Raw genomic sequence first — 57,671 nt, forward strand, 5'->3', positions numbered from 1 at the left:
GGCATCACACAAACGAACGTCACCCAGACCTACGCAGCTTCGGAACATGCTTTCAAACATTCCCCAGATCAGGTGTGGTCGATGTTCCATTCGTACTCGTTCGATGTGTCGGTGTGGGAGATGTGGGGCGCTCTGCTGCACGGCGGCCGCTTGGTGATCATCCCTGAGCATGCCGCCCGCTCCGCAACGGACTTTCACCGAATCCTGGTAGACGAGCAGGTCACCACCGTCAACCAGACCCCGTCCGCACTCGAGATGCTCTCGCCCGAGGGAATAGATCAAGTAAGGACCATTTTTGTGGGGGGTGAGGCATGCTCGCCCGAACTTGTCGATCGGTGGGCTTCAGGCCGAGAAATGATCAATGGCTACGGGGAGACAGAGACGTTCTACGCCTCTATGAGTGCGCCCATGAAGCCTGGTCATGGAGCTCCTATCGGTACGCCGGTGCCGGGTGATGCGTTGTTTGTGTTGGATTCCGGTTTGCGGCGGGTTCCGATCGGTGTGGTTGGTGAGTTGTATGTCGCGGGGCGGGGTGTGGCACGCGGTTATGTGCGACGGCCGGGCTTGACGGCATCGCGATTCGTCGCGTGTCCGCTCGGCCCTTTGGGTTCGCGGATGTATCGCACCGGCGATCTGGTTCGTTGGAATCACGACGGCGAGCTGGAGTATGTGGGTCGCTCTGACGATCAGGTGAAGATTCGTGGTTACCGCATCGAAATCGGTGAAGTGGAAGCAACACTCGCTGCCTTGACCGGAGTGGAGCGTGCGGCAGTGGTGGCCCGTGATACCGATACCGGCAAGCAGTTGATTGGCTACGTCGTACCTACCGAGGTGTCTGCGGGAATCGATGGTGGGGCGCTGCGCGAACGAGTTGCCGCGCGATTGCCTGCGTACATGGTTCCGGCCGTGGTGATGGTCATCGACGAGTTGCCGTTAACTGTCAACGGCAAGCTGGACAAATGGGCGTTGCCCGAGCCGCAATTCGCCAGCGGCGTTCACAGAGCGCCGTCATCTCCGGTTGAAGAAATTATCTCCGGCATTTTCACGAAGGTTCTCGACCTGCCGCGAGTCAGCGTGGACGACTCCTTCTTCGACCTGGGCGGCAACTCGCTCTCTGCGATGCGTGTCGTAGCCGCCGTGCAGGAAACCTTCGACTGTGAAATCAGCGTCCGTGCACTCATGGAAGCCCCCACCGTAGCGGGCCTGAGCAAACAACTCTTCAACTGGTCCAGTTCCGACGAGATACCTCAGGTCGTGAAGTTGTGCCGAGGGCCAGGGCGTCCACTTTTCTGCATACACCCTGGTGGGGGCGTCAGCTGGGCGTACCGCGCCTTGGGAAGCATCGTGCAGCGCCCAATATTCGCTATTCAGCAAACCGTCGACGGCGAACGTCCGCGTACGGTCCGCGAAATGGCCGGCGAGTATGCCGACCTCGTCCAGTCAGTCCAGCCCGATGGGCCCTACGACCTGCTGGGATGGTCCTTCGGTGGTGTCGTCGCCCACCAGATGGCTACCGTGCTGGAACGGAGAGGGGCGCACGTACGTCGGCTAATACTGTTGGACGCAGCTCTAGTAGAACCCGGTACGACACGCTCGCCAGACGCGGATTTCAATGAGACCGACGTCCTGCGGCATTTCGTGTCCAAGAACGTCGACCTGCCCGATCTGAAAGAATTGACCTCTTACGAGCAGGCCACGGAATGGCTGGAAACTCATTCGTCACTCGGCGCAGCTATTCCGCCAGCTTGGATGATCAGCCACGTCGTTCGCAATCTCCGATTCAATTCTGACCTCTGGCACGGCCACACACCGGACCTATTCGGGGGCGGCGCTGTGGTGTTCCAGGGAAGCGATCACGAACGCGATCCAGGTTATTCAAGAGACTGGACACGTTTTATCGCTCGTCCAGTCACGGAGATCGCAGTGGAGTGCGAACACAACGACATGTTGAGTCCCGATGCGTTGGACGCCTACGGCGACCGGCTGCGTGCAGAACTGGAAGGCGACGATTATGAGTAAACCAGGCGAGTTTCCTTATGAGGCAGGTATTCATCCCAAGGGCTATGTGTCTAGGCCATGGACGATCAGGCAATTGGCTGGGCTTGGCGACGGCGTAGACACCAATAGGCGGTTCCATTATCTCCTCGACCAAGGCGAGACAGGTCTTTCGTTGGCTTTCGACCTGCCCACCCAGCTCGGACTCGACCCGGACGATCCAACGGCTGCCGGTGAGGTCGGTCGCGCCGGGGTCTCGGTGTCCACCGTCGACGACTTGGCCGCAGTGTTCGACGGAATACCGCTGGATCAGGTGTCAGTCTCTTTCACCATCAATGCGACCGCACCGATGATCTTGGCCCTATGGATCGTGGTTGCCGAAGAATCAGGCGTCAACCCTGCGCTATTACGTGGCACTTTGCAGAACGAAATGCTGAAAGAGCACGCGGCTCGCAAGGCGTTCGTGTTCGACTTGGACGACAGCTTCCGCTTCTCGTTAGACGTTATCGAGTACTGCATACGCAACTTGCCCAAGGTCAATCCGGTATCGATCTCGGGTGGACACGCCCGTGAAGCCGGTGCGAGCCGAGCAATGGAAGTGGCGCTCGGCATCGCTGATGCGGAGACGTACTTGCAAGGGATGCTGGAGCGGGGGTTTACCGTCGACGAGGTCGCACCCCGGCTCAGCTTCATCTTTGGGACCCATATGGAGGTTCTTGCCGAGGCGGCCAAGTTCCGTGTCCTACGCAGGATGTATGCCCGCCGCATGGTGGACCTCTTCGGCGCTGCTGACGCGAAGTCGAGCCGCATGCGTGTTCAGGTCAATACTTTCGGCTCCGCTCTCGCCGCCTCCGAACCGCTCAACAACATCGCGCGTACGACCATTCAGGCCGTAGCGGCCGTCCTCGGCGGGGTGCAGTCTCTGCATGTGTGCGGCTTCGACGAGGCCGAACAAACGCCTGGGCAGCTATCGGCACGCATTGCGCTGAGGATTCAGCAGATCATCTTGAAGGAAACCGATCTAGCCAGATACGTCGACCCCCTCGGCGGGTCCGAGGCAATAGCTCGCATCGCCGATGAAATCGAAGCAGAGGCTACGGGGTGGCTAGATGACATCGCTGCCCATGGTGGCTTGTTGGACTGTCTGCGCAGTGGCTGGCTGGAATCGCGCATTGACGACATGGCCTACGCCACCCGCGGCCCCGTCGTCGGCGTCGTCGAAGCCGAGAGTTCCGAAGAAGAGGAGTGGCTCACTGAAAGGCAACTGCGTTCGGGTGTCGTACCGGGCCGCCGCCGTCCCTTCGAGCGCGGGGTTTGTAGCGCAGAACTACGTGCTGTGACCGATGACGTGGCCGCGGGCCGCAATGTCATGAATTCGATGATCGCAGCAGCACGGGCTCGGGCCAGCATCGGCCAAATGCAACGGGCGGTGGCAGAAGGGCTCGAATCGAAATGACCGCATCTAACCGGAGCAGCAGCAGTCCGGGTCAATCCCGTACCCAAACACACTCAAGGGTGCAGCCAACTGACCACTCGGATGGGGAGCAGAGAAATATGAGCAAACAACGGATGGCTACCACTATTACGAGTTTCTGGGAACGGGCTCTCGGCGAAGAAAATCTCACGCTCGATGACAATTTCTTCGATTTGGGCGGTGATTCGCTCACGGCCGCGAAAATCCTTGCCCTTATCCAGCGGGAGTATGGGCTGCAAGCGGAATTGCATCTAATTTTTAACAACCCCACCATCGAAGAATTCGTGGAGGCCGTTGATGAAGAACTAGCAGGGGTAGCGCCGCGGGGAGAAGATGCATGACCGCCCCAAAATTCAAGTCACTGTGGGGAGGTCCGGCGACACCCGATTGTCACTTAACTGGATTTGTTCGCCGTGTCACCCACGATCCGGGGCGTACGGCTGTAGTCGACGCCGATCGTTCGTACACCTACGGAGAACTGGCAGCTTGGGCGCAAACGGTGTCGTCCAACTTGACGCTGGCCGGCGTGAACGTAGGAGACCGGGTTGCGGTATCGCTTCCGCGAGGCGCGGGTGCAGTCGCTGCATTACTCGGGGTGCTGCTGCATGGAGCGACGTACGTCCCGTTGGACCCCGAGTACCCCGTGGAACGGATTCAGTTCATGGTGGATGACTGCGCACCTCGCGCCCTAATCGCCACCACGCGATCACGTGTGAACCACCACGCCCCGCTGGTCGACATCGGGCTGCCCCCCGGAGTAACCCAACCGATCGACCTGCGCGCCGTCGCGTGCGATGCCGCACTTCCGGTCTACATCATCTACACATCCGGATCGACCGGCTGGCCGAAGGGCGTAGCGCTGAACCATCTCTGCATCGACACAATGGTCGATTGGCAAACATCCCACTCACCCCACCCCGAACTACGCACCGCACAGTTCGCCCCGCTAAATTTCGACGTCTCGTTCCAGGAGATATTGGGCACGCTGTGCGGCGGCGGCACGCTTGCGATCATGCCGGAGAAGCTACGCCGTGAACCAGCCCAATTGCTTCGATGGCTCTCCGATCAACGAATCGAGCGGCTGTTCGTCCCATTCGTTGCGTTGCAGATGCTGGCAGTGACGGCCCAGCGGGACATGCTGGCGCAACTGTGCTTGGTCGAGGTAAATACCGCCGGTGAGCAAGTAGTGTGCTCGGAAGATATTCGCGCAATGTTCGCATGTATGCCCGGCTGCCGGCTGGTCAACCACTACGGACAAAGCGAATCCGCCATGGTGACCTCGCACATCCTGGGGCCCGATCCGTATGCCTGGCCCAATCTGCCACCAATCGGCGAACCCCTGCCGGGATGCGAACTACTCATCGCGCCGGAAGTTCCAGAAACTCCGAACATCGGAGAGCTTCTCGTATCCGGAAATCCATTGTCGGATGGATATCTGGGGCGTCCCGAGCTGACAGTGGAGCGCTACGTCAGCATCCTTCCCTCACCAGCCGGTAACACCCGAGCCTTCCGTACCGGTGACCTGGTGGAGCTGACAGACAGCGGCTTGCGCTTCCTATCCCGAATGGACAGCCAGATCAAAGTGCGGGGAATCCGCGTTGATCTCCTAGAAATCGATGCGCAGTTGCTAACAGCTCCCGACTTCGCTGCAGCGGCGACGGTCATGGTGGTGACTAAGTCCGGCCATGCCAGCCTGCGCGCCGCAGTAGTCCTTCGTGAGGGCTGCACCGGCCCAGTCGAGGCCAACGCTCTTAAGCGACTACGCAAGGTACTGCCCGAGGTTTCGGTCCCTGTTTCGGTGACGGAACTGCCCGAACTGCCCAGGACCCCCAGCGGGAAGGTTAATCGTGAGAGAGTCGCTGAGCTCATCGCAGATGACTGCCGGCGGCGTCGCCGACACAGTCAGGGCGGTGACGAATGACCACAATCCTGCACGATAGGCCCGCCGATGCGGGCCAATACGCACTCTGGGCCGAAGCCACGATTGATCCCTCGATTAGTGGCGGCGGATATTTCGTGGCGACCTTTCGCGGTGTACTTGACGAGCATCACCTCGAGGCCGCTGCGCGCGCCGTGCTTGAACGACACGAGCCGCTGCGGTCGGTGCTGCGGCTTGTGCGGGGACAGTTGCGCCAGTGCGTCCTGCCGGCACTTGAGGCATGTTCTTTCGAGCGCGCCACTATCCCATGCGAAGACGGCTCCGAGTCGGCGGCGGTCCGAGAATGGTGCAAGCAGCGCGAACAGGACAAGCGCTGGGACCTAGCCACCGAGGCACCAATTCGTTTCCAACTTCTAACCCATGCTCCCAACCGCTGCTCGATGGTCTTCGAGGCTCATCACGCCGGCTTTGACGGGCGCAGCAAGTTTATTGTCGCCCGCGATTTCTCGAACTATCTGGGGAAACTGAGAATCGGCCATCAAGTGAATCCGACGCCGCTGGCCGCGCCCAGTACGCCCGTTGCCACGGAGGCAGTCACCGCGGAGGCCATCGAATTTTGGCGTACTGCTATCGACAAACGGATGCCCTTGACACTTCCCGAGGGCGGCCGTCTGGGGCAGCGGTCCATTGCTGCCTCGCCGACAATCGAACTGGAGCCCTCAGCGGTTGCCGCCCTTCGCGCGATCGCTCAAAACCTGCAGGTGAGCACATTCACGATGCTTTTCGCAGCGCTCACTCGACAAATGACGGCTTACGACAACATTGATCCGGTGTTGTCTGTGGCTTCGGACGTCAGTGACGAACACACCGGACATGTCGCCGGCTTGCAAACCAACGTGGTCCCCGTATCCATCGAAACCTCCCGCCAGATGGCGACGGAAAAATCCGTTGCCTCGGCCCGCCGGGCGCTCACACACTTGGCTCGCTATCGCCGCGTCCCGTTCGTGGACCTGGTGTCCGGTGTGCCCGGCAGACCCCTCGCTCGGCTCAGTACTGAGCTCGGCCTGTCATTTCCCCGTCCGCCAGCCCAACTTGACCTGGAAATCCCCGGCCTACGTTCGGAGTGGGAGTTTTTCACGCCAAACACAAACGCTGCTTTGGCCAGAACGCTGCAGATCCGTGCGCACTGGCCGCAGTGCCGGGTGCGGCTCGACTATCGCCAGGATCTGATGGGTGCAGCGGAAGCAGAAATATTTCTTGCCGATTTTCGCACTGCTGTCACAGATCTCGCTTCAGACCGAGAAACATCCTTGGTCAGCTCTACGAGCAAAGTCCGGCCCCGAGCAGCCGGCGCGGGGACCCCGTACATCTGTGCTGGCGTCCGCGCGGGGACACTATGTAACGACGACGCTCCCCACCCTCCGCGCTTGATGCCATCGGACGGTGTGAGATTCACCGTGCGTGGCCGGTCGGAACAGTTACTGCCCTGTTGTATAGCGGGCACGATCTGGGTTCATCTCGCCGACGGCCGCGAGGTTTGCACCGACGACTGTGGGTACGTCGCGGCAGACGGCGAGATGCGACACCTAGGACCTCGGGAGGGTCGGTGGATCCGCACCCGAAGCCTCATTGATGCCTCCGCAGTCGCCCGCGTCGCCCGAACCCACACTTGGGTACGAGAGGCGGAAGTGCAGCTGGTGAGGGGCCGTACCGACACCGCGGTGCTCAGTGTGTCTGGACCAACTCGCAATGTCCCGAGCGCACGAGAAATCCGAGCACATCTGCGGACTTTTCTGCACGCCAGTGATCTGCCTGGACGTATCAAAATCACCTGTACCGACACCCTACCGACGAACAAGGATGACAATGAACGAACTCTCTGAAGCTGTAATCGCGGGTGCCTCTCCGGACGTACTTGAGAGCCTTCCCGTCCCACCTGAATACAACGCCGCCTACCTAGATGTAGAAGACATCCAGATTTTCGCCGGCGTCGAGGACAAAGACGTTCGAAAGTCGATTCACCTCGGCAGTGTGCCCATGCCGGAACTTGCTCCTGATGAGGTGTTGGTCGCTGTTATGGCAGCGGCGATGAACTACAACACAATCTGGTCCGCTACCTTCGAGCCGATCCCCACTTTCAACTTCCTGCGGCACTACGCAAAACAGGGCGGCTGGGCCTCTCGTCACGACCAGCCGTACCACGTACTGGGGTCGGACGCAGCCGGGGTGATCGTGCGCGTCGGGGCCGGTGTGCGCAAGTGGAAGGTCGGGGACCATGTCGCCGTAGGGACGGCTCATGTCGATGACCAGGAACCGCTCACCCATCACGACGGCATGCTCGGCCACGAGCAGCGAGCATGGGGGTTTGAGACAAACTTCGGAGGCCTCGCTGACTATGCGGTCGTCCGCGCGAGTCAATTACTACCCAAGGCAGCGCACCTCACCTGGGAAGAGGCTGCCAGCAACCCATTGTGCGCGGGAACGGCCTACCGGATGCTCGTCAGCGAGCGCGGTGCCAACATGCGTCAAGGCGATGTAGTCCTCATTTGGGGCGCGGCGGGTGGCCTCGGTGGCTACGCCGTGCAATTCGTCCGCAACGGCGGCGGCATACCAATCGGCATAGTCAGCTCGGACGCAAAAGCCGAGGTCGCCCGCAAGCTTGGCTGTGAGCTGGTCATCGATCGGCGCGAGATCGGTGAGATTTCCGCTGACCCGGACGCCACCGTCGCGGCAGGAAAACTGCTGGGCAAGATCATCAGGCGAGAGATCGGAGAGGATCCGAACATCGTCTTCGAGCACGTTGGCCGCGAGACCTTCGGCCTCTCGGTATTCGTGGCCCGCCGCGGCGGCACAATCGTCACCTGTGGATCGAGCACGGGTTACCAACACACGTTCGACAACCGCTACTTGTGGATGCGCCTGAAAAGAATAGTAGGCAGCCACGGGGCGAATTTGTACGAGCAGTGGCAGACGAACCGCCTCATCCAGCGCGGCCAAGTGCAACCTATGTTGTCTGAAGTGCACCCGTTTCAAGAGACACCAGAAGCCGCACGCAGGATTCAACTAAACGAGCACCTCGGCAAAGTTGGCATACTTTGCCTAGCACCCTCGAGTGGGCTCGGTGTCACCGACGTCGACCTGCGTTCCCGGATCGGCGAGGCGCGGATCACACCGCTGGTGACGGCATGACAGCTCCGAACCCGAGCTTCGACGCAGGAAAGGCCGAAGGCCGCGTGCATCGTGTCCGAGTGGTGGTTGCCAAACCTGGGCTGGATGGCCACGATCGCGGTGCCAAAGTGGTGGCGCGCGCACTTCGTGATGCCGGCATGGAAGTTATCTACACCGGATTGCGTCAGACACCCGAGCAAATCGTCCGCACCACTTTGGAAGAGGGTGCCGACGCTGTCGGTCTGTCACTGCTATCGGGCGCTCACATGGAACTGGTACCCCGCGTAATCGAGCTGTTGGCCGAGAATAACGCGATGGAGATACCCATCTTCTGTGGCGGCGTCATTCCACCTGGAGACGCACGCAAGCTCGCTGAAATGGGAGTGCTCCGGGTCTTTACCTCTCGGGATTCCCTTCAGGAGATCACCCGTTGGGCACAAACGAACCTACATCCGCTCAAGGAGACGGAGTGACGAGGCACCAGAACTGTCAGACCTTGGAGTCTGCACGGCAAGGCAATATCAGGGCGCTGGCGCAACTAATGACTCGCGCGGAGAACTACGCCATCACTGAGGTTGACGTCATCTCTCCGGCTGCACCGGACCACCCCCGAACCGCCTGTACGGTGATTGGCTTGACAGGTCCTCCTGGTGTCGGAAAGTCGACGTTGATTTCATGTCTTATCGCCGAGTACCGCAAGCGGGGTCAGCGCGTGGCAGTGCTCTGCTTTGATCCGTCATCGCCGATAACCGGCGGTGCGCTCCTCGGTGACCGCATCCGTATGCAGGAGCACTCAGATGATCCCGGAGTTTTCATTCGGTCAGTGTCCAGTCGTGGCCATCTCGGAGGACTTTCGGCCACGGCCAGGACAATGATCGCGATCCTGTCTGAGATCGAATTTGACAGGATCTTGATCGAGACGGTCGGAACCGGGCAGTCAGAGGTGGAAATCGCATCAATCGCGGACGACACCATCGTTGTTCTAGCGCCTGGAGCAGGTGACGGCATCCAAATGGCCAAGGCTGGTGTTCTGGAAATCGCCGACCTCTACGTCGTAAACAAGGCAGATCAGAACGGAGTCCACGCAGTACTTCGCGAACTCCAGGCCGTGATCGAGCTTGGTCAACGCGACGTCCCCATTGTGACGACTACCGCCAGCCGTCAAGAAGGGGCCGCCGAGGTAGTTAGAGCCCTTGAGGCCAAGCGAAAATCTCCTATGACGTAGAGCTGGAGCAGATCGTTCCTCCAGTCATTACCTCTGCCGCGCTTTGCAAAGCAGCGAAGCTTTGGGCCACCGTTAGGTGATCGAAGTCTGCGACATCGACGGGGACACCTGCATGGCACGAAATCACCTGCGCAGCGGCTTGAACTGGGCCCGAGTCAAGGGTTGGGCTGAATTTGACGACCTAGGCAACCAAGCAAAGTAGGGACTGTTGGCAGAGTTCAGATTGACTGATCTTGTAAATATCAGTCAGACAAGCGGATTCGGTCATGTCAGCATGTTGCATAGCGAGCAGTTATGCGGTGGACTGTAGGCATGCTGACTCGAATTGACCATATCGGGATTGTTTGTTTCGACCTCGACAAAACCGTCGAATTCTACAGTGCCACCTATGGATTCGAGGTTACTCACCTGGAATCGAACGAGGAGGAGGGTATCCGTGAAGCGATGTTGAAGATCAACGAGACCCCGGACGGTTACGCCTCGTACCTCCAGCTGCTGGGCTCGACCCGGGACGACTCAGTAGTAGGCAAGTGGCTGGCCAAGAACGGAGAAGGCGTCCACCACATCGCATTCGGCACGAACGACGTGAGTGGCGAAACAGAAGCCATACGGAGTAAGGGCGTCCGGGCACTCTACGACGAGCCGAGACAAGGTTCAATGGGGTCCCGAATCAACTTCCTGCACCCAAAGGATTGCCACGGGGTCTTGACTGAACTCGTCACCGCCGCAACACCAGACTCCGAATGACAACTGCCAGTTAATGTTGCGATGGTCCATATCGTCAGAGTGTTGATGCGGATTTGTGCCATGGAGTGGTAGACGAGGGGGCGGGATGGGAAAATTGGCGCGGCGTTCGGATAGAAGAGGGCAGAAGCCTCGGAATGCGAAGGGCACTCGGGTTCGCCGTGATGGATTCGACGGTGAGTTCGTTCCAGGGCAACAATTTTCGGTCGACATGCGTATCCGCCGTCAGGCCGCCGAGGTGCTGGAAGCAAAGGTCACCGCGGCGCGGTGGCCCCTTGTGCTCGAGGCCATCGAGGCCGCAGCCTGGCCGGTGGAGACCTACCTGGGAAAATTCCTTAAGGGCGGCTACGACGTGATCCGGTTTCGGTCCGACCCGGCCGACGTGGGCGAGATGCTCCATAGGTTGTCCCGGATGACGAAGCTGCCGGTCGAAGCTGTTGCGCGGGAGCCCCACAAGCACTTGCCCTTCTGGCTCGATGACGAACCGGAATCGCACGATGTCGGCCTGCAGCCCTTCCGTTGGTTCCAGATGCTTTACTACAGCCACTTCCTTCTGCGCGCGTCGACGGCGGACCGGTATGCCTACTATGCGACGCCGGAGATGTCTGCGTTGATCGAGGCCGGCCAGAGTGCCGATCGAGACCATGATGTTGCTGTGACCGTGGCCGATCTTCCCTCGAGCAGAGGAGTTCTCTATCTCGCTCCAGCGGATGGAGTGCCCGACCACGGGCGGGTCCTGGTGTGGAACGAGACAGGTCGCGACAGTGGAAGTGGAACCGATGTTCTCCTGATAGCCATGCTTACCGTTCCTGCTTTGCGGTGGTGGTTGGCGCGGGCCGACGGGGCACTTCCTACTGACGGAAACCGGTTGTACCGCGTCGTCAACGACTACCTACCGGTGTTTCCTTTCGCCGAGGTCCAGCTCAGCCCAGCCGAATCCGATGCTGCGCCCAGTGCACCGAACCGATCAGGAGGCGCGGGTTTCACGGACGTCGGTCCCGACGAACCTGCGCATTCCGTGACCGCCATGAATGACCTGGATTACGTTGCGCGAACGTTCTTCTCGATGGTGAACATGCTGCGAGGCAACAAGTTCGTGGAGTCCACCCGCCAGCAGTCGGCGCGCATGCGAGACAACGACGGCGTAGTCAAGCGGATGCGTGAGGTGACGTATTTGTCGTACCGGCAGCCGCGGTCTGCATCCAGTGCTTCATCGTCGGAAGGATCTGGCAAGCTCTCGCACCGCCACGTCGTTCGGGGGCATTGGCGTCGGCATTGGTATCCATCGCAGAAGCGTCATCTACCCATGTGGATCGATGAGCATTTGCAGGGGCCCGCGGATGCCCCGATTGTCGTCAAGAGCAAGGTGACTGTGGTGCGCCCGCCTGCGGAGAATGAGAGTGTTGAATGACCAACGACCGTAGTTTCGATCCGGACGCCGATCACGGCCAGGCGGGCTGGGTGACTCTGCCCAGTGGACAGCGTGCTTACCGCTACCACGGCTCGGACGACCTGATCTACGACGGAGCAACCGCCCCCGAGGCCGACGCGTCGAACTAGACGTAGATTGGAACTCCTCGGCGCAGGCTCGAGAAGACCGATGCACCGTCATGCCGGAAAGAACGACGCAGCTCGTCCAGTCATTCACATGAATGATTGTTGCCTGGGAACCACAAAGCAGCGCTGTGCGTCCAACACAGCATGGACGACGACGAGTGCGCAGCCATCCGTGACGAGGGGCGCGACCCCAGCGACCCGGCCGTCGTAAGCGCCCTCGACCAGGTGAAACGAACGCTTCACCTATACCGGCATCTCGCCTGGACCTTCACGGCAGACGACCTCGACACTCGCACCCTCCACCGCTGAACGCGCCCACCTGCACGTTCGACAATCGAACATGCGTTCGATACGGTGTGGTGGTTCCTATCGGCGCGCGAAAGGTCGATCCACATGGCCACCGTCGACGCAATCGGGGACCTCACCGGCTTGGGCAAGGCCGAACAGCTCGCCGCGCTCCGACGCAGCATGGCCGCGATCCCCGGACGACGTGTCCACGCACCCATCGAGCCCGTCGACGCATCCCTGTTCGCCCCATCTCAGCCAACGGCCCCGCCCGCCGACGAACAGACCCTCAGCGGCCCTGTGCGTTCACAGACCCTGCGCACCATCCCCGTGCCCACGCCACTGTCGGAACTCCTCCCACGCGGTGCGCTGGCCCGCGGAACGGCCATCTCGATTACTGGTGCCGGATCGATCCTCGTCGGTCTCGTCGCTACAGCCAGCGCGGCCGGCCACCACGTCGCATTGATCGGGCAGTCGAAGTTCGGACTCCTCGCCGTCCACGAGCAGGGCGGCGACCTGTCGAAAATCCACCTGATCGACCCAGGCCAAACAGACCCCCTCGACGCTGCGAGCCTCTGTATCGAGGGCCTCGATCTGGTCGTGACGACCGTGCACGGACGCGATGTTCCGCCAACCCGGGCGCGTGCCCTGTTGGCCCGAAACCGTACGCACGCAGGAATTCTCGCGATCACGAACGGACGCATGCCCGGTCTCGACCTGGCAGTCTCCTCGCGGCCTGTCGCGTACGGCGGAATCGAGCAGGGCAGGGGCCGTATCCGGTCGATCACCCTCGAGACCACCGTGCACGGGCGCGGTATCGCCGAGCGCACCGGCCGCTACACCCTCACCGCGCCCACGTTCGGCGAACAGGGCCTGCGGTGGATCCCGAGCAGCGTCGACGCGGCCGTCCTGCACCGGCCACACGGTCTGGCGGTCGTGCAGTGAGCCCCGAGATGTACGAGAACTGGCCCGTCACTTTCGATCCGCCCACACGCCTCGTTGTCGATCCCCCTCAGAGAGTCTTGGTCAGCGTCGCGCTCACCGTGGCTGGCTCGTCTGGAGGATCCTTCCGTGACGGGGTGCCGCTCAAAGTCCGGTCGGAAGGTCTCGCGATGGACGTCAAGGCCCCTGGGCTTTTTCACGCATGGGCGAAAACTGGAAGGGGACAGTGGATTTGTTGTAGCTACGGTCTGTTGTTGACCAACTGACCGGTCAGGGCGCGCATGGTTGGTCAGCCTCTGATGCAGTATTAGGCCTTTTCAATTATACGGGGAGGGGGTATGGTCCGACATGTCAACAACATACCCCAGGGGGGTATGCATTCACGATTGAAGGAGCGGACATGATCACCACGAGCTACCGAGTTACCGGTATGACGTGCGGGCACTGCGAAGCCTCGGTTCGCGAAGAAGTCAACGCCGTAGCAGGGGTCGTCACAGTGGAGGCATCGGCGTCGGCGGGAACCCTGACGGTGACAAGCGCAGCCGAGCTCGACCAGGACCAAGTCATCGCCGCTGTTCGCGAGGCCGGATACACAGCGGAACAGCAACCCTCGGACCCGCGCACTGCGTAACCACCGAACTCGGTGGACGGAAGGACTCGCACGATGAACAACCACACACATGCCGGCGACGACACAGGGATGGCCGAGGCTGCGAACCCACACTCGGGCCACGACATGTCCGGGCACCGCGCGCCCCCCTCGGGACATGGCGAGCACACGGAGCGCGGCGGTCACGACGGACACGACGGCCACAGTGGGCATGCCGGCCACGGTGGGCATGCCGGCCACGGTGATCACGTCGGTATGTTCCGTCGCCTGTTCTGGATCATGCTGGCCCTCGCCGTCCCGGTGATCCTCGCTTCCGAGATGTTCGCGATGCTCCTCGGGTACTCGCTACCCGACGCAGCGTGGATCGCGTGGGTCTCCCCGGTACTGGGAACCGTGATGTATGCCTGGGGCGGGTCCCCGTTCCTCACCGGCGCGGTGAGTGAAATCCGTTCACGTGCACCAGGAATGATGCTTCTCATCGCCCTGGCGATCACCGTCGCATTCGTCGCGTCGATGGGAGCGAGCCTCGGCCTGCTCGATCATCAGCTCGACTTCTGGTGGGAACTGGCCCTGCTGATCGTGATCATGTTGCTCGGGCACTGGATCGAAATGCGATCTCTCGCGCAGACCACCTCCGCTCTGGACTCATTGGCAGCACTGCTCCCGGACACCGCCGAACGCGTCGACGGCGACGACGTAGTGCAGGTGTCCCCGGCCGAGTTGCTGCTCGGTGATCTGGTCGTCGTCCGCCCCGGCGGACGCGTACCCGCGGACGGCACCATCGTCTCCGGATCGGCGAGTATGGACGAGTCCATGATCACCGGCGAATCACGCACCGTCCGCCGCAGCGACGGCGACCAGGTCGTCGCCGGCACTGTCGCCACCGACTCCGGCCTGCGCATCCAGGTCACCGCAGTAGGGGAGGACACCGCCCTCGCCGGCATCGGCCGGCTCGTCGCCGACGCCCAGAACTCGACCTCGCGCGCTCAGCGCATCGCCGACACCGCCGCCGGCTGGCTGTTCTGGTTCGCTCTCGGATCCGCGATCATCACCGCCGCCGTGTGGACCCTGGTCGGGATGCCCGACGACGCCGTCATCCGCACCATCACCGTGCTGGTCATCGCCTGCCCGCACGCACTCGGACTCGCGATCCCGCTGGTGGTCTCCATCGCCACCGAACGCGCTGCCCGCGGCGGCGTTCTGGTCAAGGACCGGCTCGCACTCGAAACCATGCGAACAGTGGACACCGTGCTCTTCGACAAGACCGGGACCCTCACCAAGGGTGAACCCACCGTCACCGCAATCGAGGTGACGAACGGGCGCACTGCCGACAATGTCCTCGCTTTGGCTGCTGCCGCAGAAGCTGACTCAGAGCACCCACTCGCACGCGCCATCATCGGTGCCGCACGATCACGGAACCTAACCGTGCAGCCTGCGACTGACTTCCAGTCGTCCCCCGCGGTCGGGGTCGCAGCCGACGTCGACGGTACCCGCGTACAGGTCGGCGGGCCCGCGCTGCTCGAGCAGGAACACGGATCCGAACTCGCCGTCGCCGACCGGTGGCGCGGTGACGGGGCGATCATCCTGCACGTCCTCGCCGACGGGGCCGTGATCGGTGCGCTCGCGCTCGCCGACGAGATCCGGCCTGAATCACGCACCGCGATCGATGCACTCCACGCCCGCGGAATCGCGGTGGTGATGATCACCGGTGATGCCGATGCCGTCGCGAAGTCCGTCGCGACCGAACTCGGTGTGGACCGCTACTTCGCCGGGGTGAAGCCGGAAGACAAGTCCCACACCGTCGCTGCACTCCAGGGCGAAGGACGTACGGTGGCGATGGTCGGCGACGGAGTCAACGACGCACCGGCGCTCGCGCAAGCCGATGTCGGTATCGCGATCGGGGCCGGCACCGACGTCGCTATCGCATCGGCAGGAGTGATCCTCGCCAGCGACGACCCGCGGTCGGTGCTGTCGGTGATCGAACTCTCGCGCGCCTCGTACCGAAAGATGAAGCAAAACCTCTGGTGGGCAGCGGGATACAACCTGATCTCTGTCCCGCTCGCGGCAGGGGTGCTGGCACCGGTCGGGTTCGTACTGCCCATGTCCATCGGCGCGATCCTGATGTCGTTGTCGACGATCATCGTCGCCGCAAACGCGCAGCTGCTCCGGCGACTCGACCTCGCGCCCGACGCCATCACCGGAGCGGTGAACGACGGGAGTTCCGATGCTCCATCGCAGCGCGAACCGGTACTGTGAGAGCTGATCTCGTACCGGGAACGCAGCCCTGACAATTGTGGAACGCTGATGGCCGCACCCTCTCCGCCGGAGAGGATGCGGCCATCGTTGTGTGGCGGGCCGGGTCAGCCGAGCAGCCGCTGCATGGTCTCGATTTCCTGCTGCTGAGTGGCGACGATGGCGCGTGCCATCTCCAGGGCGTCAGGATTGGAACCGTCCGCGATTTCGGTGTTCGCCATCTCGATGGCACCGGTGTGGTGGGCGATCATCATCGTCAACCACTGGCGGTCGAATTCCGGTCCCGACGCTGCCATCAACGCGTCCATGTCCTGAGCGGTCATCATGCCGCTGCCAGAGCTGTGGTCCATCCCGCCCATGTCACTCATGTCCATGTCGGGCATGGGCTGGCCCCACTCGGTCAGCCATGCCGTCATCTGGTCCATCTCGGGCTGCTGTGCGCCGGCGATCGCCGATGCCAGCGACAGCACGTCCGGGTTGTCGGTGCGGCCGTTCGCCATGTCGGCCATCTCGACTGCTTGTGCGTGGTGCGGATACATCATCTGCGCGAACATCACGTCGGCATCGTTGAACTCTGCGGACGCGCTTGCTTGGGCCGAGGACATCGGTGCGGAGGACATCGAGCCCATGGAATGCCCGTCCATCGACGAATCGGTCGAGTCGTTGCTACAGCCGACGACGAGGAACGCGCTGGCGGCGGCAGCAGCGAGTGAAGCCATGACTTTGGTACGCATGTGGAATCTCCTTGCAAGAGTGGACAATCAGGGGTGTGTGACGTGTTTCGGTCCGCCGGTCGACGCGCGTCTACCGGGCTCCCTGTCACACTCGCAAGGTCACCGATCTGTCCAACTCCCACAAGGTCCACGGCGGTGCGCGCTCCAGGATGGAGTCTGTGCGCCCGGCGATCCCGTCCACCGCTGTCGGCGACTGGCCTGTCTCGGTGCTCATCGTCGGGACGGACAACGCGGCCCACGACACCGGAGTTCCCACACAGGGATGCATCATCTGATGCGCCGACGGACAATCGTGTTCCCCGAACATCACCGAAGCCGAGCTACTGCCCGGGGCTGTCGACGCCATCGCGGCATGACCACCGGTCATCGACTCCGACATCGGGCCAGCCATCGACGATGCCGGTGTCACAGAATGCATCAACAACACCCCGAACACCGTCACTGCAATCAACAATCCGATCGCCGAGGCTGTGCCCCGTCGAGTGCGACGAATCGTCGAGTTCATGCTCTCGACGGTAACAGGGCATACCCCCCAGGGGTAGCGTCGGTGCATCGTTCAGCTGGCCAGTCGGACGTCAGCTCTCGGTCGTGCGAACCAGTGAACCAACACCCCGCTCGCGACACTGAGTGTTGCGAGCGTCGGCATCGCCACCACGATCGCCCTGTCGAGCCCCCAGAAGGTTGCGAGCGCACCGATCCCAACCGCAGTAAGACCCTGTGACAGGTACGCCACCAAGTACATCAACGACAGTGTCGTCGCCCGCGTCTCGGCCTCGGGGGCTGCGACGACCATTCCGAGTCCGCCGTAGAACATCAGGCCGTAGCCCGCCCCGCTGATAACCGCAGCGAGCAGGAAGACGGTGAGCGAGTCCACGTGCGATGCGGCGACGAGGGTGACAGACCCGGCGGCGGAAAGCACCGAACCGGCCGAAGATGCAGTTGTCGGTGAACCGCGCCGGGCGATGACGGACGCGGGAACGATGGAAACAGCCCAACACGCAAGTGCACACGCGGCGACGAAAGCGTCGACGGTACCGACGAGATCCCTCACGATCTGCGCACCGAGCCCGATGAACACCGCGCCCATCATGAAGGCCACGGTGAGGGAAGCAACACCGATGGCGAACTGCATTCGATTCCTCGCGGGTACTCGCGCCCGACTGGGCCGCCATCGAACATTGCTGCGCGTGGCCTCCTCGGGGAGGAACCACACCAGCGGCAGCAGAGCAATCGTCACGCCGAGCAAGATGGCAAACGGAAGCGTGGTGGGCGACGCGGAGTACTGCACGAGCGCACCGCCGACAACGAGCGCGAGTGCGGTACCGCTGGCCGTCGCCGCAGTATTGACGGAAGTGGACAGTGCCGCGGTGCGGCGCGGTGCGAACTCGACGAGTGCGGCGCTGGCCGCACTCATCGCCAGCCCGACCCCGATTCCTTGAAGAGTGCGGCCGACGAAGATCGGGACGAGACCGCTCGTGACCACAAACAGCGCAGTGCCGACGGCGACCATGCCGACACCGGCAAGCAGTACGCGGCGTCGCCCGATCGAGTCCGAGAGAGACCCACACGCAACGAGAGCGAGAACCAGCGCTACCGGATAGGTAGCGAACAACGCGGTCGTGACGACCTCACCCACGCGCCACCGATCCGCTAAGAGCGGATAGACCATCGAGGGCGCGCCGCTCGCCCACAACGACACAACCAGGACGCCCGCCGCCGTCGACAACGCCACCGGTAACGGCAAGGTCTTGCGTGAACGAGGGCGACGGTTCACCGATCTACGCCGACCGAACCGAAGGTGTGCGACCAACCGAGCGGAAGGTGGTGCGCCCAAGCCTCAATGGGTGTCGAGTAGAGCAAGGACGGTCCTCACGATCAGATCGGGTGCGTCCATCGAATCCAGTCGCCCTGCTGCTATCTCGGCTCCGGCACCGTGAAGGACCTGATGGAGCACGGCGACTTGCCACGAGGTGGGCATGTCACGTGAAAACAGTCCTGCACTGCGTCCGCGTTCGATCAACGATTCGACCCGGCTCGCGGGGCCGTCGTGAAGCTCGCGGATACGCGCTGGGGGAAGTTCTTCCTCGGCGGCGGCAATGACCGATCGTGACCGGTCCACCAGCTCCCAGCTGCTGTGAATGAGCCGGGACAACGCTTCTCGGGGATCCCCACCCAGATCGACCGCAGCCAACGTCTGCTCACCGCGATCGATCACACGCGCCACCACGGCATCGATGAGCGCTGGGCGAGAGGCAAAGTGACCGTAGAGCGTCACCCGCCCGAGACCGGCTTCCCGTGCGATATCGCCCATCGTTGCGTTCTGCCGCCGAGACAGGCAGACGATCGCGGCATCGAGAATCCGCTCGACGTTGCGTACCGCGTCGGCTCGTTTACCGACGACCTGCGACGTATCGGTCGCCATGAACCCTCACTTCCCGAACACGTTTGTATGAGTTACGGTACCAGTGTCCAACTCAAACAACTATGTACAACTTAGGGGGCCGTGGTGACCACGTCGAAAACGACACCGGAAGCGGGCGAAGGGCTTCACCCGAAGCGATGGCTCGCACTGGCCCTGCTGGGCACAGCGCAGTTCATGCTGATTCTCGACGTCACAGTGGTCGCGATCGCGCTGCCGCAGATGGGCGTGGACCTGGCCCTATCGCGGGAGGCGGTGACGTGGGTCGTCGCCGCGTACACCCTGACCTTCGGCGGCTTGATGCTCCTCGGCGGGCGTAGCGCGGACCTGTTCGGGTCCAAACCAATCGTCTTCGCCGGCCTGGCCGTCTTCACCGCCGGCTCCCTGGCGGCCGGACTGGCTGCCAATGCCGAGTTCCTGCTCGGCGGCCGCATTGTCCAAGGCATTGGCGCGGCGATGCTCTCACCGGCGGCGTTGTCGGTGGTGGTGCGCCTGTTCGCCGGCGACGAACGCAACCGCGCCCTGGGCATCTGGTCTGCATTGGGCGGCGGCGGCGCGGCGGTCGGTGTCCTGCTCGGTGGCCTGATCACCGCCGGGCCAGGATGGCCGTGGGTGTTCTACATCAACATCCCGGTTGGCCTGATCGTCATCTTCGGCCTCCTCCGGGTTTTACCGCCGCTTACCCCGGCACCCGGGCCGCGTCCCGCGCTCGACATTCTCGGTGCAGCGCTGGTCACCGCTGCGACCGGCTCGGCCATCTACTCGTTGACCGTCGCCGGTGAAATCGGATGGACCAACCCGCAGACCCTCACCGCCGCCGGGGCCGCGGCAGCGCTCTACCTGTTGTTCTGCTGGCGACAGAAGACTGCGTCCTCCCCGCTGATGAACCTAGGACTGCTGGGCCGGCGTCCAGTCGGTGCCGGAGTGTTCGTGATTTTGATCGCCACAGCTTTGATGGTTGCAGTGTTCTTCTTGGGAACCTTCTATTTTCAGCAGTCCGCTGGGCATGGTCCCCTCGTGACCGGACTGTTGTTTCTACCGATTGCGGTGGCGACGATGACGGGAGCGAACCTCGGCGGACGCCTCATCGGACGATGGGGCGCGAGGATCCTCGGCACCGCCGGGATGCTCATCGCGGCGTTGGGATTGCTTGTGCCAGCGGTGTGGGCAACCACTGCGGCGACCACGATCGGCGTCAGCTTCGGCGCATTCGGTATCGGCGCGCTGTTCGTCGTCGCCTCGGCCACCGCGCTCGGGCAGATCGGCCCCGAGGAGGCCGGCATCGCATCCGGCCTGCTGAGCACCTTCCACGAGTTCGGTGCATCCATCGGCGTGGCAACCGTCTCGAGCATCGCTGCACTCAGCCTCGTCGCGGGTGGCGGTGACACCGGGTTCCAACACGCGTTCCTCTTCGCCGCAGCCGCTGCTGCACTGGCCGCAGTGATCTCTGCCTTCGTAATCCCGGCGCGTCCCACCGCCTGAGCACTCGTAGCGGTGTGGACCTGTTGTCCCGAAGAGCATCCGTTGGGTCCATGGGGCAACGTCCGACGATCTACGTCTTCAGTCCGTGGTCCGGAGGTGGGTGACGTTCGAGAGCTCCTCGACTCGGCGGAGAAGCGAACGGTTGTCGATCGACAATCGCTGGATGCTGGCAACTGCCAGCTCCAGGTCGGTGGTGAGGTCGCGGTTGCGCTGCCGAATCTGGGTTACTTCGTCCGAGCACCGGTGTGGGGCGACATGGTCGGTCACAGGTGATGTCGAACGCTTGAGCCGATTGACCGTATGGGGATAGCGTCGGCGAAATGTGGTGTTCGCCAACCCCATGTGTCGGGCGAGTGCGAGCACCGACGGTGTCCGGCCGGACGCATCCTGGAGGTGTTCGATCGCGGCGTCGATGGCGATCGTGTCTTCGTCGCGCTTCTTTGTCATCTCTTCCCCTTGTGGGTGCGATCGATATATGGGTCGGCGTGGCTGTAGCGGTCGAGGAAGTCGACCAGGCGGCGCAGCCGCTCACGCAATCGGTGGTCCAGTAGCGGTGGCAGGTCGGCTCTGGTGGTCAATTCCTGCTCCAGGTGGTGGTGTTCGGTCCGCAGTGCATCGAGGTTGGCTGTAGTGAGGGCAGTATTGCTGCATTCGAGCGGTTGGCAGTGACCGAGTTGTGGGAGCACGTTGCCGCCCTGGTCGGGCCGGGGTTGGCACATCGCTTTGTCGGGGTCGAAGACACAGAGCGCAAATGTTCCGGGGTAGATCGCGGGATCGGATCGCTTCATCAGCCGCTTGATGCGGGTGCTGTCTGTGATGACGGTCCCGGAGAACGCGGCTGCGGCGGCGAACGTGTCCAGACGGTAGTGGGCTAGGTCGGCGGCTGGACCGGTGACGGGTGCATGGAGGTGATCGGTGGCGATGGCCATCAAGTCTTCGCCGCGAGCGAGAGCCTGTTCGGCTTCGACTTCGGCGCGGAACCCTGAGTCCGAGGTGCCTGCATAGCCTTCGAACATTTGGATGCTCAGGTGACGGTAGGCGATGGCACCGGCGATCGACCCGCCCGGCCGACGGGCGATGAACCATGCCAGCGTCCTGCGAAATTGCCGTGTACTCAGAACCCACTGTTGGCCGTTGACCAACGGAATCGACTCTGTAAGAGCGTGTTCGGTGCAGTAAGAATTGATCCAGATCGCGAAGTCTTTCAGTTGTCCGGAGGTGGCTTTGGTGGTCAAGACCCCGACCGTGGCGTCGTTTCGGGGGCGGACCTTCTGCGAGCCGGGCGGGTGCGAGAACAGCAGAGCCCGGCCGTGCGGGTGCATCTTCTCGAGGACCGAGATCGCCCTGGCAGCGGGAGCCCCGACGGTCCACTCGGCGGTGACACCGTGAGGATCGGCTTCGCCTTTGAACGCCACGCCGGTCAGCGTCCATCGGTAGGGGGTGCCGTCGGTATCGCGCGCGGTGCTCAGGCAACCGCGGCGTAGGTGTTTGATCTCGGCGTCCCGCATCCCGGAAAGAAACGCGATGACGATGTAGCAGGCGATGTGCAACATTCGCTGCAGATGCAGGTACGACTTTGTGGGATGCTGGCGCGCGATTCCGTCGATCCATGGGCGACCGTGGAGTCGCCCCTCGATGGCGATAGGCATCCAGGTGTAGTCGGTGACTCCGACTCGCGCAGCGCAGGCAAGGACTTTGCCGCGGATCGCAGGGTTGGTGTCGAGTCCGTTTCTCCCGGTGCCGATTTCGGCGGCGATCTGTTGCATGTTGGGGCGGCCTTGATAACCGGGGAGCGGGTCGTTTTCGGCCTTGTGTCGTGAGAGATAGTGTTCGAGCGCTTCGGCGGCACCGCTGTTACGCCCGTACCGTCCGTTGGTGCGCCGTGAACGGTAATCATCTCGATGCGCAGCGGCGGCAAGGATGTCGCCGGAGAAGTCGTCGACGAAACGGATCGCCCAGGTGATCAGCGGGCCGAGAACGAGTTCGGGGATGCGGCCGGTCGCGTTCTCGGTGGTACCGGGTTTATGCATGGTCCAGCCGTCGATGCGGCGTGCGTCGAAGGACAAGGTGTCGGTGAGGCAAGTGCGGTACCGCCAGAGCATGCACACCGCCCGTCTGGAGTTCTCGCGCGATCCGAATCCGACGGACAGAGTCATCAAATGGCGGTGGTAGTCGAGGACGTCGGCCGCGGTCAACGAACCTAACGTCGGAACGGACGGTCGACCGGACTCCGGTGCGCGATCTGTGAGCCAGTGCAAGAACTTGCGCACTTCGACAAATGTGCTGCCGATCCCGACGACGGATTGACGCCGCTCGCCTGCAGGTAGTGGACCGGAGAGCATCGCCAGGCACAGCTCCTTGGCCGGCAATCGATAGGGGGCGGCGAGGGTGTCGAAGTTGACGACCACTGATCGAACATGTGCTTGTGTCACTGCAGCTTCCAGCCGCCAGGCATCGTCGCGGAATTGTGAGGTATCGGTCAGTGAGTAGCCAGGGCGAAGCCATAAACCGGTCAGGACGTAGCGGCCGTCGATCGATGGGCCAAGTTCGAGGTCGGTGCGAGTAGACGGGGTGTTCATGGATGCTCCCAAGGATCTTCGGCAAGTTCGAGGAGACACTCAGGTGCCTCGGCGGCTGCTGTGGCGATCTGCGTAGCAGTGAATTTGGGGTAGATGTCGTGGTGGATCGCGGTCCAAGTCGGTCCGTAGCGCGTCCACCAGGTGGGTTCGTCGAGCTCGGTGCGTCGCCTGGCTATGGTCGCGGTCAAGGTGGTGATGGCCGGTAGATGAGCGGTGGTGACGACGCAGTTGCCGCAGTGGAAGCAGTCCAGGAATGACACTCGTCGACAGGCACGGCCGGTAACAGGGTGAGCGGAGGAGTCGGCGCATGCTGTCCAGGCACCCTCCTCGCCTGCAGCCGGTTCATCGACGTCGGTGCCGGCGCGCACCTCGAGTTCTGTGACGCCGTGTTCGGCCAAGACGTGGGAATGTGCGGAGAGGGCCGCTGCTTCCGCATCACGGAGGGCCTCGGACATCGTCTCTCTCGCCCACTCCTTCGCGGTGGGATCGCCGCGAAGGTAGTGACTGAACAGCACTTCGACGCTGTTCGAGCGGGCAGCCGAGGGCAGATGTCCACCGACCGAGCGAGTGCGACGGACCTCGACACTGGTGCGTACTCGACGCATATCCAGCCCCAGTGGTGTGGTGTGTCCGAAGGCGTCGGCGTCCGTGTGTAGTCCTTGGAGCCTGCTCCACTTCGACAAATCGGCGCGGCCGGTAAGGGTTTGAGCGAACGGGTTGTGGTGTTCGGCGACGGTTCCGCGATCGTGGTTGGTGTTTCGCCATGATGACCAGAGTGCGGTCGGATCGCTGAGTGCCCGCCCACGCTCCATGAGGCGGTGCAGCAGCAGGTACAGCCCGCCGGGCGTGTGCAGTTCTCGGTGCGGGGGTCCGATTTCCCAGGTCACGGTGTCGTGCCATCGGTTCGGTCCGTTGCGGCGTTTACTCAACTGGACCTCGATGGCTCGGTCTCCGACGATCCGGTGCTCGGCGGGCAGTTCTTTGAGGGCTTCGACGTTGCGGCCGGTGACTGCAACGAACAGGGTCAGCAGTGGCGCCAGGTCGGCACGCGTGACGAACAGTTGACCCGCCCAGGCTGTGCGTTGATGACGGTGGCGGACGATCGGTCCGCCGGGCACCGGGACGACTCCGGTAGCTGCCATGTCCCAAATCAATTGCTCGGCTTGGGTTGTCGGTTTGACGTCCATCCCGTCTATAGCCTCGAGGTGCTCGTTTCCTGCTGTTGTGCGCGCGCGAATGGCCCCCACGTCGGTGCGGGCGGCATCGACTAGACGCGTGAATTCGCCGTCGGAGTACCCGGTCAGAGAAACGAGGGTGCCTTTGCCTGATGGGGTGCTGATGTGGTCGAGGACCTCGATATCGAGATGGCTCGCTAGGGGAGGAAGCCGAAGAAGCAGGCGGAGTTCGCTGAGCTCGCCTGTGCGGGTGGCGACGGTTCGCGGTGTGTCGATCCTGTTGAGGAACATCTCGACGTGGGTCACGGTCAGGTCAGCCGGTGAGGCGGGGCTGTTGTCGAGGCTCTCGAGAAAGCGCAGTAGCCGTGCGACGAACGAGAACACGGTAGTAGCCGAACTGTGGGTCCGTCTGTCACCGGCGGGACCTATGCGTAATGCCAAGGCTTCTGCCACCGGAGCATGCCAGTTCGGCATGGCCAGGACCTCGACGTCGAAGGTGCCGGTGCGTCCGTCGTCGCCGTGGAAGTCGACGACCAGAGACGGTACCGAGGATGGTCCTGATGGCGGGCGATAGATTCCGGGCGTAGGGAGCGGGGCATGTGTCCCGGGGTGAGTTCGCGATTCGGTCACAGCACAACACCGGCCGCCGGGAGAGTCGCTGCGTCGCCGGCACTGGCCGGATCCGGTGTGGGGATTTCCCAATCATCCGGCACAAGCGCCATTCTCGTCTCCATCTCGAGTTCGGCGAGCGCGTGGAGATAGATCTGTGTGGTCACCACGGATCGATGTCCGAGTCGGCGGCGTACCCAGTCCAGCGGGTCACCGAAGATGCGGGTGTAGTGCCCGCGCTGGTCCGGGTTCAGCTCGCCAAGGGCAGCGATGTGACCGCGTTGGAGCTGTTCGAGGGTGATGACGGCAAACGTGTGCCGGAGCATGTGAGCATGCGCCGACAGCGGCACACCGGCTCGCTGGCAGCGGGTGTTGGCCTCGGCGAACATCTTCTTCCACGCAGCCACTGACAGCGGCATGCCGTGCTCGCCGAGCCAGAACGCGGCGGGTTCGAGACCGCCGGGGCGCGCAATCAGCAACTGCTGGCGCTCCGCCCAATTCAGCTCCGAGACTTTCACGGTCCGCTTCAGCGCGGCACCGGTGACGTGCGTGGCGATCGCGTGTTCCGGATCTTCCACCACCAGAGGGTGCCGCATGCGCTCGTACCGTTGTTTCTCTCGGGCTGCAGCGATGACGTCGGCTCGGTCGAAGGCACTGTAAGTAGCCAGATCACGAACGAGGGAAGCCGGAACGTAGACCCACCGTGCGGAGCGGCCTTTCGCGATTGACCCGGGAAGCCAAAACCGCTGATAACCACTGCGATTGGTATCGATGTGTGGAAGCTCCAGCACGGTGAGTGCAGATTGTTCCGAGATCCGAAGGCCCGTTCGGACCATCACGTCGCAATAGGTAGCGTTACGCCCCGACCACCGGCCACGGAAACCTTCTCGCGGCATCCCGGCGGCGTCGAACCCGCGGACACCGACCTCGCGCCACCTGCGATAGTCGGCAAGGGGAAGCCACTGGATGCGGTCCCGGCCGCCGTCGTGACTGTAGGTGGCAGGGCGCAGCTCGTCGGATCGCCGCGAGACCGCATACCCGGTATGTGCAGGGGCAGGCCGTCGCCAGGTCTGTGGGATCGGATTGACTCGCACGTGTCCGGCGGTGTGAGCCCACCGGTAGAACCTGTTTACCGCCGCCACTTCACGGTTCCACGTGTTGCCGGACACGCGCGGGCCATCGGGATCATGTCGTCGCCAATGCAGATACGAAAGGTGGTCACTGTCTTCGATGTCACGCCAATGACGTTCGCGGTCAACATGGTTGACGAAAGTCAGGAAGCTCGCGAGGTCGCGGGCGTATCCGATCTGTGTCATCCTGGCCATGGTGGCCATCGCAGTGGTGCGGAAGAAATCGTTCAGATCGGTGTCGTAGTCGAAGGCGGGCGAGAGCAAGAACGGAGTCCCTGGAGTCTGACGAGTCTCTTTGAGCCAGTCGGTCCAGTCATCTGTGTAGGTGACGCCGTCTGCGGTAGGTGAAGATCGGGACTTGGAAAGTTCTGCGGCAGTGGTACGAACATGCCATCGGCTGCTTGTCATCGCCGCTCATGATCCGGTCAGTGACCGAGTATGCACAAGATTTGCTGCCTAAGTTTCAAAATTCCGATCGGGAACGGCAAGGGGTACCTTCAGCTCTTATGACGGTCGTTCATCTTGTGTCTATTGTCCAAGGTTGATTTAGAGGCTGCCTGCGATCAACGACTCCGGCGGTTGTGTGCGGACTCGATCGCCTGCCCGGGAGAAGCGTGCCGCCGGCTGGAAGATGCGCCCCTGCTCGGGGAGGTCGAAGCGAACGAGGTCAAGTGTAAATTCGAGACGGTGAATGTCCCGACGTGGCAACAACTCACAGCGCGCAATGCCGCGGCGACCGACCTCAACATGTCAGGCTCGCTGCACGTTGTCGGTGTGACCGACACAGGCTTCGTCGACGACCGTTTCGAGTTCCGCTACGGCCGGGGTGACCGCTGGTGGGTCGAACGCAATGGCGAGATCGTCTACTCATCGTCGAGCTCCACTGATACGGTCCCCGTCGCCCGCATCGATGGACAGATGGTCCACCAACGCACCACCAGCCTGATCCGCCTCGGCGCACTGTTCACCCCGCGAGATCTCTTCGGCCCGCGTTCACTCCTGACTCGGCGCACACCACCTCAGCACGTCACCCAGGGCCCGACGGCGATCGACCACGCTGACCGTCCGGCATGGTCGACCGAGCTGACATCGCCCACTGGACTCACCACGACAATCGTCATCGACGATGGAACCGGCCTCATCGCGAGCCTAAGCAGCCGCGATCACAGCAAGGCGCTCCACCTCGAGAAACTGACCGAACACGCTGAACTGCCCGACGATCGATTCGCGTGGGACGGTGACACCATCGAATCGAATGATCTGAGGAGCTTCCGGCTGTCCTGGTAGCTCACTGCCGAGTGACCCTGGCTGGTACGTGGTATCCGATCTGCATGCAGACGTGCGCGTATTCCTGCATGCACGGGTCGACGTGCGGATGTGGTCGATCCGTGCGCAGATCAGTTCTGGGGCGGGCAGCATGGACGACCATGGGCGATGTCATCGAGTTTGTGCCGCGGTTCTCACTGACTGATCGGCAGCGGAAGTTGTTACGGATCCACGCGTGGGTGTGCGCCGACATGGCGTACGACGACGTCGAGGAGCGCGGTGATGATCCGGTCGACACGGTGCGGTGGTGGTATTTGTTGAACCGACTTCCCGAATGCACATTCGCCGAGTCCGCTCTGTGGCGACGTCAGATGGCCCGATCTTTCGACGACTTGGCTCAGGACCTCGACGCCGGTCGGCTACCCCGGCCTCACACGATCGCCGAACAGCTCGCGCTCATGATCGTCATCGCCCAAGCCGCCGCAGCGCTGGCCGATGAGGTGTACGGCGACGATGTTGCCGTACTGGCGTCCCATCCGCGGGACGTCGACTGGGACGCCGTCACAGACGTTCTGATGGGCGACCGCGATGTCGAGGTGTTCTATCACCCGGCGACAGCGGCACACGGTCTACGTGTCTTTCCATGCGATACGTGGTTCACGGCCATGGACGGACACGAGCCACGTGACCCTCGGCGGGGATTTCGACGGTAGAAGCCTCGGGTCATCGCGAACACAACGCGACCAGCAACTTGCCATTGTTCGGCAGGTCTTTGATGCTTGATGGTGTTGTGCACTATGGCTTTCCGTGTTCGGGTACGGTGCGATTATGGCTACGAACATGCTTATCGACCCGGCTCGTGTCGTCACCGCCCGAGGCCGTCACCTCGGGAATTATCGCTTCGGGCTCGTCCGCTACGAGCCTGAGAAGTGGGGGCGGATCATCACAGCCCCAGATGAGGGTCAGACGATTCTCGTTGCACCGGTCGACGGCTCGGACGCGTTCGATCTATCGGTGATCCGCGACGCTGAGTTCGACGTTCTTCCGGTTACCTCGGATGGTGTCTGAGCCGCCCAGGGGGAGAAGCAGAGGGCTGACACCGTCGAGTGTGCTTCCGCGGCTGGGGGTGTGAGCCTTTGCTCGTGTCATCCGAGGCGACGGGACGGGCGGGGCACTTTCTCGGGTTCGTTGTTGTCGACGACGTTCCAGTAGCGGCCGTTGGCGTCCATTACCGAGTACCAGATGCTAACGAATGCGGGAGCCGGGTTCTGCTCGGCGGGATCGTCTGATTCCCACCGGATATTGAACGTTTCACCCGCCTCGAGCACGGCCTGCCTCCGCCAACCACCCGATCTGATCGGTGTGTCCTCCGACAGGGCTGTCTCTGCGAACGCCCGCATATTCACCGCGTCAGCGTCGTCTTCGACCTGGGCGCGGAAGCCGTGAATTTCGATCTCGTACAGCGGGTCCTTGCTGCGATTGGTGAATTCTGTGCGCCACTGTTGCTTTCGGTTCGCGTCGAGGCCGTCGGGCCACGGGAGCATGTGCAGTAGTCGGACCTGGTTCGCCTGGTCCTCCAGGTCCGAATGCCGCGTCGATTGGTACGACCGGAGGGCGAGTACGACGCCTGCGGCGGTGAACAGAGCACCACCTGCCGAGACCCATGCCGGCAGCGAGCCCAGATCCACGTTGGTGTGGGTACTCGTCAGAGCAAGGACGGCGACCAGGCCGAGCGCTACGGCCATGGACCACGCCCAGTCTCTTTTGCGTGGACGGGCACGCCAGAAATCGCTGATGGGGCACCCGATCGCGGCACAGCCCAATACAAGGCCTATGAGAGCTGTGGCTACCCAGAACTCCTGGAAGACCCGATCTACGGTCCACCCCGTCCGGTGGAGGGAAAAGGTGCCGAAAATGACGGCGAGTGCACCGCACACCAGGCCTGCGATGCGGCTCCAGGGGCGATCTCCACGCATTGCTTTCACCCAATCACCCTAAGGAGGTGAGCCCACCTGTGCCGCCTGCAGGCACCCTCGCGCCTGGCCGGGTTGGTGTGCAGTGCAACCATCGACTGCGAACTTCCGAACTGACCACGAACAGGCAGACTGGCGCAGCAGGGGCAAGGCCGCACAACGACCCCAGCCGCCCTGGAAGCTAGGCCGTAAGCACCGTGGCACTCGCGCACCAGACAGCTACACAGCACCCCTAGAGCCCGCCCCAGCACGATCGGCAGCCTGGCCGGGCCTTGCCCAACGGACGGTTCAACGCGCGTTCTCTGCGATCGACACCTGCTCGTCGTAGAGCACCGCGTCGAAGTGCACGAAGTTGCACCGCCTCGAATACGCCGGCTTCGTCATCGCCACCAATGCCAACAACGTGAGGGTGGATTCGTAGAGTGCGAACCATTCGTTCTCTGACCGTTTGCAAATGCGGGGTTCATCGCCGTGTGCGAGGTGATTGCGGGCGTCGACGAGGTCTCCTTCCCTTACCGCCCTCGGGCAGTTGGCCGCAGAGCCGATTTTGGGCCTCAGGCACTACGACGCGAAGGTTCCAGCCCAGTCACCAAGGGCGGTGACAAAACCTGCAGTGTCATCTGGGTCGACCTCGGCGATCCACTCGTGGCCGCGACGTATGCGCAGCTTGCCGTACGGGTTGGGTCTGCCCGGGGAATGTGTGTGCGGTCCGAAGCGAACGGGAGTGATGTAGCACGGTGTGTCGCCGTCGCTGATTTTCCCGGGGTGCACAGCGACAACGCAGTGTGCCTCGCAGGGATCGGTATGTGCCCGTGCGCGTCCGCCGTGATGGTTGCATGCAGCGACGAGTTGTTCCATCCGTCGGATTTGTTTCGCGGCCCTCAATCGGTCTCCGAAATCGAGTCCTTCGCTGTAGCAGGTGCGTAGGTAGCCGGATGCGCCTTCGGGTAGAGGTCCTATGGAGCCGAATTCTTGAACGCGGGTGACCAGGCCGGCTTGATTGACTCTGCTGTCGGTTTCGTATTCGTCGCGAGTGTGGTCGAGTAGGTCGCGTCGTTCGTCAGCGTCGGTTTCGAGTTCATCGGCAACAGAGAGTCGTTGTGTGGTGGTCAGGTCGTCGAGTAGGGAGATGAAGTAGTCGTCGACGAGCTGCTCTGCCAGTGCCGAGGACGTCCACGTTTCTCCATGGCGCAGGCCGTCGGTCGAAACTGTTTGTGGCCCAATTCTATTGGATGTTCGGAGCTGCACGATCAATTTCGATATGGCCGTGGCTATCTCTGGGTAGGTGTCGAGCCACATAGCTGCGTCCCATGCGGATTCCGATAGTTGAGTGAGGTAAAAAGCAAGGCTGTGAGCGTACGAGGCGCTGGCGACGGTGGTGATCTTGATGGAATGTTCTTCTGAGTCGAAGCCCGGCCACGTCGCGATTACCGCTGCCCGGTCGTGTGATGCCTTCATTACGCTGTAGCTGGTCATGATGGTGCCGCCTTCTCGTTTGAGAGCCGGGCCGAGCCGGGCGACCAGGAGTGCACGTGGCACTGCCAGACTGGTTGCCAAGCAGGGACAGCCGAAATAGTGGAAGATTCGCCGGAAACCCCGTAGCACCACCACGGCGTCGCTCCTGACCATTCGAGTATGTCACCCGAACGTGGCTGAGGGCAACGACAAGGGCTATGTCCGGCTCGCCGTAGGTCGTTCAACCTGTGTCACCGTCCACAGTCGATCTAGAAGCTGTCTGCGATCAGCTTCGCCGCGCGCCCACGACTGCATCGTGGGCGGCCGCGCAATCTTCGATTTGAAGCGGATCTTCTCAAAGTAGGGTCGTGTCGGTGATTGCCGAACTGACAGCCGGAATCAAAACGGCCCTGCGCCCGACGTTGCCCACAATGAGAGGGCGGACCGACGAGCCTGGTAGTCGGCCGAGATTCATGGCGCTTGCAGCTGGAGCGGTGCTTGTCGCCGTGCTGTTCGGTACTGCGATAGGTCAACTGACGAGTATGGTCAACTCGGTCGCCGCCAGTTACGTCCTCGGCGCTGTTCAGACACTTCCCCTCCTTCTGATCCGGGTGGCACCTCTGCTGACCTGGCAGTTGATCGCACTCGGGATGTTCGCCGGAACGCTGTCAGGGCTGGTTCAGGAAGAGGTTTTCCCATGGCCGGCGGCAAGTTGCATTGCGGCGGGGCTCGCCCTGTATCGAGTGGCCCGAGTGCATCCGCCGAACGTGGGAGCCGCGGTCGCCCTCGTGTCCTTCCTGGCGGTCGTGGTCCCGACTGTCTTGACGGTGAAGATGCCACCGTTCGCTTTGCTGATCATTGCCGCGACGTTGGCTGCGATCACCGTCGCGGGAGTGGTCATGATGCGACTGTCGTCGGCGGAAACCGCCCTGGCGGACGAACAGCAGCTCCGCATGGGACAGGAGCGGCGTCAGGCGGTGATCGAAGAGCGGGCGCGGATCGCACGGGAACTGCACGATGTAGTGGCGCACCACATGTCGATGATCGCGGTGCAGGCACAGGCCGCACGGTTCAAGAGCCCCGACCTCCCACCCGAGGCGATTGCGACGTTCGACGACATACATCGCGCATCGGCAACCGCACTGACCGAGATGCGCCAGGTTATCGAGGTCCTTCGTGACCCGGACGAGGCAACTGAACACTCACCGGCACCGAACCTGTCCGACATCGGCGCCCTTGTGAGCCAATGGAGCGCGGCCGGAGCCCACGTCACGTTGTATACGGACGGGGAGCTCGACACGCTGCCGGAAGCGCTGTCCACTACCGTCTACCGCATCCTCCAGGAATCGCTCGCCAATGCAGCACGTCACGCACCCGGCACGAAGGTTGAGATACGCGTGACCCGCACGAACGACGAGCTTCGGGTGACTGTCGGCAACGAAACCGAACAGGTGTCCGCCGATTCGAGAGGCCGAGGACACGGACTTGTCGGTATCTCCGAGCGGGCAGCCGCATTCGGCGGAAGCATGACTGCCGGGATGACGAAGAACGGACGATTCGAGGTGTCTGTAATCTTCCCAGTTCGCGGACGAAACATCCCACCACGCAGTAACATTGGCGATGATCCGAGCGCAGTGGAGCGCCGCCGATGACCATCAGGGTTCTGCTGGCGGACGACCAGGAATTGGTGCGCGACGGAATCGCAGCCGTACTCAGGGCCGAACCTGACATCGTCGTGGTCGGTGAGGCCGCGAACGGTGCGGAGGCCGTCGATCTTGCTGTCAGCCTGCGGCCCGACGTTGTCGTGATGGACATCCGAATGCCAGTGCTCGATGGAATCCGGGCGACCGAGCAGATCCTCGCATCACTGGGCGAGAGGACGAACTCGATCCGCGTGCTGATGCTCACGACGTTCGACCTCGACGATTACGTGTACGAAGCGCTCAGTGTCGGTGCAAGCGGGTTTCTGCTCAAGCAATCCACCGCAGCGGATTTCGTCCGGGGCGTCCGCACAGTCGCGTCCGGGGAATCGATGCTGGCACCGACTGTCACAACCCGGCTCATCTCGGAGTTCGCCCGGCGTCGGCGCGGTCGCCCGAACACCGCCGCAGTGTCGGCGTTGACTCCCCGAGAGCTCGACGTGTTGGACGCTCTGGCCACGGGTCTGTCGAATCGAGAGATCGCGTCCGATCTCGTGCTGGCGGAGGAGACAGTGAAGACCCACGTCGGGCGGATTCTCACCAAGCTCGACCTTCGTGACCGGACGCAGGCTGTCGTTTTCTACTACGAAAATGAACTCTCCCACCGACTCGACTAGCTCCTCCGGGGGATGCCGAGTTTGGCTCCGATGCGTGACGACATAGTCCCACTGTCTTTGTAGCGTCGAAACATGCTCTTACAGAGGGATTCTCGTAGCATTGTCGGTCGGGACCGCCTACTCGTCGGGATCTACGTGGCACTCGCCGCGTACACGGCCGTGTACGTGATGACCACCGAATTGACCACGCATCGGGTGTGGGGAGTGTGCGCTGTCACTGGCTATCTCGCTGCGGGTGCGGTCCTGTTGCGATCACGTAATCGACCTCGAGCGGCTGGTGTCGCTGTGTTGGGCGCTGTGTTGGTTCCGATGATCGTGCTGATCGGGGGCGCACTCGCGCAGCTCGAGGTTGCAGTAGTCATCGACTCGGCCCGCCACTTGCTCGACACCGGCAGTCCATATGTCAATGACCCTCACGAGCTGACTCAGTACAACCCGTACCTTCCGGCGATGGCGTTGTTCGGGCTGCCTGGCGTCGTCCTGGAGGGTCCGCTCGGGGACCCCAGAGTCTGGTTCGGAGTGTTCTTCGCCGCCTGTGTGCTCATCGTTGTTCGGCTGACGAGATCCGACCGGGGACGAATCGATCAGGAGTCGTTCGGGAAGCTCGGGCTTCTCACAGCGTCCCCTCTCATCGCGATTCCGCTGTGCACAGGTGGGGTGGATCTGCCGGTCATCGGTGCTTGTCTGCTCGGTTTGGCGCTGATGGCGGCAGACCGCCGATGGGCCGCGGCTGCTGTGTTGGCGTTCGCATGCGCACTGAAGTGGACCGCATGGCCGGTAGCCATCGTCGCGTTGGTACTACATCGTCAACGCGCCGGTACATGGTCAGCAGTGCGGGTCAGTGCGGTGTCCGTTGCTCTGGCGGGAGCGGTAGTCGTTCCTCCAGTGATCCTCGATGGCGGCGCACTGGTGGAGCACACGGTGTTGTTCCCACTCGGTCGCGCAGACGTTCCGACTCCGGCAGGCTCGTCGGTGATCGGCGGCGCGTTGGCGGAAGCGGGCGAGTACGGCCACATCGTTTCTTTGCTCGCACTTTTCGTCGGTGCCATCGTCATCGGAATCAGACTGTGCGTGAAACCACCGCGCACGTTCGCGGCGGCCTGCTCGATCGCTGCACTCGGGCTCACCGTGCTGTTCCTTCTTGCCCCTTCGGCCAGGTTCGGGTACTTCGCCTACCCTTTGATGTTCTGGGGAATGGCGTGGATTGCGAGGGTTCCCGGAACGGACACCGCCGTCTCGAGTCCCAATCGTGAAAGCGAGCGGGTCGCGGCATGAGCCGGACCTTGATCGTGACCAACGACTTCCCGCCGAGGCAGGGCGGCATCGAAACGTTCGCATCGGAAATGGCTCACCGCTTTCCGTCCGAGTCGATCGTGGTCTACACCTCGGCGGAACGCGGAGCAGCCGCATACGACGCTTCGCTTCCATTCTTGGTCATACGGGACCGCAGCCGAACCCTGCTTCCGACGGGACGGGTGATGCGCAGGGCAGGTCGAATCGCGCTCGAACACGGCTGCGATACCGCGTGGATCGCTGCCGCAGCTCCCCTGGGCCTGATCGCTCCCGCGCTTCGGGCCTGCGGGGTGAAGCGGGTCGTCGCCACCACTCACGGGCATGAAACATGGTGGGCCAAGGTTCCTTTGACGCGGTGGGGATTGCACACAATTGGCCGTTGGGTCGACGTGCTGACGTACATCTCCGGCCATACCTACCGCGCAATCCTGCCAGCGGTTACGCCCGATACAGCGTTGGTGCGTTTGAGCCCGGGCGTCGACGTCGAACAATTCAACCCCGTGCGCGGCTCCGTGGCGGGCCCCGATCCATCCCCGGACGGCAACAGCGGCGTGATCGTGTGCACCGCGCGTCTCGTCCCGCGGAAAGGCCAGGACTCGTTGATTCGTGCGCTTCCTGCGGTTCTGGAACGACATCCCGACACCACGTTGCTTCTCGTCGGCGACGGCCCTGACCGTCGACGTCTGCAGCGTCTGGCCCGGACAAAGGGCGTGGAGAACGCGGTGACCTTCGTTGGGGGACTTCCGCACGAGCTCGTTGCGCAAGTCCTCGCCGGCGCCACGATCTTCGCGATGCCGTGCCGAACGCGTCGCCTGGGACTCGAAGAGGAGGGACTCGGTATCGCATACCTGGAGGCCTCCGCCATGGGACTGCCGATCATCGCGGGTGATTCCGGAGGTGCCCCCGAAACCGTGCAGGCAGGCCGAACTGGCTATGTAGTCAAAGACGTCGAGCAATTGACCCAAGCCATCGTCGAACTCCTCGACAACCCGGTCCGCGCCCGCGCGATGGGTGAACGCGGACGCAGTTGGGTTGCGGCGCAATGGACTTGGAATACCGCGTATTCAACTCTTCTCACTGCTCTGTTCCCGAACGTCCTGGCAGACGGCCAGGATCGGTCGAGTACGCCACAACAGTGATTCGCAAAACCGCCTGACCCTGCGATCTAGACCTACAGCTCAGAGCGGTGGCGGTAACTCGGGGCGGGTGTGAGCCGGTCCGGGCACGAGAGCTGCAACACCGGAGTCGCCGGAGCTTCGAGGTGGGGTGAGATTGTCGCATTGGGCTCAAGGCTTCGCTCCATTCGCGTTGGCCACTGGCTTGCGTATCCGCCCGGGAAGCGTTTGGGCACGCGATATGTCAACCTGACCAGCGAGGTCACGGCTACGGCCGACGCGGATCGGAGTTGGGCTGGAGAAGGTGCCAGCTTCATCGAGGTCTGAGTGTGGTGACGCCGGACGTCTTATCGAGCTCCGCTGTCATCGCTGCGTTGTCGAGGGTGAGTTGACGGATTGCGTTCGCGTAGATCGCCACTAGCTTTTTCAGGTCGGAGTTATCGCGCCGCAGTCGAGCGAGATCGTCTGCTGCACTGTCTTTTCGGCTGACCTGTGTCGCTGCCCGACTCTTGTTTTGTTGCTGGAACCAGGTGATGAGGGCGGGATAGTTCCGGTAGAACGTCGCGTGGGTAATGCCGAGACGGTCCTCTACCGAGGTGACGGTTGCTCGACGCCCCGATGTTTCGCATTCGGTAAGCACGCCATCCATCGCGGCCTGGACTGCGGCGTCATCGGGGAGTGGTTTCTTCACGGTGCTGTGAGTGAAACGTTGTGCTCGTCGGTGAGGAATTCTGCGATTTCGGATCGTTTGAGTTGGAGGCGGTGACGAACATAGGGGCCCAGACGGACGGTGTCGGAGAGTTCGCGGTCGTAGGACTGCAGCGCTTCCTTCATCTGCTCGCGGTTGCCGGTGGTCAGTGCTGCGTTGCGGCAGCGCAGTGGTTGGCAGTCCGGCAGTGACGGTCCGTCTCGTCCGTCGCTTCGTCGGCAGAGCGCGCGGTCGGGGTTGTGGACGCAGGTCACGAATTCGCCTGGGTAGATGTGGGGGTCGTGACGTGCCATGTGGCGTTGCATTCGTTTGGGGTCGTTGATGACCGTGCCGTCGAATCGAACGTGACGCTCGAATTCAGCGAGCCGTCGTTCTGCCTCGGCGGCGGCGGGTCCGGTCAGACGGTGCAGATCCGGGTTGGTGATCAGGTCGGCGAGCTTGTCGCCGCGGGCGATGTCGTCTTCGGCTTCGTCGCGGAACCCCGACTGGGAGGTGCCGGCGTAGCCCTCGAACATCTGGACGCGCACGTGGCGATATTGCAGTGCCCCGGCGATGCTCCCGCCGGGGCGTCTCGCGATGTACCAGGCCAGGGTTCGCCGGAACTGTCGGCTGCTCAGCTTCCATGCCGCGCCATTGACCTCGGGAATCCGATCGCGGTGACCGAGTTTGCTGCTGAATTTGTCGATCCAACTTACGAAGTCGGCCAGGTCGCGGTTCGTGGCAGCGGTAGATTTCACATGGTTGGGCCGCGGGCTGCCGCTTCTTCTCGAGGTCGGGGGCAGCGCAAACAGGTATTTCTCCGTCGTGGGTTGCAACCGTTCCAGGACTGCAACTGCCCGTTGTGCAGGCGCGGTAACGACCCAGGTGGCGGCGACCCCGGTGGCCTGTCGTTCACCTTTGAACGCCACTCCGGTTATCCGGTGCCTTGCGACCTTTCCGGTGTCGTCCCGCCATACCGATACGCATCCTCGCTGTAGGTGTTTGACCTCGCTGTCCCGCATGCCGGAGAGGTAGATGATCACGATGTAGCAGGCGATGTACAGCATCCTGGTGAGTTCTTCGAGTTCCGCATATCGGATCCGTCCCCGCCAGAGTTGTCCGTCCAACAGTCCGTCGATCGGTGCCCGCAGGTAGGTGTCGTCGTCGATCCCGAGCTCGGCGACGGCAGCGATGATGACCGCGCCGGCGGGCCGGGTCGGGCCGACGACCGAGCGGCCGAGATTGGCTTCGCGGCGCAGGTGACTCAAATTCACCGTTCCTTGGTAGGCCGGAAGCGCGCGTCGTTCACCGCGATAGCGAGCTATTACCCGGGAGATCGCCGCGACGTTGGCCCGTGTGTCTGTCTGCGGCCCTCGGCGATCTTGTCCCGGCGCGGCCGGGGGTCTTTGCAGCGTGTGCCACTCTGCCCCGGCGCGGAGCACATCGGGTGCGAAATCGTCGACCCATCGCATGGCCCAGACCAGTAGCGGTGCGTGCACCTGCTCGGGTATGCGGGCGGTCTCGTTCTCGTGTCCGTGCTGGGAGTGTCCGGACCGGGGTGTATCGAGGGCGGCGGCCGGATCGAAGGTCAAAGGATCATCGAGGTGTGCACGGCAGAGCCACAGCAGCTGAAAGGCCCGCGGAAGGTGCGCTCTGCTTCCGTCGGTGAGGCGGAGCTCGTGCACATGCTGCTTGAAGGCCCGTAGGTCGTCGCGCGTGATCGCGGAGATCGAGCGTAGGCCACGGTTGTCGACCCAGCGCAGGACCGCACCCACTTGCCCGGACAGGTTTGCGACCGTGTCGATCGCCTTGATGCGTTCGCACCCGCGAGGACGATCCGCCCGGAGCAATGCGTAAGTAACCTGTTTCGCGACCTCGCGAAAACTCTTAGGAACATTGGTGAAGTCGATGGATATCTGCTTCTGGTGTTGTTGTCGCTGTGCGGGTCCCAGCCTCCACACCGTGTCCGAAAAGCGTGCCGTGTCTTCGAGTACCGCGCCCGGTCGCAAAGTTCGGTCCCCGAGCACCAGCGTTTCGGCAGATATCCGTGCTGGCCCGGGGTGGGGTGCTGGCAAGCTCATGCGAGTTCCTTCAATCCGTCGAGCAGGTCGGCGGGTAGGTCGTCAGGTTTCGCGGCGCGGGCCTGTTCCTGTTGCGCATCAGTAAATTTGGGAAGTATCAGGCGGGTGATGATCAGCCAAGTGACGCCGTGCCGACCACACCAATCGTCGATGTCGCGTTGGTCGAGATCACGTTGAAGCCAGTCGAGCAACGAGAAAAGGTGGGGGAGGTGGCGTTCGGTGACCAACGCGTTCGGGCAGCGCAGGCAGGTCAGGAAGGACACCCCACACACTCCGCCGCCGCTGAATGGGCTGTGCTCGAAGTCCAGACACGAACTCACCAAGGTGTCCAGTTCGCCGTCGACTGCGCGCCGGATCTGATCGACCGAAACACCCAGTCCGGCGGCGGTGCCAGTTGGATCCGACACGAATGCAGCCGCCCCAGTGGGTCCGAGAATTCTCCCACGGAAGGCATGAGCATTGTGTTCTGCCTCGTGGAGTGCTTCGGTGAGTACCTCATCGGCCCAGTCACGCACCCTAGGATCGCTACGCAGGTAGTGCAGAAATGACACATCCGGCGTGTTCGTTCTCGACGCAGACCTGAGATGCCCTCCGACAGCGCGTGTTCGACGCACTTCCACCGTGGTTTTCAGACGGTTCATCGACAACACCAACGGTTCCGCCCCCGGACCATTGCCGTCGGCTGTCAGACCATGCTGCGCAACCCACTTGCGATGCTCGAGCCATCGGCCAACCTGCAGATCGAAAGGGTCGATGTGACCGTTGGCTGCCGAGCGCGTCCGGATGAAGTCCGCTGTTCCTCGCATGTTGTCACGTGTCCAAATGGACCACACCCGTCGGCTACCGCTGAATGCTCTGCTACTGCTGGTCAACTCGTGGAGCAGTAGGAAGAAGCCGCCGGGGGTGTGCAGTCCGGAGTCGTTCGGGCCGCCCTCCCAGTGCACTGTTTCGCAGGTACGAGCCTTTCCTCGCCGGCGCTTGATCACGTTGACCGCTACCGCGCGATCCTCCAGAACGCGGTGCTCGGGCGAAAGCTCCTTGATTGTTTCGCTGTTACGGCCACTGAGTCCGACGCCCAGCACGAGCAGGGGCAGCACGTCGCGGGTCGTGAGAAATAGTTGACCGGCCTTCGTCAGCCATCCGGCCAGGTCGGTGACAGATCCGGAGACAGTGCTCGGGCGTTGCGGTGGTGTGACGGCACCGGTGCTCGCCATCTCCGCCAGATGCGCGGCTCGCTCGCGTTCTGCCGCTGAAAGCGTGTGCGGCTGCAGCTCGAACACGGACAGCAATCGCCGCGACGACCGCAGCCGCCCGCGAAGGGCAGCGACGTCCGAACGTGCCGCTGCCATGATCGCCATGAACTCGCGGTCCGAGTATCCGGGAGCCGCGCCGGCCCCGGGTCGGTGAGGTTCATGGAAGTCACCCGGTCGCGCTACGTATTCTGCGACCTCCCAGTGCAATCGGGTGACCGGCAGGTGGCGAAGTATCAGTTTCACTGCAGCCATCTGTTGGGTCACGCGCGTCGCAGTGGTTCTTTTGAGCTGCAGTGCGCGATAGTGCTCGAGATTCGCCACCGTCACTCGGTCCAAACAGACAGGCGGCTGTGGGAGATCGCCGAGGAACCTCAGGAAACGCTGCAGAGTGATCCACCCGTTGTCGGCACCCGAACGGGTGCGCACCTGACCCACCGGCCCGATTCGAGCCGCCCATGCGACAGCCAGATCGGCGTGAAGCTCAGGGCAGGGCAACCGCGCGAACGAATAGTGCGCTGTCCTGTTGTCCTCGCCGTAGAACCGCACAACCGGCGGGTCGCCTGCTGATTGCTCGGTGACATCGGGCTGGTAGTAGCCATCTGGATGCGGTGCCACGTGATGCAGTCCCGCACGGCGCACTTGGCCGTTGATCGGCTCAGACAACGCAATTGTCCGCGCAGGATAAGTCGGGGTCGACTCGCTTCTCGACAACGGTGGGCTCCCACCCGTCGGGGACCAACGCCACGCGCGTCTCCATCTCCAATTCCGAGAGGGTGTGCAGGTAGATCTGTGTCGTCTCGATCGAGCGATGCCCCAATCGAATGCGGATCCAGTTCAGCGGGTCGCCGAACACACGTTGGTACGTCTCGCGCTGAGGTCCCGACATCGGTGTCAGCTCCTTGATATGCCCGCGCCACAGTTGTTCGAGAGTGATCACGGCAAACGAATGCCGAAGCATGTGCGGATGACACCGGATCGGGACCTCGCGGCGCACACAGCGGCGGTTTGCTGTCTTGAACACTTCCTGCCACGCGGACGGCTTGCTCGGAAGACCGTCCTCGTTGATCCACAGGGCAATTGGCTCCAAGCCCTCGCGGCACTCGATGAAAGTACGGCGCCGCTCGTCGTGGGTGAGCTTGGCAGCGTCGACCCGTTCGCCGCCGATTCGAACGAACGGCCGAAGCCGATTGGCAACGATCAGCGGACTCCGAATCTGCTCGTACGCGCCGTTCGCCTGGGCCATCTCGATGGCTTCCGCCCGCTCTATCGCGATGTAGTTCCATACCTCGGTCAACGTCGACATCGGGAAGTAGATGTGGCGGGCCGATCCACCCTTGGCGATACTCCGCGGAAGCCACGATCGAACGTTCAACGTGCCCGCTACTGGGTGAGGGAATTCGAACACACTCAAGCTTGTCTGCTCGGACAACCGTAAACCGGTGCGAATCATCAGGTCGCAATAAGCCCCGTTCCGTGAGGCAAACCGTCCGCGGAACGCCGGATCCGGCAACCCTGCCATGTCGAAACCTCGGACACCTATATCGCGCCACCGCCGATACGTGGCCGGTGGGAGCCACGCGACGTCATTGACTCGGCCCCTGTGCGATGACTCTGCCGGTGTTTGACCGCGGGGTCTCCGTGGATCTCGGCTGCGAGATAGGCGCTGCACGAACGGGTTACATGCGGCGTGCCCGCGTACGACTGCCCAGCGATAGAACTGGTTCACCGTCGCTACCTCACGGTCCCACGTCGTAGCTTCTACTCGTGCGCCCGCCGGGTCGAGCAATCGCCAATGCTTGTACGCATCACGATCGCCTGGCGTTGCATCAGTCCATGATCTCTGGGATCGGTTGTCCCATAGGAATTTCAGGAACCGTTTCAGGTCGTACGCATACGCTGCCTGGGTGGTCGGCGGTGCGTTGATCAACTCCGTGGTGAAAAAGTCGTTCAGGCGTACGTCGTATCGTCCGGACGGATCGATCAGGTACGGAGTGCCATCCGGCGTTTTGCCGGTGTGAGGCAATCTGTCGAGATCCTCCGATTCAGCCCCCGGGTCGTTCACTGACCGAGGTATAGGCAACTGCTGACGAGTGAAAAACAGTCGCCAGCCCAATACGCCGGAACCCCCCGAATGCACAGCCGCAAGCTATCACCGATACCTGCGGACAAAGTTCAGAACCGCATAACGCCTCGATCACCAATGGTGCCCCGCCGACGCCGCCCAGCCCGTCGAGTAGCTACCGGAGCGGGGTGTTCGGGCTGGCCGATCAGTCTTGTTCTGTAATCGGTGTTTTCCGATGGGCAAGTGCGTTACTCATCAACGCATCCATCCATTCCCGTGTCATGTCCAAGCCTGAGTGGTTTTCCAGCAGTTCAGCGGCGGTAGCCGCCACCTTCTGTGAGAATAGAGCCAGAATGCTGATTGACTCGTGCGCCACCAGAGTCGTCACCACATTCAGTGCGTCACCACGCGCGCGTTGCAAGGCGTACGGCTCGTGAGCGTCGAGCTGCAAGTCCTTCAGGAGCTCTCTTGCGCCTTCCCAGTTAGGCTTTTTGTGGGCGTGCGCGTATGCGCCCAATACTCGATTCCAAGCCGACAGTCGACTCCACCCGGCGGTCTCTATCCACCGCTGGGGCTTGTTGTGTACGGATTTTTCAAGGCGCTGCGCTTTCTCCGGTTTCGTCCGGTGGACTCTTGATCGAGCGATTTGTTCGAGCGTGCATCGAAGCGAGGCCATCGCCCGGTCGTCGTCTTCCAACCACAGCCAGTATGCGGACCGCAACGTCGACGACACCAGAGCCAGTGGAGTCGATGCTGCTGGTAGCAGAGGACCGTTGCGTGTCCACAGAGCAGCAAGAGCTGCCAACTCGGCAACCACGATGTAGTTCGTCCCGCGCGAGGCCACCGAGTCAATGTTGAAATCGTCGCCTAGTTCGTCTCGCTCGGCGGCGAGGGCTCGTAGCGCAAACGATGCACTCGCCTGGCGATGAGCGCCGAAGGCTAAAGTCGCAAGCTCGTCGTCCCGATACAAGCGACCTGCGGGCCGATGATTCCAGGCCAGCGACTCGTACGTGGATCGTTGATCGTCTAGGTAGCGAACAAACACCGGCAAGAGGCCTTCATCGGGCGACAATGGCATGACTGTAGGCAATCTCGGCAGTACGAACGATGCCGAATAAGGGAGGGCATCATCTGGTGGTTCTTCACACGCGACGTCAGCCGACGGCCGTACGGCAAGGTTGATACTTGCTATCAACGTCACGGCGTCCTCGGGATCGCCCTGCCGATACAGGCCAGCAGCCGTCATGTACTGGATCTGGGTAAGGCTCAAGCTCAACGCGTCCGCTATGCAGTCCACCGCGCCGTATACGACACTTGGTACATCGAATCTGCTCAGGAGCGCGGCCGACTCCCACCACATGGCTTCCTCGAAGAGTCGCGCATGCATTATTTCGCTGAGAACGCCGTAGACGACGGCTGGGCATACTTCACGTCCGTTCGCCAGGACGACGTGCTTATGAGGTGCGGTTGGCTCCTCTGTGCTTGCGGAGCTGTCGTCGCCCTCGATATCTTGCGCAGTAGTCGGGTCTGCGTCGCCCTCGATGTTGGATGATTCCGGCGGTGCGCCAGGATTTGGCATGCGCTCGGCGTATGCGGTCCACGCACGCGCGATGAAGTCCTCCACTTTTTCAGACGGATGTTGCTCGACTCCGACGACAGGTGCCATGACCGCAGTCCATCGTTCGAGTTGTTGTCGGGCGATCGTGGCAGCGGCCACCACTTGTCCTGCGAGAAGCAGTCGGGTGGCCGCGACGCAGCTGTCCACTCCCCAACCGAGGTCGTGAGGCCATTTGCCATAATAGGCTGACGGTGCGCGATCCAAAGTGAGGTTCAGCTTGCGATGCGCGATATCCAGTATTGCTATCGGTGCCAGAAAAAGGATTGCTTCGAATCGGAATCCATCCGGCAGCTTCTCCGTGTTCTTCATCCTGACGTTGTGGCGCGCAATCAGAGTCTCGGCCAATCGATCGGGTCCAGATCCGCACATGCGCTCGTAATCGCGCACTTTGGTGCCGACTCGCCGTCCACGGTCATCTTTGCGCTTCGCTTTGCGTTCTGCGCTGCTCAGATGGTCCATATCGCCAGGCGACGGAATGCTTGCTCTGTCCATTCGTGCAGCCTACGAGGTCGAGCAATGCTAGGTCGCCGAATGCAGTCAGCCAGCTGTAGAGTGGTCCCAGCATGCACGACGCCTCCGGGGTGATTGAGGCGAGGTCTTGAATCGTTTTGGCCGGTGATCCGGGAAGTGCTATCGCAGGTATCGAAGCGGTCAATTCCGTAAGGTCTGCCGGGCAGCGGCGCGGCAGAATTGATGCGACAATAGGACTACTTAAAGTATCTGCCTTCTACTCTTCGCAGAGTTCGTTCTCATCGTTTGGAGGAATGGGTTGCTCAAGCGAAAAGGTGAATTACCTGCTATAATTGGTGGATGCCGGAAAAGCATCGGTAAATCTATTGAATGGAGGATCTATTTGAATCATGATAGATAAATTATACACCTTAGCGGCGATCATTGTTGCCGTGACAGAAGTAATTAAGGCAACAACGGGATTGGTTGTAGCAGCGTCTACATTGATCCCTTCGATATTAATGTTGATTTGCATTATTGCGGCGCTTTAATCGATGGAAAGACCCGTCACTCGACCTAGGGTGGCGGGTTTTCTGTATCTGTAATGTCGGTTTTCATGGTCGTGTTTTCGTTTCGGTCGGTCAGTGGTTAAGAATGCTGGTCGTGGCGACTTCGGCCAAGACGTCAATCCTGACAGACAGAATAGGCCTCTAAAATTCCAAATCCCACGCACGTTACAGCGTTCCGAGCAGTTCCATCCAGGGATAAAGCCGAGAGGTCAACCGGCCGGTGAACTAGCGAGTTCCTGAACGGGTAGTCGAACTGGAGTAGTTTGCGATACGTTGGGTCAGCTGTTCTGCGACCGCCTCGGTGGAGGCGGGGTTCTGTCCGGTGATGAGCGTGTCGGTGATTTCGATGTGCTGCTGCCACGGGTGTCCTGCGGTGTACGTGCCGCCCCGGCGCTGGATTTCCTGCTCGACGGTGAAGGGGAGCGTGCCGAGCAGTCCTACATCGGCTTCCTCTTGGTCCGAGAAACTCGTCATCGTCAGGGCTGCATACGGCCACGTTGCTCCGGATGCTGTGTCGGCAAGCAACGCCGCAGTTCCATGGCAGACCGTCGCGATCGGGGTCCCCTCCCGTCGGAGCGCGCGGAGAAACTCTCCAACGTGAGAGTTCTTGTGCAGGTCCACCACTGGCCCGTAGCCGCCGGGCACAAAGATCCCGTCGACGGTAGAGGGGTCAACCGTTTCGAGCGCGGCCGGCGCGCGCAAATTTTCGCTCAGACCGGATAGGTACGTTCTGTACCCGTCAGGGTCTGGGCTGTGAGGGGCGTGCATGCTGTCGGGCTCGACGTGCGCAGCGCCGCCGCCGGGTGTCGCGATGATCGTCCGTATGTTTGCGGCCGTGAAGATTCGATGGGCTGTGATGAACTCTTCGGCCCAGAAGCCGCATGGTTGAGTGGAGCCGTCATTGAGCGTCAGAATGTGGGCTTCGGACAGCAGGATCGTGATGGTCGACGTTGGTGTCACCGTTGTGCGTCTTTCTCTTCGCGGTAGAGACCGAGGGCGGTCATCGCGGGCGCGTCGTTGAACTCGAACAGCACGGCTGGAATGTCGGTGTCGTTGACGTAGCTGACAGTCGACCACGATGGAACGGCGAGGCTGTCTCCTTCGCTGCACCGGAACGGCTTTCCGTCGACGTGGATGGTGGACAACCCTTGTGCCCCGATCAAGACGGCGGAAGCGGTGCGCCGCATCGGTTGTGTTTGGATCCCTGCAGGTAGGAGTGTGAATGCAGCATCGATGACCGGTGTGACAGGGTCGTGGGTTCCTTCTGCGTGCAGGGTGTGTCGGTATGCGTGGTGCGGGTCGGCCTCGTGGGTCCGCTGTTGCTCACCGAGAGCGCGAAGTACGTTGTCCCACTTGTAGAGCAGCGGCTCGCTCAGGTTTCGGTGGTGTCTGTCTTGCGCGAAAATGTGGGGCTCGAGGTGGGTGTTGTCGGTGTGGAGCTCGAACTGTGTCGCGGCGAGGGCGGCGACGAGGGGGTCGTTGGTGCAATCCTGCCAGATGGCGGGGGAGTCGGTGGGGCTGTCGTTGCCGTGCTCATGCCATTCGCCGGCGGGGGTGATCACCACGTCGCGAGGCTCGAGATACATCTTGGTTCCACCGACGGCCGTCCATGCCCCGTCACCCTCGTGCATGTAGCGCAGGGCCGTCGGCGCGTGCCGATGCGGGGTCATACCTTCACCGCGGTTGATGATCTGCAGCCCCGAATAGAGATATCCGACGGCGGCCTCGCGGGCATGGCCCGGATTGGCGAGGGTCAGTACCCGTAGAGCTGCTCGGTCGCCCTTGACCATGTCGGCGGCCGCGATCGCGAGCGGTCGAAGCTCGGCATAACTCCAGTGCACGGCATGGGAGTCGGGGGCCGGGGCCCACGGCAAGTTCTCGTTGGCCGCGGACCACCGCCCGATGGCGGAGATTGCTGCCGCCTTCTCGTGCAGCATGGCCTCGGTGGAAATGGTGGTGGTCACGATGCAGGTACCTCCTGTTGGGTGACGGTCACTGAAGCGAGTGGTCGGGGTGTGCCGACGACGGCGTCGGCTGCCTCGGTAAGTTCGGCAACCAGTTGGTCGATGTGGTCGGCAGTGGTGTGGATGTTGCCGATGGACACTCGGATGACGTAGTGGCCGTCGAGCTCGGAGTGGGAGAGCAGCGTCCGGTGGGTGCTGTTGACGGTCTCGAGGATCTTCCGCGTCGCCTGTCCGTCGGCAGAGGAGATCCGGAGGCAGAGCAAGGGGAGCGGCGAATCGTTCGCGAGATGCCACCGCGGGTCTGCGGCAAGGGCGTCTCGCAGCCTCGTCGCCAGGGTGAGACTGTGTTCGAGTCGAGTTCGGATGCCTCGTATTCCGAAGGCGCGCAGGGTCCACCACAGTTTCAGAGCTCGGAATTGTCGCCCAAGGTTGAGGGTGTAATTCATGTAGTCGATACCGCCGGTGGTGTCGGTACGCAGGTATTCGGGAACCAGTGTGAAGGCGGCTTCGAGTGCTCCGGGGTGACGGCAGAACAGTGCCCCGCACTCCATAGGGGTGAAGAGCACTTTGTGTGGGTTGGCGACGAGAGAATCGGCGGCCGCGAGTGACGGAAGGACCTGCGCGATGGCCGGGGCTATGCGCCAGAAGCCTCCGTACGCGGCGTCGACGTGCAGCCACACTCGGTGGTCGCGGCACACGGCCGCAATCGCCTCGACCGGGTCGAGAGCACCTGAAGTGGTCGTACCGACGGTGGCGACAACAGCGATCGGTGTGTAACCGTCCGCGACGTCCGATCCAATGCGAGTCGACAGAGCAGCAGGATCGAGTTGGCCGCTAGCGTCGGTGGGTAGGCGTACGACATTGTCGAGCCCGATGCCGAGAGCGATCGCAGCTTTGTCGACCGACGAGTGGGCCTGGTCGGAGGCGTAGATCCGGCCGGGTTTCTGGCCGGATGTTCCGTGATGTCGAACCTCGGGCTGTGCCCGGTGGCGGGCGGTGGCCAACGCGTAGAACGTGCCCAGTGATGCACCGTCGACGAGCAGTGCGTCTGCGGCGGGGTAGTCGAGCAGTTCGGCGAGCCATCTGGTGACGGTGTCTTCGACGGCGGCAGCCGAGGGCGCGCTCTTCCACAACATGACGTTGACGTTCAATGCCGCAGCGGTCATCTCGGCGAGGATGGCCGGTCCGGAGGAACTGTTGCTGAAGTAGGCGTGGAATCGTGGATGGTTCCAGTGCGTCAAATGCGGAACGACGTTGTTCCAGGTGTCGTCGAGTATGTCGGCGAAATCTGTTGCCTCGGACGGCAGCTCGCTGTCGATCGCGTCGGCGACATCGGCCGCATCGGCCGGCGTCGTGACGGGCACGTCGTCGAGCGCGGCGAAGTGTCGACATATTCGATCGAGGGTGTCGGTGCCGAAGGCTTTGAGCTGCTCGGGAGTCCAGTCGCCAGTCGGCTTTGTTGGGTCGGGGGTCATTCGACGTCGACCGGCAGCTCGTGGGCGAAGACGACCTCGCGGGGGCGTTCGCAGTACCGGCGGTAGAAATCTTCGAGTAGTGGCGTCTCCGATTCGAGGAGGTGCGTGGCGTGCTCGGCGCTTTCCCAGGGGTAGGTCATCGTTACGCGTTGGGGGTCCGATGCGTGCTGGAAGAAGCGCGCGTGGCCCGCCCACCCCGGGTGGTGGTGTGCGTTGTCGTCGAGGAGTTCGTCCATTTCTTGCAGGACCGAGAGGGCGTTCTCGGCCGCTTCGGCGGTCAGGTGCCAGGTTTCGATGACGGTGATCATGAGAGGGCGAAGCCTTTCTGTTTCAGTTGCTCTGACCGGTGCTGTCGAAGTGCTCTTGCAGCAGTGAATCGCCGCCGGGGACGAATCGTTGGCAGATGAGTTGGTGGGCGCGCCGGTTCTCGGCCTGGCTCTTCCAGAGCCGTCGTGCGGAATCTGCTGCGACGCCGGGAAGTTCAGCCGTCTTGAGCGTTGTACGGACGATCTTGGCGCGGGTGAGCATCACGTCGTGATCCCGGTTGAACACGGCGGAGAACCCGGGTTCGAGCCAGGGCGGTTCCATGGAAGGCCGGACGAAGTCACGGTAGATCTCCGGTGAGAAATCGGACGCGTACCGCATGCTCTCGGTCGCCCCGGCGTAGAGAGTCCCTAGTTCGGTGAGTTGGTGGGCGAGAGTGGGCCACTGCTTGTTTGCAAGGCACTCCAGCACTGCCGCGAGCCGGCTGTTCATGGATATGACGAACAGGTGGAACAGGTGGTGGCCCTTCTTCCAGCGTGTGATCGCTTGTCGTGCAGAGTCGTTCGGAGCCTGCGGGGTGCGATTGTCCGCACTGTGGTCCGTCGGCGCTGCCAATTGGGAAGGATCTCGTTCCCGTGCGGACACGGCTGCTGCGGCGGAGGCATCGCCGACGACTACGGCCAGGGCGTCGAGTAGGCGGAGTCGTGAGTCGTTGTCCAGAGTGGACTGCGGCAGATCTGTGGTGATGGCGGTGACGACGGTCAGTGCGCTGACCGCCCACGCGTGCGGGTCGTTGCTGCGGGAGATCCTGAAGTAGGTGTCGTATTCGGCGCTGCGGGCGACAGGGATGGTGCTATCGGTGGGTAGGACGACTCGATCGATGCTCGTCGGAGATGGGGTCATGAAGGCCTCTTCCGTGGCTTGAAGTGGAGTCAGGGTGGTGGGGGTGTCGGGTTGCGGTCCAGACGGCTCCGACGACGACGGCGGCTCCGGCTAGTTGAATCCAGGTGGGTCGCTCGCTGAGGACAACGAATCCGAACGCGATAGCCAGCACAGGCTGCAGCAGGAGTAGGGCCGCGACGGTATTAGCCGCCAGCGATCGGGATCCCGAACTGATGAACAGCCAGGCGGCAACCTGTCCGAGCAAAGCGAGCGCGATCATCCATCCCCACGCGGCCGCGGAGATGTCGAGATCGAGGTCTCCGAGGCCTGCCGAGACAATGCCGGCAGTGACCGTTGCCGATGCGGTGGCCACACAGATCGGGGTGACCAGATGGCTGGGGCTTCGCTGGGTGGAGCGGCGGTTCAGGAACAGGTAGGCCGCGTACGCGGCACCGGCGGAGATTCCCAGGATGGACCCGCGGAGCGCGTTGTCGGCTCCTGTTCCGCCGATGAGTCCGCCGGCGAGTGCAACGCCGAGCAGCATGCAAGGCACCGCCATGAGGAATCGTCGGGGGATTGCGGTTCGATCGACGACGAGCGCGATCAGCGGCAGCACGACGACCTGGACATTGATAAGGACGGTGGCGATCGAGGCACCGACGTCGAGGATGCTCGCGGTCCACATCACGTAGTCCGCTCCGAGGAAGACTCCGGCACCAATGGCCATGGGATACAACCTCGTCGGCATTGCGCCGCGTCGGTGAAGTTCCCACAGCGCCATCGGAACGAGAGCCGCCAGCGCGATCAGACATCGTAGAAATGCCGCCGTCCCCGAGGTGACATCGGCGAGTTTGACGAAGGTTGCGGACAGTGACAGCGACGCGGCACCGGCGATGACCAGCGCCGCATTCCCGCCCACCCCCCGATCGGCGGCGTCAGCTCTCGGTATCGCGGTTCTGGTCACCTGGTCAAGGCAACCAGTTACAAACCGATAAGTCTACTAGCCAGTTCTACCGCTGAAACAGTAGTATCACTTATATGTTGTCGTGGGATCGGATGAAAGTTTTCGCCGCAGTAGCCGAACAAGGTTCGGTCACTCGAGCTGCAGAATCTTTACACCTCACCGGACCCGGAGTGTCGCAACACATCCGCAAGTTGGAGAAGGAAGCCGGCACCACCCTGGTCGAGAGAGAGGGAAGGTCGATACGGCTGACCCCCGCCGGTCGCGCACTGGCGACACGTGCGGCCGCCATGTCCGCTCTCGCCGAAGCCGCAGAAGACGACCTTGCCTCGATCGACACCGACGTTGCCGGAGCGCTGAGAGTAGGCGCGGTCGCAAGTGCATTACGTCGGCTGGTGGTCCCAGCTCTGGCAGACCTTGCTCGCACGTATCCACTGCTGCGCCCCGAGGTCGTCGACGGAGAAGGAATCGATTTGCTCGACCGCCTCCAGCACCGCACCCTCGATCTCGTCGTCTTCGAGTCCTGGGACCATCGGCCGGCGACGGTCCCCGCAGGTATCGACGTCCACACGCTCCACACCGAGGATGTACACCTCGCGGTACCGATCGAGGACAACCGTGAGATGGCAACCCTCTCCGGCGAAACGGAATCGATCTGGACGGTATGCCCATCAGGGTCGGATGCGCACTCCGCGCTCGTGCACGCATTGCGCGAAGCTGGAGTCGAACCGACGATCCGCTACGAGGTGTCCGACTACTCGACCCAACTGGCCCTCGTCGAAGCAGGTCTGGCCGTCGCGCTGGTTCCGGACACCGCGCGAGTCCGAACGGCCAGGGTGCGGTATCTGCCGACCGAGCCGGCCGTGACACGTTCGCTACGTGCGGCGAGCTCGACCCGAATCCCGGCAGTCGGCGCGCTCCTGAATGCGATGAACGTGATTCTCGCAGGCTGATTCCGCGGCCGATCTCACCCGTAACGCTCGGTTATCAGGACTGCTCAAAAGGTAACGGGCAGGCACATGACATCTGCGAAACAGGTTGTATGGCAGTGATTGTCAGGGCGCAGGTATGCGCTAGATCCGGGTTCACGGCCACCGGAGGCGGGGAGATCGAGAATGCTGAACGTCAGCAGGGCGACGGTGGTGGCCGAACACTGTCCGACACGCCCGTGGGATCAAGCTTCGTAGAATTCCCCTATTCGGGGAATTCTACGTTCCGTTCAAGACCTCCGCCATCGGTGCCATAATCGTTACGGTGCGGCGATGAACAGCATCACGCCCCATGAAATGACCCCACTCAGCCCGATTGCATCGGCAGGTTTGCTCGGATGAGCGGCGACGACGTGCTGAACTTCTGCTCCCTGGTAGTGGCAGTCACTGCCGTTATAGCGATCCGTTCCTTCACGGAGTTCCGATCCAAGCGGGTCACGATAGCCGTCTTCCTCGCGGTGTTTCTGCTCTTCAGGTTCGGTGTTCCTCGTCTTACGCCGTTCATCGGATGGCTGCTCGGTTTGTCCGCCGAGTAACGGTGGGGGCGGACGTGCAGAGGTGGCCCGCTGGCCGGGAGAGAAAGCAGAGCGATGTCGAGCGGTATCGTGCATCGAACGATCGATTAAAGGGTGGGTGCGAGTTGTGAGCTGCAGCGAACAGGGTTCGTTCGAGGACATCGTGCCGGGGCTTTTCAAGACCTCGAACGGCACCGCCGCCGACGCCGTGAACGGGTGTCTGGGGTACAAATCGCCCCAGGTCCAGCAAGTGACTGGGGTAACGTACCGCCAGCTCGACTACTGGGCCCGTACAGGGCTTGTGTCACCGTCGATCCGCCCTGCATCCGGTTCGGGATCGCAAAGGATGTATGCCTTCTCCGACATCGTGGTGGTCAAAGTGATTCGTCGTCTCCTCGAGGCCGGAGTGTCTTTGCAGAATGTACGCATTGCGATCGAGTGCCTGCGTGCGCGTGACGCCCAGGGGCTGGCGTCTGTAACTCTGCTCTGCGACGGTATTTCGGTGTACGAGTGCACATCTGACGACGAGATAGTGGACTTGCTACACGGTGGTCAGGGCGTGTTCGGCATCGCGATCGGACATACAGTCGCGGACGTGGCTGCCGATATCCGTGCGCTCCCTGCAGTTTCTGTGGGAAGCGACAAGGTCACCCGAATCGACGAACTGGGATCGCGACGCGACCGCAAGAGCGCCTGAAGTCGGCCCCGGGATGAGTACACACTTCAGTGCCAATTACATGGTCCACGCGATGAATGAAGCAGCCTCTGATACCTGGGATCTGATGGAGACGGGAATTGCAGGCGGCATCGGACCTGGAGAAGAGACGCTCACCGACCTCAACTTGATCAAGCTTCAGCAGCGTATTCCGGCGCTGAGAGTGACGAAATACGCCAAGGCGGTCGAGGCGGGCAACGGTGCGGATTGGGAGTGGTGGATCGGTTCTTCGGCCGACGAGCGGTGGATCAAGCTTCGTATTCAAGCAAAACGCGCCAGCCACAAATTCAACCGCTATGAGCAGCTCGGACACTCAGTTAAAGAAGTCAAGCAGTACGAGACCCTGATTTTGAAGAGCAGGCTCGACGGTGCAACTCCGTTGTATGTCTTCTTCAACGGGTGGCCCGAAGATAGATTTCTCGTAAAGGGCCAGTACATCGATGCGATCGCACGCAACCTCAGGGCGGTGCACGGCGGGCACGTTCCGTATCCGATGTGGGGCTCGTTGGATTGGGGGTGCGCAGTCTCCGCGGCGCAGAAGGTCAAAGAAATTTATGAGAACCCATCCACATCAGTCTTCCCGCCAGCTCTCATCCCAGCTGCTACCCGCCGAAACAAGCGCTATATCCCACGGTATCTCGTGCATTCGACCCCTTGGGCGTATCTACTTCACTCCGGGCCTTCGGGCGCGGCTCCGACTGTGCGGCAGGTGGCCGAGAACCTGCACCACATGGAGGGAAACAGATCGCCGCTCACCGACGATGCCTTCGAAGCAATGACTTACCCGATTCCGTCTCGCGAAGCCGAGCAGGCCGCCTACGGCATGTACACGATGAGGAAATTTCTCGACCCCCGCGATGAGGCGCGTTACGCTCAGCGCCTCGCGAGCGCCGAACAATTCGCTCATGAGATCGGCAGAGACGATCTGGTGGGTCGAATGCTGAACCTGCCCGACGAGACCGAGCGGACAGGGCCGGGGTATCGCCTGTTGTTGGAGCTCAACCCGGAAAGTTCAGACCTCATGAACCTACGCCTGAGCTAGCGCCGATCGGCCGACAAGAGGTCGTTTGGTTCTGATGCAAAAAAAGTAGTCGGAGGCCACCGTGTGGTGTGCCTCCGACTCACCCTGTGCAATCTCAGTGCCAGGAATGCTACACGCGCACAGTCGATATGGCGATCTACACGAACTCGCGTATTCGCGGGAGCACTGCGGCGATCTCCTCGAACAGGCTCGGCCAACCTCGACGCAGACGAGTGACCCTGCCCGATTCGAGGAAATTTCCGTCGAGAATGTGTGAAACCCGCAGATTCGCTGCAGGTGCGCCCAGCGCGGCCAGTTTGGCGTAGACAGGGTTGCTCGGAAGGTCGTGCTGATGCGAATAGGCGAGCACATCGTCCGCGGACCAGTCCCATACCGGCCCATAGGCCACAGTTCCATCGGTGCGGCGAACCGTCCCCCCGTGGTGTCGACGCTGCTCCGCTTTGTTGCTGCAGCAGCTCGCGCCTTGGCAGCGCTCGCTGATCTCACGTGCGAGAGCGGAGTAGTACATCGACCACCTGCCGGTTCCTTTCCTGGATTCGTCTGCCCGCACGCCCCAGACCTCCCCGTCACCGAACTTGGTGTGCGCAGCCCGGGCAGGCTGCGCAATCAAGGTCTCGAAGCCTCGTGCGGGTACATGAGCCGACGGGCTACCGCCGTGGTCCCATTCCCCGGTCCGGGCCATCACTGTCAGCAGCGTTGGTTCAGCGCGAATGATGTGCAGGTCCAGTCCCAGCTTCGTCGCAATCTGCTCGACGTAGGCGTAGGTCTCGGGGTATTCGAGACCGGAATCGAAAAAGGCTACCGGGACATCTGGGTCCGCCTGGCGGGCGAGATCGACAGCAACGACGGAATCTTTTCCACCGCTGAATGCGACGTACCCATCGAATTCGTCGAGGTGTTCGGCCACGCGATCGACGATCGTCGAAATGTCATGCCGCGAGGATCGAAGGGACCGTAGTCGAGTGAGATCGAGGCCGTCGAAATCGTTGCTACGCACCGCCACAACGATAGTCGGGACACGGACACTTCAGACTGGACAAAGCAGAAGCTGTACCCGAACAGGCGGAATTACCGGTTGCACAACGGCGGTCCGTGGGGCCGCTCGGCAGCAGTTTTCGGGGTGTTCGAGGTGTCCGGTGCCGGTGTTATGTTCGCCCGGATATCGTCCGTTGAATGAGCAAGAGGAAGAGGTGGCGACCGATGAGTCCCACAGAGTCCGACCCAGGCAGCGCGTTGCCCCGGTGGGTGGTCGATCCGTCGGCGGCGAACAATGCGACCGATCAGTCGAACCATTCCGAGCCGGAAGGGGGGTCGGAAGATCGCCACGATGGGCAGGACGGTGACCTCGTCCAGGACTCGGGCGTAGGCCATCCAGAACCCGCCCGTGAACAGCCTGTAGCCAGCGAATTCGTGCCGAACGACGCACCCAAAGTCGCAGCCAACAACGCTGATGAAAACGTGTCGAAAAACGTATCCCAAGCCCGGTCCAAAGTCGCATCAGAATTCGCGCAGAGAGACCGGCCCAGCTCCGCACCCAGCAGCTCCCCCTCGGCGAGCCAGCCCAATTCTGGTGCACATCGACCCACCTCGGAGCCGGCCTCACGGCCGCCGCGCGTCAACGATGGTCAGGCACCAATGCCGGACCGGCCCTCGGCCTGGCCAGGGCAGGGCGGCTCCGCACCCGCTGTTGAGCAATGGCACACCAACAAGTCGGTCGACAGTTCAGCACCGACGTCTCACCCGGAGCCAACAAGCGCCTCCGACTCTCTGGCAGTGACAGCTCATCGCCCCTTCACCTCGCAGCCCGTTCAGTTGGTAGAACCAGTGCCGACAGCAATTCCGACAGCAAGGCCGACAGCAGCTGTTGCCCCTCCGCGGTCGATCGACGAACTGGAGCTGATCCGCCGTGCGCAACTGCCTCCGAGCAAAGGTTGGCGACGGTGGCTCTACCGACTCTCGTTCGGTTCAGCCAATCCCGGACAGTCGCCGGCTGAACTCGAGTACGAGCAGCTCCTGCGCCGCGTACGGCAACCGGTTCGAGGGAACTACAAGATCGCAGTCCTGTCCATGAAGGGCGGGGTCGGAAAAACAACCACGACAACAGGGCTTGGATCGACATTCGCAGCACTGCGGGGCGAGCGCGTCATTGCCTATGACGCCAACCCAGATTTCGGGACGCTCGCCTACCGCATTCACCGAGACAGTGACCGCACAGTGCGGGACTTGCTCGCGGACAAAGAAGTACACAGCTACTCCGACGTACGGAGCTACACCTCGCAAGCGCGAAGCAGGCTCGAAGTTCTTGCAAGCGAGCGTGATCCGTCCGTTTCCGAGGCATTCAACGAGCACGACTACACCGCCGCACTGCGCATCCTCGAACAGTTCTACAACATCATCTTGACCGATTGCGGCACCGGTCTCATGAACTCGGCCATGGCAGGGGTCCTCAAAGAAGCCGACGCATTGGTCCTGGTCTCCTCCGCGGCCAAGGACGGAGCGCGCAGCGCTGGGGCGACCCTCGAATGGCTGTCGCGACACGGCTTCGACGACCTGGTCAAACGCACCGTTGTCGTCATCAACGAATCACGGAAGGGCTCGACGGCCCTCGATGTCGAGCAACTCAAGTCCTACTTCGCAGAACGCACTCGCGCCGTCCAGGTCGTCCCGTACGACGACCACCTTGCCGAAGGCGACACCATCGATCTCGAGTTACTGGGCAAGCCTGCACAACGCGCGTTCGTCGAGCTGGCTGCTCTCCTCGCCGACGACTTTCCTGCCAACGTCGGCCGGCACGCACCAGCGCCCGGCCCGAGTCCTTGGTGAGTTGGACCGTGCCGGTGAAAGTTGGCCTGTCCGTGGTGTCCGGGCGCGCCGTTAGAGTGCAGAGATGGTCGAACTATCAAGGGGCAGTGCGGCGCTCGACGTTGTGACGACCGCCTACAAGGCCGCAACAGGATGCGCGGTTTCGTGGCCACCAGCCGGCGTTTCTGGTGACTCCGCGTGCGCGCGGTGCGGTGGCGCGACAGAAGGTTCCGGACGGCGAGTGCGTGAGACTGTGTCGAGAACGTTCACCGGGTTCGACGGGTGGGTAGACGTTGCGGCTCCTACGATGTGTCACGTCTGCGTCTGGGTGTACACGACAACGGCACTTCGCTCGGACCTCCTGCTGGTCACCAGTGATCCAGTGTGCGCCACAAAATTGTCGAAGACCCGCTTACGTCGCGTTCTGGGACAAGCGATCTCTCCGACGTCCGCCGTCGTGGTTCCGTTACGCCCTGGGCGCAAGCACATTCTTCCTCATGCCCGGTGGGGTCGGGTCGCCGTCGACGACGTCGCGCTTCCATGGACAGAGCACGACGCGGAACGCCTGAGCGCAGTCGTGCGATTGCGACGGCGAGGGTTCTCCCTGGCAGCGCTTGCGCGCGCAGCGCCGGCATTCAGCACGCTCAAGAACATTCCTCATCGAACGTGGACGTCTGTGTTCGCGGATTGGGACAGCCTCGATCCGTGGCGAGAGCGTCCTGTGTACCTCGACCTCGCAGCGACGGCTTCAACGTCAACCAGAGGCACGGCATGACCCCGACCAGAGCTACGACACCGACCCGAACCTGGCTGGACGCAGCGAGCTTTCTGCCGCCCGTCACCGGTGCGGCAGCAATAGCTGAACGACTGTTGTTGCTGCTGCACTACGGAATCAACTGGGACACCGGGTGGGTGGGACGCCGGAGAGAGCTGTACTGGGACCACCACCTGCCAGACCGAGTCCGGGTCGCGACATACACCGGCGGAGCCGACCTCGATCGATGGTGGAGCACCGTGGCAACCGATCTCGAGTCAGCGCCGTCGACGAAAGAACAACGCCTCGAACTATCGGTCCTTCTACGCGAGGAATCGATACCGGTCCTGACCCTCTTACGGGAAAACACCACCGCCCTCGTACTCCGAACACGGATCGTGGCCGAAGCTGTTCAAGCGCGCCGGTCCACCGCAGCGACTGCTACATCGCCCAGGAGGCAGAAGTGACCTCGACCATGCGCTGGCAGCTCGACATCACAGCGGTCTCGGCAATCTCGCACCGCGGTGAACACAGCGCCACCACAACGACCTTGTTCCGGCGCGAAAAAATACAGCAGCCCAACGGTTCCGCAGCCTTGGTTCCGATTGTGTCCGGGAACTCCTTCCGAGGGGCGCTCCGGCGGATCGGGGAGGAGCTATTACGGGACGTCCTCGCATACGAAGGGCTTCTCAGCTTGTCTGCAGCACACACACTTCGGAACGGGGGCAGCCTGACCAAGGTCACCGGAGAGCCGCTGTCCGGCGAACGGCTACACCGGCTCCGTACATTGAACCCACAGGTCAGCGTGTTCGGCGGGAGCGGCGGCGGTCGAATGATCGACGGCTGTCTCCGCGTGGGCAAAGTGATCCCGCACGTCCTCGAAACCGACCACCTCATGAGCCGTCCCG

The 57,671-nt window shown here is 62.3% G+C and carries 50 protein-coding genes and 2 pseudogenes (1 of these 52 cut by a window edge); 29 read left to right on the forward strand and 23 right to left on the reverse strand.

What is annotated here, in order from left to right:
* From BH95_RS28960 to BH95_RS27335, 14 genes are all read left to right on the forward strand, one after another.
* Positions 1-2,019: alpha/beta fold hydrolase (locus tag BH95_RS28960; RefSeq protein ID WP_208601221.1), on the forward strand; the 2,019-nt coding region annotated here is incomplete at its 5' end.
* Positions 2,012-3,451: a methylmalonyl-CoA mutase family protein gene (locus BH95_RS27275; RefSeq protein ID WP_052069825.1), complete on the forward strand. Its 1,440-nt coding sequence runs from the start codon at positions 2,012-2,014 to the stop codon at positions 3,449-3,451. The genes BH95_RS28960 and BH95_RS27275, both read left to right, overlap by 8 nt.
* 98 nt (positions 3,452-3,549) lie before the next feature.
* Positions 3,550-3,810, forward strand: a complete 261-nt coding sequence (locus BH95_RS27280; RefSeq protein ID WP_032382025.1) for a phosphopantetheine-binding protein — start codon at positions 3,550-3,552, stop codon at positions 3,808-3,810.
* Positions 3,807-5,390, forward strand: coding sequence for an AMP-binding protein (locus BH95_RS27285; RefSeq protein ID WP_015586172.1), 1,584 nt, complete (start codon positions 3,807-3,809; stop codon positions 5,388-5,390). Before BH95_RS27280 ends, BH95_RS27285 begins: the two co-directional genes overlap by 4 nt.
* On the forward strand, positions 5,387-7,231 hold the full coding sequence (locus BH95_RS27290) for a condensation domain-containing protein (RefSeq protein WP_015586173.1): 1,845 nt from the start codon (positions 5,387-5,389) through the stop codon (positions 7,229-7,231). Before BH95_RS27285 ends, BH95_RS27290 begins: the two co-directional genes overlap by 4 nt.
* Positions 7,215-8,537 (forward strand): crotonyl-CoA carboxylase/reductase, encoded by a 1,323-nt coding sequence (ccrA, locus tag BH95_RS27295; protein ID WP_015586174.1) that lies wholly within the window; start codon positions 7,215-7,217, stop codon positions 8,535-8,537. Before BH95_RS27290 ends, ccrA begins: the two co-directional genes overlap by 17 nt.
* Complete coding sequence (locus tag BH95_RS27300; RefSeq protein ID WP_015586175.1) at positions 8,534-8,989, forward strand: cobalamin B12-binding domain-containing protein; 456 nt, start codon at positions 8,534-8,536, stop codon at positions 8,987-8,989. The genes ccrA and BH95_RS27300 overlap by 4 nt, the downstream gene beginning before the upstream one ends.
* Positions 8,986-9,741, forward strand: a complete 756-nt coding sequence (gene meaB / locus BH95_RS27305; protein WP_015586176.1) for a methylmalonyl Co-A mutase-associated GTPase MeaB — start codon at positions 8,986-8,988, stop codon at positions 9,739-9,741. The genes BH95_RS27300 and meaB overlap by 4 nt, the downstream gene beginning before the upstream one ends.
* Positions 9,742-10,053: 312 nt before the next feature.
* Positions 10,054-10,488 (forward strand): methylmalonyl-CoA epimerase, encoded by a 435-nt coding sequence (mce, locus tag BH95_RS27310; RefSeq protein ID WP_015586177.1) that lies wholly within the window; start codon positions 10,054-10,056, stop codon positions 10,486-10,488.
* 208 nt (positions 10,489-10,696) lie between these two features.
* On the forward strand, positions 10,697-11,896 hold the full coding sequence (locus BH95_RS27315; RefSeq protein WP_032384406.1) for a hypothetical protein: 1,200 nt from the start codon (positions 10,697-10,699) through the stop codon (positions 11,894-11,896).
* Positions 11,893-12,045: a hypothetical protein gene (locus tag BH95_RS28965; protein WP_155289037.1), complete on the forward strand. Its 153-nt coding sequence runs from the start codon at positions 11,893-11,895 to the stop codon at positions 12,043-12,045. Before BH95_RS27315 ends, BH95_RS28965 begins: the two co-directional genes overlap by 4 nt.
* Before the next feature lie 390 nt (positions 12,046-12,435).
* Positions 12,436-13,272 carry a hypothetical protein gene (locus tag BH95_RS27325; RefSeq protein WP_015586180.1) on the forward strand — a complete coding sequence of 279 codons (837 nt, stop codon included), beginning with the start codon at positions 12,436-12,438 and terminating at the stop codon, positions 13,270-13,272.
* A 397-nt stretch (positions 13,273-13,669) separates the two neighbouring features.
* Positions 13,670-13,900 (forward strand): heavy-metal-associated domain-containing protein, encoded by a 231-nt coding sequence (locus tag BH95_RS27330; protein ID WP_032407149.1) that lies wholly within the window; start codon positions 13,670-13,672, stop codon positions 13,898-13,900.
* 33 nt (positions 13,901-13,933) lie between these two features.
* On the forward strand, positions 13,934-16,135 hold the full coding sequence (locus BH95_RS27335; RefSeq protein WP_037185689.1) for a heavy metal translocating P-type ATPase: 2,202 nt from the start codon (positions 13,934-13,936) through the stop codon (positions 16,133-16,135).
* Positions 16,136-16,239: 104 nt separating this feature from the next.
* Here BH95_RS27335 and BH95_RS27340 read toward each other — a convergent pair whose 3' ends face one another.
* The 4 genes from BH95_RS27340 to BH95_RS27355 all read right to left on the reverse strand — a co-directional run bounded on the left by BH95_RS27340 (position 16,240) and on the right by BH95_RS27355 (position 19,288).
* Positions 16,240-16,866 (reverse strand): DUF305 domain-containing protein, encoded by a 627-nt coding sequence (locus BH95_RS27340; RefSeq protein WP_032364203.1) that lies wholly within the window; start codon positions 16,864-16,866, stop codon positions 16,240-16,242.
* Between the two features lie 85 nt (positions 16,867-16,951).
* Positions 16,952-17,371: a DUF6153 family protein gene (locus BH95_RS27345; RefSeq protein WP_032364204.1), complete on the reverse strand. Its 420-nt coding sequence runs from the start codon at positions 17,369-17,371 to the stop codon at positions 16,952-16,954.
* 51 nt (positions 17,372-17,422) lie between these two features.
* Positions 17,423-18,640, reverse strand: a complete 1,218-nt coding sequence (locus BH95_RS27350) for an MFS transporter (protein WP_139278555.1) — start codon at positions 18,638-18,640, stop codon at positions 17,423-17,425.
* A 63-nt stretch (positions 18,641-18,703) separates the two neighbouring features.
* Entirely contained in the window at positions 18,704-19,288 is a 585-nt protein-coding gene (locus BH95_RS27355; RefSeq protein WP_032407145.1) for a TetR/AcrR family transcriptional regulator, read from the reverse strand.
* An 84-nt stretch (positions 19,289-19,372) separates the two neighbouring features.
* On the opposite strand from BH95_RS27355, the gene BH95_RS27360 reads away from it, so the two are divergent.
* On the forward strand, positions 19,373-20,767 hold the full coding sequence (locus tag BH95_RS27360; protein WP_032407152.1) for an MFS transporter: 1,395 nt from the start codon (positions 19,373-19,375) through the stop codon (positions 20,765-20,767).
* A 78-nt stretch (positions 20,768-20,845) separates the two neighbouring features.
* Here BH95_RS27360 and BH95_RS27365 read toward each other — a convergent pair whose 3' ends face one another.
* From BH95_RS27365 to BH95_RS27380, 4 genes are read right to left on the reverse strand one after another with little or no spacing between them, the layout of a single operon-like run.
* Positions 20,846-21,214, reverse strand: a complete 369-nt coding sequence (locus BH95_RS27365; RefSeq protein WP_032407144.1) for a hypothetical protein — start codon at positions 21,212-21,214, stop codon at positions 20,846-20,848.
* Positions 21,211-23,346, reverse strand: coding sequence for a hypothetical protein (locus BH95_RS27370; protein WP_032407143.1), 2,136 nt, complete (start codon positions 23,344-23,346; stop codon positions 21,211-21,213). Before BH95_RS27370 ends, BH95_RS27365 begins: the two co-directional genes overlap by 4 nt.
* On the reverse strand, positions 23,343-25,151 hold the full coding sequence (locus BH95_RS27375; protein ID WP_072692251.1) for a hypothetical protein: 1,809 nt from the start codon (positions 25,149-25,151) through the stop codon (positions 23,343-23,345). The genes BH95_RS27370 and BH95_RS27375 overlap by 4 nt, the downstream gene beginning before the upstream one ends.
* Positions 25,148-26,524, reverse strand: a complete 1,377-nt coding sequence (locus BH95_RS27380) for a tyrosine-type recombinase/integrase (RefSeq protein WP_052060218.1) — start codon at positions 26,522-26,524, stop codon at positions 25,148-25,150. The genes BH95_RS27375 and BH95_RS27380 overlap by 4 nt, the downstream gene beginning before the upstream one ends.
* A gap of 423 nt (positions 26,525-26,947) precedes the next feature.
* Here BH95_RS27380 and BH95_RS28055 point away from each other — a divergent pair, with 423 nt between their 5' ends.
* The 3 genes from BH95_RS28055 to BH95_RS27390 all read left to right on the forward strand — a co-directional run bounded on the left by BH95_RS28055 (position 26,948) and on the right by BH95_RS27390 (position 28,594).
* Positions 26,948-27,547, forward strand: coding sequence for a hypothetical protein (locus BH95_RS28055; RefSeq protein WP_141215048.1), 600 nt, complete (start codon positions 26,948-26,950; stop codon positions 27,545-27,547).
* A gap of 101 nt (positions 27,548-27,648) precedes the next feature.
* Entirely contained in the window at positions 27,649-28,239 is a 591-nt protein-coding gene (locus tag BH95_RS27385) for a hypothetical protein (RefSeq protein ID WP_141215467.1), read from the forward strand.
* Between the two features lie 115 nt (positions 28,240-28,354).
* Positions 28,355-28,594 (forward strand): hypothetical protein, encoded by a 240-nt coding sequence (locus tag BH95_RS27390; protein WP_141215468.1) that lies wholly within the window; start codon positions 28,355-28,357, stop codon positions 28,592-28,594.
* Positions 28,595-28,671: 77 nt separating this feature from the next.
* Here the strand turns inward: BH95_RS27390 and BH95_RS27395 are convergent, their stop codons facing one another.
* Positions 28,672-29,511 carry a hypothetical protein gene (locus tag BH95_RS27395; protein ID WP_141215047.1) on the reverse strand — a complete coding sequence of 280 codons (840 nt, stop codon included), beginning with the start codon at positions 29,509-29,511 and terminating at the stop codon, positions 28,672-28,674.
* A 549-nt stretch (positions 29,512-30,060) separates the two neighbouring features.
* Positions 30,061-31,038, reverse strand: a complete 978-nt coding sequence (locus tag BH95_RS27400; RefSeq protein WP_032407140.1) for a hypothetical protein — start codon at positions 31,036-31,038, stop codon at positions 30,061-30,063.
* A gap of 389 nt (positions 31,039-31,427) precedes the next feature.
* On the opposite strand from BH95_RS27400, the gene BH95_RS28060 reads away from it, so the two are divergent.
* The 4 genes from BH95_RS28060 (at position 31,428) to BH95_RS27420 (ending at position 35,703) form a co-directional block, all read left to right on the forward strand.
* On the forward strand, positions 31,428-32,606 hold the full coding sequence (locus BH95_RS28060) for a sensor histidine kinase (RefSeq protein WP_139278552.1): 1,179 nt from the start codon (positions 31,428-31,430) through the stop codon (positions 32,604-32,606).
* Positions 32,603-33,271, forward strand: coding sequence for a response regulator (locus tag BH95_RS27410; protein ID WP_015586188.1), 669 nt, complete (start codon positions 32,603-32,605; stop codon positions 33,269-33,271). Before BH95_RS28060 ends, BH95_RS27410 begins: the two co-directional genes overlap by 4 nt.
* A 72-nt stretch (positions 33,272-33,343) precedes the next feature.
* A complete protein-coding gene (locus tag BH95_RS27415; protein ID WP_015586189.1) occupies positions 33,344-34,546 on the forward strand; it encodes a glycosyltransferase 87 family protein in 1,203 nt (400 codons plus the stop codon).
* Complete coding sequence (locus BH95_RS27420) at positions 34,543-35,703, forward strand: glycosyltransferase family 4 protein (protein WP_015586190.1); 1,161 nt, start codon at positions 34,543-34,545, stop codon at positions 35,701-35,703. The genes BH95_RS27415 and BH95_RS27420 overlap by 4 nt, the downstream gene beginning before the upstream one ends.
* A gap of 289 nt (positions 35,704-35,992) precedes the next feature.
* Here BH95_RS27420 and BH95_RS27425 read toward each other — a convergent pair whose 3' ends face one another.
* The 12 genes and pseudogenes from BH95_RS27425 to BH95_RS27475 all read right to left on the reverse strand — a co-directional run bounded on the left by BH95_RS27425 (position 35,993) and on the right by BH95_RS27475 (position 49,949).
* Entirely contained in the window at positions 35,993-36,370 is a 378-nt protein-coding gene (locus BH95_RS27425; RefSeq protein WP_015586192.1) for a hypothetical protein, read from the reverse strand.
* The gene (locus BH95_RS27430; RefSeq protein WP_139278551.1) at positions 36,367-38,448 is read right to left on the reverse strand and encodes a hypothetical protein; all 2,082 of its coding nucleotides are present in this window, start codon (positions 38,446-38,448) and stop codon (positions 36,367-36,369) included. The genes BH95_RS27425 and BH95_RS27430 overlap by 4 nt, the downstream gene beginning before the upstream one ends.
* The gene (locus BH95_RS27435) at positions 38,445-40,316 is read right to left on the reverse strand and encodes a hypothetical protein (protein WP_141215469.1); all 1,872 of its coding nucleotides are present in this window, start codon (positions 40,314-40,316) and stop codon (positions 38,445-38,447) included. Before BH95_RS27435 ends, BH95_RS27430 begins: the two co-directional genes overlap by 4 nt.
* A gap of 40 nt (positions 40,317-40,356) precedes the next feature.
* Complete coding sequence (locus tag BH95_RS29750; RefSeq protein WP_230598334.1) at positions 40,357-41,112, reverse strand: site-specific integrase; 756 nt, start codon at positions 41,110-41,112, stop codon at positions 40,357-40,359.
* 294 nt (positions 41,113-41,406) lie between these two features.
* Positions 41,407-41,838, reverse strand: a pseudogene (locus BH95_RS30045) (site-specific integrase); the annotation flags it as partial.
* A gap of 130 nt (positions 41,839-41,968) precedes the next feature.
* A complete protein-coding gene (locus BH95_RS27445; RefSeq protein WP_015586196.1) occupies positions 41,969-43,873 on the reverse strand; it encodes a hypothetical protein in 1,905 nt (634 codons plus the stop codon).
* Between the two features lie 752 nt (positions 43,874-44,625).
* Positions 44,626-45,360 (reverse strand): type 1 glutamine amidotransferase domain-containing protein, encoded by a 735-nt coding sequence (locus BH95_RS27450; protein WP_015586197.1) that lies wholly within the window; start codon positions 45,358-45,360, stop codon positions 44,626-44,628.
* Positions 45,357-46,364, reverse strand: coding sequence for a cupin domain-containing protein (locus BH95_RS27455; protein ID WP_015586198.1), 1,008 nt, complete (start codon positions 46,362-46,364; stop codon positions 45,357-45,359). The genes BH95_RS27450 and BH95_RS27455 overlap by 4 nt, the downstream gene beginning before the upstream one ends.
* Positions 46,361-47,839 (reverse strand): pyridoxal phosphate-dependent decarboxylase family protein, encoded by a 1,479-nt coding sequence (locus BH95_RS27460; protein ID WP_015586199.1) that lies wholly within the window; start codon positions 47,837-47,839, stop codon positions 46,361-46,363. Before BH95_RS27460 ends, BH95_RS27455 begins: the two co-directional genes overlap by 4 nt.
* Positions 47,836-48,147 (reverse strand): antibiotic biosynthesis monooxygenase, encoded by a 312-nt coding sequence (locus BH95_RS27465; protein WP_015586200.1) that lies wholly within the window; start codon positions 48,145-48,147, stop codon positions 47,836-47,838. Before BH95_RS27465 ends, BH95_RS27460 begins: the two co-directional genes overlap by 4 nt.
* Positions 48,148-48,169: 22 nt before the next feature.
* Positions 48,170-49,006, reverse strand: coding sequence for a hypothetical protein (locus tag BH95_RS27470; RefSeq protein WP_015586201.1), 837 nt, complete (start codon positions 49,004-49,006; stop codon positions 48,170-48,172).
* Complete coding sequence (locus BH95_RS27475) at positions 48,957-49,949, reverse strand: DMT family transporter (RefSeq protein WP_230591638.1); 993 nt, start codon at positions 49,947-49,949, stop codon at positions 48,957-48,959. The genes BH95_RS27470 and BH95_RS27475 overlap by 50 nt, the downstream gene beginning before the upstream one ends.
* Positions 49,950-50,023: 74 nt before the next feature.
* Here BH95_RS27475 and BH95_RS27480 point away from each other — a divergent pair, with 74 nt between their 5' ends.
* From BH95_RS27480 to BH95_RS27495, 4 genes are all read left to right on the forward strand, one after another.
* Positions 50,024-50,899 (forward strand): LysR family transcriptional regulator, encoded by an 876-nt coding sequence (locus BH95_RS27480; RefSeq protein WP_015586203.1) that lies wholly within the window; start codon positions 50,024-50,026, stop codon positions 50,897-50,899.
* Positions 50,900-51,273: 374 nt separating this feature from the next.
* Positions 51,274-51,471, forward strand: a complete 198-nt coding sequence (locus tag BH95_RS27485) for a hypothetical protein (protein WP_032375875.1) — start codon at positions 51,274-51,276, stop codon at positions 51,469-51,471.
* 22 nt (positions 51,472-51,493) lie between these two features.
* Positions 51,494-52,147, forward strand: a complete 654-nt coding sequence (locus BH95_RS27490; protein ID WP_371828345.1) for a MerR family transcriptional regulator — start codon at positions 51,494-51,496, stop codon at positions 52,145-52,147.
* Positions 52,148-52,199: 52 nt separating this feature from the next.
* Positions 52,200-53,207, forward strand: a complete 1,008-nt coding sequence (locus BH95_RS27495) for a DUF6615 family protein (RefSeq protein WP_139278550.1) — start codon at positions 52,200-52,202, stop codon at positions 53,205-53,207.
* 136 nt (positions 53,208-53,343) lie between these two features.
* Here the strand turns inward: BH95_RS27495 and BH95_RS27500 are convergent, their stop codons facing one another.
* A complete protein-coding gene (locus BH95_RS27500) occupies positions 53,344-54,210 on the reverse strand; it encodes a phosphoadenosine phosphosulfate reductase domain-containing protein (RefSeq protein ID WP_015586207.1) in 867 nt (288 codons plus the stop codon).
* An 827-nt stretch (positions 54,211-55,037) separates the two neighbouring features.
* Here BH95_RS27500 and BH95_RS29755 point away from each other — a divergent pair.
* The 3 genes and pseudogenes from BH95_RS29755 to BH95_RS27520 all read left to right on the forward strand — a co-directional run.
* A pseudogene (locus tag BH95_RS29755) lies at positions 55,038-56,030 on the forward strand (MinD/ParA family ATP-binding protein); the annotation flags it as partial.
* Between the two features lie 750 nt (positions 56,031-56,780).
* The gene (locus tag BH95_RS27515; RefSeq protein WP_015586210.1) at positions 56,781-57,230 is read left to right on the forward strand and encodes a hypothetical protein; all 450 of its coding nucleotides are present in this window, start codon (positions 56,781-56,783) and stop codon (positions 57,228-57,230) included.
* Positions 57,227-57,671, forward strand: the 5' portion of a protein-coding gene (locus BH95_RS27520; RefSeq protein ID WP_015586211.1) for an RAMP superfamily CRISPR-associated protein. The gene runs 416 nt beyond the window's last position; only the first 445 of its 861 coding nucleotides appear in the window; it begins with the start codon at positions 57,227-57,229; its stop codon lies beyond the right edge, outside the window. The genes BH95_RS27515 and BH95_RS27520 overlap by 4 nt, the downstream gene beginning before the upstream one ends.

It is taken from the genome of Rhodococcoides fascians A44A (assembly GCF_000760735.1).
GTDB lineage: Bacteria > Actinomycetota > Actinomycetes > Mycobacteriales > Mycobacteriaceae > Rhodococcoides > Rhodococcoides fascians_E.

What these genes read in the sequence shown, in the direction of transcription:
- BH95_RS27300 (WP_015586175.1), top strand. Translation starts at nt 8,534, where the DNA reads ATGACAGCTCCGAACCCGAGCTTCGACGCAGGAAAGGCCGAAGGCCGC.
- BH95_RS27285 (WP_015586172.1), top strand. Translation starts at nt 3,807, where the DNA reads ATGACCGCCCCAAAATTCAAGTCACTGTGGGGAGGTCCGGCGACACCC.
- BH95_RS27345 (WP_032364204.1), bottom strand. Translation starts at nt 17,371, where the DNA reads ATGAACTCGACGATTCGTCGCACTCGACGGGGCACAGCCTCGGCGATC.
- ccrA (WP_015586174.1), top strand. Translation starts at nt 7,215, where the DNA reads ATGAACGAACTCTCTGAAGCTGTAATCGCGGGTGCCTCTCCGGACGTA.
- BH95_RS27280 (WP_032382025.1), top strand. Translation starts at nt 3,550, where the DNA reads ATGAGCAAACAACGGATGGCTACCACTATTACGAGTTTCTGGGAACGG.
- BH95_RS27335 (WP_037185689.1), top strand. Translation starts at nt 13,934, where the DNA reads ATGAACAACCACACACATGCCGGCGACGACACAGGGATGGCCGAGGCT.
- BH95_RS28060 (WP_139278552.1), top strand. Translation starts at nt 31,428, where the DNA reads ATGGCGCTTGCAGCTGGAGCGGTGCTTGTCGCCGTGCTGTTCGGTACT.
- BH95_RS27515 (WP_015586210.1), top strand. Translation starts at nt 56,781, where the DNA reads ATGACCCCGACCAGAGCTACGACACCGACCCGAACCTGGCTGGACGCA.
- BH95_RS27325 (WP_015586180.1), top strand. Translation starts at nt 12,436, where the DNA reads ATGGCCACCGTCGACGCAATCGGGGACCTCACCGGCTTGGGCAAGGCC.
- BH95_RS27485 (WP_032375875.1), top strand. Translation starts at nt 51,274, where the DNA reads ATGAGCGGCGACGACGTGCTGAACTTCTGCTCCCTGGTAGTGGCAGTC.
- BH95_RS27420 (WP_015586190.1), top strand. Translation starts at nt 34,543, where the DNA reads ATGAGCCGGACCTTGATCGTGACCAACGACTTCCCGCCGAGGCAGGGC.
- BH95_RS27390 (WP_141215468.1), top strand. Translation starts at nt 28,355, where the DNA reads ATGGCTACGAACATGCTTATCGACCCGGCTCGTGTCGTCACCGCCCGA.
- BH95_RS27465 (WP_015586200.1), bottom strand. Translation starts at nt 48,147, where the DNA reads ATGATCACCGTCATCGAAACCTGGCACCTGACCGCCGAAGCGGCCGAG.
- BH95_RS27275 (WP_052069825.1), top strand. Translation starts at nt 2,012, where the DNA reads ATGAGTAAACCAGGCGAGTTTCCTTATGAGGCAGGTATTCATCCCAAG.
- BH95_RS27445 (WP_015586196.1), bottom strand. Translation starts at nt 43,873, where the DNA reads ATGGACAGAGCAAGCATTCCGTCGCCTGGCGATATGGACCATCTGAGC.
- mce (WP_015586177.1), top strand. Translation starts at nt 10,054, where the DNA reads ATGCTGACTCGAATTGACCATATCGGGATTGTTTGTTTCGACCTCGAC.
- BH95_RS27365 (WP_032407144.1), bottom strand. Translation starts at nt 21,214, where the DNA reads ATGACAAAGAAGCGCGACGAAGACACGATCGCCATCGACGCCGCGATC.
- BH95_RS27430 (WP_139278551.1), bottom strand. Translation starts at nt 38,448, where the DNA reads ATGAGCTTGCCAGCACCCCACCCCGGGCCAGCACGGATATCTGCCGAA.
- BH95_RS27470 (WP_015586201.1), bottom strand. Translation starts at nt 49,006, where the DNA reads ATGACCCCATCTCCGACGAGCATCGATCGAGTCGTCCTACCCACCGAT.
- BH95_RS27410 (WP_015586188.1), top strand. Translation starts at nt 32,603, where the DNA reads ATGACCATCAGGGTTCTGCTGGCGGACGACCAGGAATTGGTGCGCGAC.
- BH95_RS27355 (WP_032407145.1), bottom strand. Translation starts at nt 19,288, where the DNA reads ATGGCGACCGATACGTCGCAGGTCGTCGGTAAACGAGCCGACGCGGTA.
- BH95_RS27340 (WP_032364203.1), bottom strand. Translation starts at nt 16,866, where the DNA reads ATGCGTACCAAAGTCATGGCTTCACTCGCTGCTGCCGCCGCCAGCGCG.
- BH95_RS27460 (WP_015586199.1), bottom strand. Translation starts at nt 47,839, where the DNA reads ATGACCCCCGACCCAACAAAGCCGACTGGCGACTGGACTCCCGAGCAG.
- BH95_RS27290 (WP_015586173.1), top strand. Translation starts at nt 5,387, where the DNA reads ATGACCACAATCCTGCACGATAGGCCCGCCGATGCGGGCCAATACGCA.
- BH95_RS27480 (WP_015586203.1), top strand. Translation starts at nt 50,024, where the DNA reads ATGTTGTCGTGGGATCGGATGAAAGTTTTCGCCGCAGTAGCCGAACAA.
- BH95_RS27315 (WP_032384406.1), top strand. Translation starts at nt 10,697, where the DNA reads ATGCGTATCCGCCGTCAGGCCGCCGAGGTGCTGGAAGCAAAGGTCACC.
- BH95_RS27370 (WP_032407143.1), bottom strand. Translation starts at nt 23,346, where the DNA reads ATGAACACCCCGTCTACTCGCACCGACCTCGAACTTGGCCCATCGATC.
- BH95_RS27330 (WP_032407149.1), top strand. Translation starts at nt 13,670, where the DNA reads ATGATCACCACGAGCTACCGAGTTACCGGTATGACGTGCGGGCACTGC.
- BH95_RS28965 (WP_155289037.1), top strand. Translation starts at nt 11,893, where the DNA reads ATGACCAACGACCGTAGTTTCGATCCGGACGCCGATCACGGCCAGGCG.
- BH95_RS27415 (WP_015586189.1), top strand. Translation starts at nt 33,344, where the DNA reads ATGCTCTTACAGAGGGATTCTCGTAGCATTGTCGGTCGGGACCGCCTA.
- BH95_RS27495 (WP_139278550.1), top strand. Translation starts at nt 52,200, where the DNA reads ATGAATGAAGCAGCCTCTGATACCTGGGATCTGATGGAGACGGGAATT.